This is a genomic window from Pseudomonas sp. Lz4W, from assembly GCF_000346225.2.
Taxonomy (GTDB): Bacteria; Pseudomonadota; Gammaproteobacteria; order Pseudomonadales; family Pseudomonadaceae; genus Aquipseudomonas; species Aquipseudomonas paraversuta.
The window spans coordinates 171,496-227,914 of the sequence record NZ_CP017432.1; the positions used below are offsets into that span (position 1 = coordinate 171,496).

Consider the following 56,419-nt stretch of genomic DNA (forward strand, 5'->3'; position numbering starts at 1 on the left):
CTTTCACTGGCGCCGGTGAAGGCGCCGCGGGTGTGGCCGAACAGTTCGCTCTCCATCAACTCGGCTGTCAGCGACGGGCAGTTGATGGTTACACAGGATTTCTTGGCCCGTTTGCTCCAGCCATGGATGGCTTGGGCCAGTTCGCCTTTACCGGTGCCGGATTCACCGAGAATCAAGATGTTGGCATCGGTGCCTGCTACCTGGCGCGCGGTTTCCAGCACCGCCATCATGGCCGGGCTGTGAGAGTCGAGCCCGTCTTTAGGCTTGCGAATTTCACCTTCCAGGGCTTCGAGGCGGGCGGAAAGCTGGCGTACTTCCAATTGTTTGGCGGTGGCCAGACGCAACTGATCAGGGCTGCAGGGTTTCACCAGATAATCGGCGGCGCCTGCCTGAATGGCATCCACGGCGGTGTCCACAGCCGAGTGGGCAGTCACTATCACGACCCGCATCCATGGCGCCTGAATGCGCATATGGGCCAGGACATCCAGGCCATTGTCTTCACCCAGACGCAAATCCAGAAAACACAGGTCGAATACTTGCCGCTGCAGCAGCGCATCGGCTTGTGCCGCACTGTTGGCGGTGGCAACGGTGTAACCCTCGTCTTCGAGGCAATAGCGAAATGTACGCAGGATGGCGGACTCGTCGTCCACCAGCAGAATGCGGCCCTGGTGCTCTTTGGCTGTATCCATTTCCTGCCTTCCTCTATGAGTGTTCATGGTTAGTGTCGGAATAATCGGGCAAGTTGCATGATTTTTTCACGATTTTTTAAGAGGCTAGCAGGGAAGGCCTTTGGCTGCATTGCCTAACTAGATGATTTAGAAGCTTTTAAACCTGAATGGACGCAGCAGGTGAGTGCTCATTGGTGCCTCTGTGCCTCACACAAGCCTTCAGGGCTCTACACAGATCGTGCAGAACGCACGACAGTCTCGGCAGCATCGTGCAGGATGCGCGCACAGCTGTCTTTTTAAAGCGTTTAACTCGTTGATTTATAAGGATTTATTTATTTTATAAAAGCTGGCATGCAGCCTGCAATAACTCAGGTATAGACGCCGTACAGATCAGTCATGACTGGCGGACCATTCCCTGAATTGACCACCGAGTGGCAGGAGTTTGAGCATGCATCGCCAAGGTTTCGCCAGCTTTCATATTTCGCCACTGCACCTGCAGCAGGGTCTGTTCGCCAGCCTTGCTTTGGTGGTGACCCTGATCGGTGGTCAGCAACTGGTTCGCTGGGAGCAAGCGTCGCAGCCTGTGGCCGCGCCCTTGCCTGCTGTCGCCTATCAGCAACACCACTTCAGTACGATCAAGTCGAGTGCACTGGATGCGCGAGTCACTGCCGCGGACAGTTATGCACTGACCGCCGCCGAAGAGACGCAAACAGCTAATTCGCAACCTGCACCGGAACGTTGGGTGTTTTAAGTGTTCACAGTTTTGAGGCCCTTGCTGGCATCGGAATGCACCATTGGTATTAGGCTATTCCCACAGTAATAAGGAGAAACACCATGTTGAGTTGGGCAGTTACCTTCCTGATCATCGCCATCATCGCTGCTGTACTGGGCTTTGGTGGTATAGCGGGCACCGCGACCGGCATTGCCAAGATTCTCTTTGTCGTATTCCTGGTGATGTTCGTGGTGTCCTTCATCTTTGGCCGTCGTGGTAAAGGTTGATCATGCTTAGCCGATCCCTGAAGGCATTGGCCGCTGCCCTGTTGGTGGGCAGCAGTGCCATGGCCCTGGCCGCAAACGATGGCCAGTCGCACGCTAACCAGTTACTCAGCGATCCTGACTACCGTGAGGCCTGGCAACAGGTGGTGAAGAAGGAGGAGCGTTTGCCCGAGTGGGTGATGAACCTCTCCGGTGCGGCCGAGCAAATGAATGCCGTGACTGAAGATGGCGACAAGTATCTGGTCGGTCCTTTATGTGAAACCGCCGATACCTGCACGACCGGGCGCCTGATTGTCGCCGTCAGTTTTGACAAGAAACACGCTTATGCAATGTTGGTTGAGGTGCCGGCCGGTCTGCCTGCAGACAAATCCCCGACACGTCACGCCGACTACCGCTTTTTGGGTCAGCCGGACGAAGGTGTACAGGCCATGCTTAAAGAGCAGTTAAAGAAAGACCCGAATTGGTACTGAGGGGCACGGCTCTTTGATTTTTCGGGAGCAGGTTCGCTTTTTCAGACACGACAGCCCAGGTTTTCTCTGGGCTTTTTTGTGTCTGCAGGGTCGCTGCAGACATAGCTAATGCTTTGTCTGTTCTCAATATTTTGCAAAGTATCGACGGGGCAGGAACAACCTCTGAACCCCGACCGTATATCGACCGGATACAAAATCTTTTCTTCAGAATTCCCGATTAATGCAATGGGATATTTCTTAATTGTTTGACGATTTTTCGTCGCTATTTACGGCCACAAAAGACCTTGAAACAGCCGGTGTGCGGCACTTATGTCGTCTATTCTTAGCTTTCCTCAGCCCATGTTCATGAAGTCTTGTCGGACAAAATCCATGCCGATTCGGCATGGGGTAGGCGTTTACGGCATTAGACGGTTTACTCCGGCATGGGAATAGTTGCGCCTTTTTTCGCCTGCCAAAGAGCCTGTCCGGTTCGATTTGGGCGACCTTCTACGGGGGTGCAGGCTTTCGATTTTTGCGCTTTGAGCGCTCTGGTCAAAGCCTTCACCCGAGTCCACTTGAAGTAAGGGTAATGACATGAAGAAGGCAAAACTTAGCCTCGCCTGGCAGATCCTAATCGGTCTGGTCCTCGGGATTGCAATCGGCGCGCTGCTCAACCACTTCAGTGCCGAAAAAGCCTGGTGGATCAGCAACGTTCTGCAACCTGCCGGCGATATCTTTATCCGTCTGATCAAGATGATCGTGATCCCAATCGTGATTTCCTCACTGGTTGTCGGGATTGCAGGCGTGGGTGATGCGAAGAAGCTGGGTCGCATCGGTCTTAAAACCATTCTTTACTTCGAGGTGGTAACCACCATCGCGATTCTGGTCGGTCTGGTGCTGGCCAACGTGTTCCACCCGGGCGCCGGGATCGACATGAGCACGCTGGGCACGGTCGATATTTCCAAGTATCAGGCCACTGCTGCTGAAGTGACCCACGAGCATGCGTTCATTGAAACCATCCTCAACCTGATTCCGTCCAACATCTTCGCAGCCATGGCTCGCGGTGAGATGCTGCCGATCATCTTCTTCTCGGTACTCTTCGGCCTCGGCTTGTCGAGCCTGAATGCCGAACTGCGCGACCCGCTGGTGAAAACCTTCCAGGGCGTGTCCGAGTCGATGTTCAAAGTGACTCACATGATCATGAACTACGCGCCAATCGGTGTGTTTGCGCTGATCGCCGTGACCGTTGCCAACTTCGGTTTTGCCTCTCTGGTGCCGCTGGCCAAACTGGTATTGCTGGTTTACGCCGCCATTCTGTTCTTCGCCTTTGCCGTGCTGGGCCTCATCGCCAAGCTGTTTGGCTTCTCGGTAATCAGGTTGATGCGCATCTTCAAGGATGAGCTGGTCCTGGCTTACTCCACCGCCAGCTCCGAAACCGTGCTGCCGCGCGTGATCGAGAAGATGGAAGCCTACGGCGCGCCGAAAGCCATTTGCAGCTTCGTGGTACCGACCGGCTACTCCTTCAACCTGGACGGCTCGACGCTGTATCAAAGTATCGCGGCGATATTTATCGCGCAGCTGTACGGCATCGACCTGTCGATCAGCCAGCAACTGCTGCTGGTACTGACCCTGATGGTTACCTCCAAAGGCATCGCCGGTGTACCGGGCGTATCCTTCGTAGTGCTGCTGGCCACTCTGGGCAGCGTGGGCATCCCGCTTGAAGGCCTGGCCTTTATCGCCGGTGTCGACCGTGTGATGGACATGGCCCGTACCGCCCTGAACGTGATTGGTAACGCCCTGGCGGTACTGGTTATTTCGCGCTGGGAAGGTATGTACGACGACGCCAAGGGCGAGCGCTACTGGAACTCGCTGCCGCACTGGCGCAGCAAGGAAGCCCTGCCAAAAGGCGAATAATCGTCCCTCGGCAGCTGCACCCGCACAAACCCCGGACTTGTCCGGGGTTTGTTGTTTCTGCGGTCTGGCCGCTATCATTCGGCGTATCTTCCAGGAGTTCACTCGATGCTCAACGGCCTATGGCTCAGCTTTTTCGTGGTCGCTACGGTATCGGCGCTTGTCCAGTGGCTGGTGGGCGGCAATGCCGGGATCTTTGCGGCCATGGTGGAAAGTATCTTTGCCATGGCCAAGCTGTCGGTCGAGGTGATGATTCTGTTGTTCGGCACCTTGACCCTGTGGCTTGGATTTCTGCGCATCGCTGAAAAAGCCGGCATCGTCGACTGGCTGGGCAGGGCGCTGGGGCCGCTGTTCAAGCGCCTGATGCCCGAAGTGCCGCCCGGGCATCCGGCACTGGGGTTTATCACCTTGAACTTCGCGGCCAACGGCCTGGGCCTGGACAATGCCGCCACGCCCATTGGCCTGAAGGCCATGCGGGCACTGCAAGAACTCAATCCAAGCCCGACCAGTGCGAGCAATGCGCAAATCCTGTTTCTGGTGCTCAACGCCTCGTCCCTGACCCTGTTGCCGGTGACGATCTTCATGTATCGCGCTCAGCAGGGCGCAGCCGACCCTACCCTGGTGTTCCTGCCGATCCTGCTGGCGACCAGCGCCTCGACGCTGGTAGGCCTACTCTCGGTGGCCTTCATGCAGCGCTTGCGACTGTGGGACCCGGTGGTACTGGCCTATCTGGTACCCGGGGCGTTGATTCTGGGCGCGTTCATGGCGTTGCTGGCGAGCCTGTCGGCTGCAGCGCTGGCGAGTTTGTCCTCGATCCTCGGCAATCTGACGCTGTTCGGGCTGATCATGCTGTTTCTGGTGATTGGCGCGCTGCGCAAGGTCAAGGTCTACGAGGCGTTCGTCGAAGGGGCCAAAGAGGGCTTCGATGTCGCCAAGAACCTGCTGCCCTATCTGGTGGCCATGCTGTGTGCGGTGGGCGTGTTGCGGGCTTCTGGTGCGCTGGATTTCGGCCTGGACGGAATTCGCCATGTGGTCGAGTGGCTGGGCATGGATACGCGCTTTGTCGATGCGTTGCCGACGGCAATGGTCAAGCCGTTCTCGGGCAGTGCGGCGCGGGCCCTGTTGATCGAAACCATGCAGACCCAAGGGGTAGACAGCTTTCCGGCGCTGGTCGCCGCGACGGTGCAGGGCAGTACTGAAACCACCTTTTATGTGCTGGCCGTTTACTTCGGCGCCGTGGGCATCCAGCGTGCCCGCCATGCGGTGGGTTGTGCCTTGCTCGCCGAGTTTTCGGGCGTAGTGGCAGCGATCGCGGTGTGCTACTGGTTCTTCGGTTAATCCTCAAACTATCGCTGGCAAGCCGGCTTCCACAGGTGTTGTGGGGGCCGGCTTGCCAGCGATAAAGGGCTCAGCGTTGCGCCTGCCCTTGCTGCATCACCCACTGCACCACTTGCGGCATCAGCGTGTCAGCGGCCTGGCCAAAACCTGCAACAACCCCCGGCACCATCGGATTGCTCAGTGGCTGGCGTGCTTCAAAGCGCCTGGACGCCAGCACCCGCTGATCGCTGCTGCGCACCAGCCGGGCGTTGTACTGAATCAGCACCTCGGGGCTTTTACCGTTATAGCGGGTCTGGAACGCCAGTAACTCTCCGCCTAACTCGTAATCGGCCTGCAGGTTGCTGTCGTCGGTGCTCAGCCCCTGAATCCGGCCATCCTGCAAGAACGCATCGAGCAAGCGATTGCGCAGCAGCACAGGCGCCGGATCGCTCCAGCGCGCGCCTTTGTAATTGCTGATCAGATTGCCCTCGGGCACCACCGCAATGTTCTGGCTGTTCAGCGCGTTGCTGGCCATCGGTTTTTCGAGTCGCAGCGACCAGTTAACCGGCGCGCCACGGCTGGCGGCGAGCGGCGCCTGGGCATAGGGCAGCCAATACACGTCAACCTGCTCGGGCTTGGGCAATATCGAACAGGCGCTGAGCAGGCTCAGACTGGCAGCCAGGACGATTGAACCTGCCAGGCGATAAGTACGGGTCATGGCGTGAATTCCTTGTTCTGTTCGCGGCCCAGCAGGTAACCGCTTGGATTGGCTTCCAGGCGCCGCGAAATCGAGCGTAATGTGCCGAGGGTTTCGCGCAGCTCATTGACGGCCGGGCCCAGCTGATTGAGGCCCTGCAGGCCGCTGTTGAGCGACTGTTCATTGTTGTTGATCAACAGATTGATGGTTGCAGTGCTCTGTTGCAGCGACTTCATGGCCTGTTCGGCACTGCTGAACATCTGCTGGCCCTGGTTGCTCAACATGCCATTGGCGTTGCGCATCAGTGCGGTGGTTTGCTCCAGGGTGCCGCTGGCCTGTTTGCTGACCTGGGCCAGCTGTTTCATCATCTGGCTGATATCGTCACGCTGGCTGGCAATGGCAGAGGTGGTCTGCTCCAGGTTTTCCAGAGTCTTGCCCACACGGTTGACGTTGTCGTGGGAGAACAGGCGGTTGGCGTTATGCAGCAGGATGTTGATATTGGCCAGCATGTCATTGCCATCGGTGAGCAACCGGGCAATCGGGGAGGGGGTGGCCACGATGGTGGGCAGTTTGCCGTTTACACCTTTGAGGTCCGGGCTGTTCGGGTCGCCACCGCTGAGCTGGATGATCGAGGTGCCCGTCACGCCCGTCAGCGCCAGCTTGGCCTTGGTGTCGACCTTGACCGGGGTGCCGGCGGCCAGACGAATCCGGGCCAGTACGCGGCGCGGGTCCTTGTCATCCAGACGCAGTTCTATGACATCGCCGACCTTGATCCCGTTGTATTGCACCGAGCTGCCTTTGGACAAGCCACTGACAGCCTCGTTGAACACCACTTCGTAATCCTTGAAGGTGCTGTCCATGCTGGCCTTGGCCAGCCACAGGCCAAACAGCATGGCCCCGACTATGACCAGAACGCTGAACAGGCCGATCAATACATGATGGGCACGGGTTTCCATGTTATTGCTCCTTGATCTTGGTTGCCGCTTCGTATGCAGCGCGGCCGCGGGGGCCATGGAAATATTCATGAATCCACGGGTCGTCGTAGTCTTCGACCTGCTTGATAGGGGCGGCCACCAACACCCGTTTTTGCGAGAGCACCGCTACCCGGTCGGTGATGGTGTACAGCGTGTCCAGGTCGTGGGTCACGAGAAATACGCTCAGACCCATCGCGTCACGCAAGGTCAGGATCAACTGGTCAAACGCCGCTGCGCCAATGGGGTCCAGCCCGGCGGTAGGTTCATCCAGAAACAGAATGTCCGGATCCAGTGCCAGTGCCCGGGCCAGTGCCGCGCGCTTGATCATCCCGCCTGACAGCATGGACGGGTATTTGTCAGCGGCGGACAGGGGCAGCCCGGCCAGCGCCAGTTTTACGCACGCCAGATGCTCTGCATCGGGGCGGCTCAGCCCCGCGTGTTCGATCAGGGGCAGGGCGATGTTTTCCGTCACGGTCAGCGAAGAAAACAGCGCGCCGCTCTGGAACAACACGCCAAAACGCCGCTCAATCTTCGAACGCGCCTCTTCCGGCAGGCTTAACAGGTCCTGGCCGAACACACGGACCTGGCCTTCAGTCGGTCGCCTTAGCCCGACAATACTGCGCAACAGTACCGACTTGCCGGTGCCGGAGCCGCCGACCACGCCGAGGATCTCGCCCTTGTACACATCCAGGTCGAGGTTCTCGTGCACAGCCTGGCTGCCAAACCGGTTACACAGACCCCGTACTTCGATTATCGCCTCGCGGGGCGCTTGCATTGGCCCACTCACCAGCCCATCTCCATAAAGAACAACGCGGCCACGGCGTCGAGGACGATCACGATAAAGATCGATTGCACCACGCTGGACGTGGTGTGCTCGCCCACAGATTCGGCGCTGCCGCTGACTTTAAAGCCCTCAAGGCAGCCCACTGCAGCGATCAGAAAGGCAAAGAACGGTGCTTTGACCATGCCCACCAAAAAGTGCTGAACGCCGATATCGGAGTGCAACAGCGATATGAACATGTCGGGGGAAATGCCCAGCGAGACCACGCACACCACCGCGCCACCGAGGATGCCGGCCATCATGGCCAGAAAGGTCAGCAGCGGCAGCGCGATAAGCAGTGCCAAAACCCGTGGCAGCACCAGCAAATCCATGGGGTCGAGGCCCAGAGTGCGAATAGCGTCGATCTCTTCGTTGGCTTTCATCGAGCCGATTTGTGCCGTAAAGGCGCTGGCCGTCCGGCCTGCCAGCAGGATGGCGGTGAGCAACACGCCAAACTCGCGCAGGAAGGAGAAGGCAACCAGATCTACGGTAAAGATCCCCGCACCAAAGTTGGCCAGCACCGTGGCACCGAGAAAGGCCACCACCGCGCCCACCATGAAGGTCAACAACACCACAATCGGCGCGGCGTTGAGGCCGATCTGCTCGATATGCGCCACCATGGGGGTAATGCGCCACTGTTTTGGCCGGAACAGGTTGCGCGCCAGGGTTTGCAGAATCAGTCCGATGAAGCCCAGCAACTGCAGCGAGTCTTGCCACAGCTTGTAGACCGCGCCGCCGATACGGCTCAACAACAGGATGCAGATGTTCTGCTGGGGGACTTTGACCGGCACACAGAAGTCGCGCAGTGAGGCGTAGACCGTTTGCAGCAGGGCACGGTCAGCGGCGGGAAGTTTGTGTGCGGTGTCGGTCAGCTGGCTGACGCGTTCGGCGCCCAAAAGGTCCACCAGCAACGACGCCCCTGCAGTATCGATGCTGGACACTTCATCCAGATCAATTGCGGTTTGAGCGTCGTACTGACCGGCCAGCTGCTCGGTCTGCTGTTTGAGCCGGGTGTAATGGGCCAACGTCCAGTCGCCGCTGATACGCAGCCGCGCCGGATTGCTTGAAGTGTCTAGTTGGGCATTGCCCGCCATGGCCGTAATAATCGTAAGCTCCCAGCTAAATACGCTTGAACGTAGACCTTATGTAATAGCACAGTCCTGTAAAACTGCGTCAGTTTGCCTGAACATCGGTCCCCGGGGATTGATCTGGGTTAACCCGAAAGCGCAACACGCCAATCAGTTGCCCGTCTTCGGTGATCACCCGTACTTGCCAGCGTCCCTCGGGATTCGGCGGGAAGTTCTGTTTGTGGGTCCAGGCGCGATAGCCTTCTTTGCGTCCCCCGTGAATATCCAGCGCGATACGGTCGACTTCCTGGCCGTTGAGCTGCCACACATGGTAGATCCGTTCATTCAGACCGCGGGGTGCGTTGATCGAGGTGTAGGCATACAGACCCCTGCTGCGCAGTTCGCTAACGCTGATCTGCTCAACGCTTTCGCCCGGCGTGCGGTCCTGCAATTGGGTGGTCACCGCGACCTCGGTCATCCATAGCGTTGCAGGCGGTACCCACGAGCGCAGCAGCCAGCCGGTGCCCCCCAATGTCAGTACGATCAAGGGCAGCACCAGCCAGCCGCGCCAGGTCTTCAGCGGCAGGCTCACGGCCAGACTCGGGATTGAAAGCAGTACCGCGGTGCCCAGCGCCAGCTTGTAGCTCTGGGAGGTGGTCAGGTTGAGGATGATCGGCAGTGCCGTCAGCAGGGCCGCGAACAAGGCCAGGGTGTGCATTGCCAGATACAGCCAGCGCCTGGGTGCCAGCCAGCGGTAGTACAGCGGGTCGGTGATGGTCACCAGCGCCGCGGCACCCAGCAGACCGGTAAACACCAGCTGTCCGCTGTTCCAGGTGGTGGTAATGAAGAAGAAGGGCAGGACAAAAAACAGGCTTTCCTGATGAATCATCTGCGTTGCATAACGCAGCAACGGCGGGGGGATTTCGCGTTTGAACACGCGGCTGAACAACTGGGTGAAACTGTTTTCCAGCATCAGCCAGACCCAGCTCACCAGCAGGATCACGGCGATCCAGCGGGCCATGCCTTGCTGGCGGTCCACCAGAATGAAACTGCCCACGCCCGAGCAAAAGCCAAATGCCGCGATCAGCCCCGGATAGCGCTTCATTAATTCAAGGATGCGCTGTACGTAGTGGTTCCAGTTCGGCATTCGACGGTTCACATTCTGTATAGGAAATATCCTCGACAGAATAGCGTTTTAGAGGACGCAGCGTCCGGGATGTTTACGCCCCCGCAGCCCGAAACAGGTGGGAGCTGGCAAGCCAGGCTCCCACTGCGGTTCAGCGCACGCTGCTATCGAAGCGGCTCACGTCAGTCAGTTCCAGTACCAGTTCATCGCCGACATACAGCGGGCCAACGCCTGCCGGGGTGCCGGTCATGATCACGTCGCCGGCTTGCAGCGAGAAACAGGCTGCCATGTGCTGGATCATCGGCACGATCGGATTGAGCATCAGCGCGCTGTTGCCGTCCTGGCGCACTTCACCATTGATGCTCAGGCGGATGCCGATGTCGGCCAGATCAGCGAAGGTGCAGCTCGGTACGAACGGGGCCAGCACGCAGGCGCCATCGAATGATTTGGCGATTTCCCATGGCAGGCCCTTGCCTTTGAGCTCGGCCTGCTTGTCGCGCAGGGTCAGGTCCAGTCCGGGCGCGAAGCCGGAGATAGCATCCAGCACTTCCTCGCGGCTTGGTTTGTTGGACAGGGCCTTGCCGATCAGCACCGAGATTTCTGCTTCGTAATGCACCGAACCGCGCTCGGTGGGGATCGCAAAACCACCGTCCAGAGCCACGACACAACTGCCCGGCTTGATAAACAGCAGGGGCTCGGTGGGGATCGGGTTATCCAGCTCTTTGGCGTGCTCGGCATAGTTGCGTCCGATGCACACCACCTTGCCGATTGGAAAGTGAATCCGGGTACCGTCGACATACTGGTGCTGATAGCTCATGGACCGCTCCGCTGGGGATTCAAGGGTGAAACCAACCCTGCAGGAGCCAGCGCTAAAGCTCGCTCCTGCAGGGGGCATTGTTAGTTAAATCGCAAAAATCTTGCCCGGGTTCATGATGCCGTTCGGGTCGAACACGGCCTTGAGCGCTTTCATGTACTCGATTTCGACCGGCGAGCGGCTGTAGGTCAGGTAGTCACGTTTGGTCATGCCCACGCCGTGTTCGGCAGAGATGGAACCGTTGTACTTCTCGACGGTTTCAAATACCCACTTGTTCACCGTCGCACACTTGGCGAAGAACTCGTCCTTGCTCAGGTTTTCCGGCTTGAGGATGTTCAGGTGCAGGTTGCCGTCGCCAATGTGGCCGAACCAGACGATTTCGAAGTCCGGGTAGTGTTCGCCGACGATGGCGTCAATTTCCTTTAGAAATGCCGGGACTTTCGATACGGTGACCGAAATGTCGTTTTTGTATGGCGTCCAGTGGGAAATGGTTTCGGAGATGTATTCGCGAAGTTTCCACAGATTTTGCAGCTGGGTCTCGCTCTGGCTCATCACGCCATCCAGCACCCAGCCCTGCTCCATGCAGTGCTCGAAGGTTTCCAGCGCGGCATTGGCCACTTCTTCAGTGGTGGCTTCAAATTCCAGCAGGGCATAGAACGGGCAATCGGTCTCGAACGGCGAGGGTACATCGCCGCGGCCCATCACTTTGGCCAGGGCCTTGTCGGAGAAGAACTCAAAGGCTGTCAGATCCAGCTTGCTCTGAAAGGCGTGCAGCACGGGCATGATCGAATCGAAATCGGCCGTACCCAACACCATCGCCGTCAGGTTTTTCGGCGCACGGTCCAGGCGCATGGTGGCTTCGACCACAAAACCCAGGGTGCCCTCGGCGCCGATAAACAGCTGGCGCATGTCGTAGCCGGTGGCGTTCTTGATCAGGTCCTTGTTGAGCTCGAGCACATCGCCCTTGCCGGTCACGACTTTCATCCCCGCCACCCAGTTGCGGGTCATGCCGTAGCGGATAACCTTGATCCCGCCGGCATTGGTGCCGATATTGCCGCCAATCTGGCTGGAGCCGGCCGAGGCAAAATCCACCGGGTAGTACAGGCCGTTTTCTTCGGCCAGGTTCTGCAGATGCGCGGTGACCACACCGGGCTGACAGACCACGGTGCGGTCCGTCAGGTTGATGTCCAGCACCTGGTTCATGTAGTCAAACGACACCACCACTTCGCCATTGGCCGCCACGGCTGCCGCCGACAAACCCGTACGGCCGCCCGACGGTACCAGGGCGATCTTGCGCTCATTGGCCCAGCGCACAATGGCCTGTACTTGCTCAGTGGTTTTGGGGAACACGATGGCCAGCGGGGCCGGGGCGAAATGCTTGGTCCAGTCCTTGCCAAAAGCGTTGAGGGAGTCAGCGTCGGTCAAGACCTTGCCAGGCTCTACCAGGGACTTTAGCTCTTCAATCAAGACTGGATGGGTCATCAACAGAACTCTCGAACAATTCATGGTCATCCTGAGAACGCTTCACGTCGCAGGTATGGGTGTTTAGCGGGGCGCTTATGCTAGCATACGACCCCCCCGTAGAATCGAGCCGTAGGACGATTCTCGGTGCCGGTCTTCACGCCGGACAGGTCAGCTCTCGCTGTCCATTCCCTGCCATTTTTTCTCTGGGACACAGGTTTACGCAGATGAGCAAGACTTCTCTCGATAAGAGCAAGATCAAGTTCCTTCTTTTGGAAGGCGTCCACCAATCCGCTGTTGAAGTACTCAAGTCTGCCGGTTACACCAGCATCGAGTACATCACCAGTTCCTTGCCTGAAGCCCAGCTGAAGGAAAAGATCGCTGATGCCCACTTTATCGGCATCCGTTCTCGTACCCAGCTGACCGAAGAAGTGTTCGATTGCGCCAAGAAACTGGTCGCTGTTGGTTGTTTCTGCATCGGCACCAACCAGGTCGACCTCAACGCTGCTCGCGAACGCGGTATCGCTGTTTTCAACGCGCCTTACTCCAACACCCGTTCGGTGGCCGAGTTGGTGCTGGCTGAAGCGATCCTGTTGTTGCGTGGCATCCCTGAGAAAAACGCTTCCTGCCACCGCGGTGGCTGGATCAAAAGTGCAGCTAACTCCTTCGAAATCCGGGGCAAGAAACTGGGTATCGTCGGTTATGGCTCGATCGGTACGCAATTGTCGGTACTGGCCGAAGGCCTGGGCATGCAGGTGTTCTTCTATGACACCGTGACCAAGCTGCCGTTGGGTAACGCGACCCAGGTTGGCAATCTGCACGAACTGTTGGGCATGTCCGACATCGTGACTCTGCACGTACCTGAAACCGCAGCCACCCAGTGGATGATCGGCGAGAAAGAAATTCGCGCCATCAAGAAGGGCGGGATTCTGATCAACGCCGCACGTGGCACCGTGGTTGAGCTGGACGCCCTGGCTGACGCGATCAAGGACAAGCACCTGATCGGCGCCGCTATCGACGTGTTCCCGGTTGAGCCGCGCTCCAACGACGACGTGTTCGAAAGCCCGCTGCGTGGCCTGGACAACGTGATCCTGACCCCGCACATCGGCGGTTCCACCGCTGAAGCGCAAGCCAACATCGGTCTGGAAGTGGCAGAGAAGCTGGTCAAGTACAGCGACAACGGTACTTCGGTATCGTCCGTGAACTTCCCGGAAGTTGCCCTGCCGGCTCACCCTGGCAAGCACCGTTTGCTGCACATCCACCAGAACATCCCGGGTGTGATGAGCGAGATCAACAAGGTCTTCGCCGAAAACGGTATCAACATCTCCGGCCAGTTCCTGCAAACCAACGAGAAAGTTGGCTATGTAGTGATCGACGTCGACGCCGAGTCTTCGGACCTGGCGCAAGAGAAGCTGCAAACCATCAACGGCACCATCCGTTGCCGCGTTCTGTTCTAAGACGCGGGTCAATAAAAAGGGAGACCCTTGGGTCTCCCTTTTTTATGCGCGGTAAAACTACTTCACATTGACGGTGATTTTTTTCGAAACCACGGCAGGCTCAAACGGTACGTGGTTTTTGTCGCCCAGTTCCAGTTGCAGGGTGTGCTTGCCCGGGGTCAGCGTTACTTCGGTTTCGACCTGGCCTTTGCCGAAATGCACGTGGTTGGCGTCTGCCGGGATTGGCATGGCGGCGGCAGGCAGCTTGTCGACATCGATCAGCAGATGGTGGTGGCCAGTATTTGCGGTCTGGTCGCCAGCCGGTGCAATGGCGACGTTTTTGGCGCCGAACTTGACGGTGAAGGTTTTATCCACAGTGGCGCCGTCAGCGGGGGAGACGATGAATACTTCGGCGTCTTTAGGTGCCGGGGTAGTCGGCATGCCGGCAGCCGTGGCCATGACCGAGGCGCCCATCAATACAGAAGCCAACGCAACACGAGACAATAGAGCTTTCATTTTTTTCTCCGTTTTTTACAAAATGCTCAGGCTTAGGACAACTTTGAGCGGATCTGTTGTCCAACGCCGCAATTGACCAACATAAAGCAAAGCGGACGCCAGTTGCGAATCGCTTGCATCAAATTCAAAGGAGTGACCATGCGTTTTCTGCCGGGCCTGATGCTTTTACTGCCATTGGCGAGTCCTTTTGTCCAAGCCGAATTGATCGACGATGTGAATGACCGGGGCGAACTGCGTATCGCCCTCGAGGCTGACCTGCCTCCCTTCAGCTTCAAGCAGGACGGTCGTTTGACCGGTTTCGACGTCGAACTGGGCGAGTTACTGGCCAAGGAGCTGGAAGTGACTCCCTCGATTCTCATCACCGACAGCAATGACCTGCTGCCGGGCGTTGAAAGCGGTAAATACGATGTAGCAATCAATCACATTGCTTTGACCCCGGAACTGCAGGATCGGTTCGATTTCAGCGAGCCTTACAGCTATACCGCTGCGCAGTTGATCGTGCGGCAGGAAGAACAGCGTTCGCTCAACACCCCGGGCACCCTCAAGGGCCAGCTCTTAGGCGTAGCCCAGGGCAGCCAGTTTGTCGAGCAGGTGCGTACCGGTCAGGCAGGGGAAGTGCACAGCTACCCGGATGCCCATCAGTCATTGGTGGCGTTGGTGAACAAACAACTGGATGCAGCGGTCAGTGACCGTTTGCTGACCCCGTATGCGATTCGCGATAGCCGGTTGCCGGTGAAGGAAGGTGCAACCATGGGGCCTGTAGTAGCGCTGGCGATTCCCTTCCAGAAGGGCAATCCGGCGTTCCAGACCAGCCTGGACAATGCCTTGCAGCGGATCAAGGCCGATGGTCGCCTCAAAGCCCTGTCGCAAAAATGGTTCGGTCTGGATGCCACCAAGCCCTGAGGCAGCCCCGGGCCCTGCAGGTGCTGGCTTGCCAGCGATGCAGGCGACCGGTGTTGATCCTGTCGCCCGCAAGCCGGCAGGGTCGTGGGCCCTATTCGCGCAACCCCTTCACATCTGCTGCCTTCACATCCCCACCTTTATTGCCCCAGCTGGTGCGGATGAAATTGACCACGTCAGCGACTTCCTGATCCGACAACCGCCAGTCAAAAGCCGGCATGGTGAAGGTCGACGGCGCCGTATGGGTTGCCGGCAGCGTCCCGCCTTTGAGCACGATATGAATCAGCGACGTCGGGTCGTCTGACAGCAGCACCGGGTTCCCCGCCAACGCCGGGAAGACCCGGGTATAACCGTGCCCGTCAGTGCGATGGCAGGCAGCGCAGTTGTCGATATACACCGCCGCACCGCGCTTGCTGTCATCGCCGTTCCACAAGGCATCGGCGACTGCCGGATCGTATTGATGCGGCATGTCCGCCGCGTCCACTGCCGGCAGCGATTTCAGGTAGCGGGCAATGGCTGTCAGATCGGCTTCGGACATGTACTGCATGCTATGCACAATCACATCGCTCATGCCGCCAAACACCGCACTGCGGTCACTGCGACCGGTCTTCAGAAACTGCACCAGTTGTTCTTCGTTCCAGCTGCCCAGGCCATCTTTGTGGTCACCGCGCAGGTTCTTCGCAATCCAGCCTTCCAGCGGTGCGCTGCCTGACAAAAACGCGCTGCTGTCGCCCGCACTCAAGGCTTTTTCCTGCATGGTCAGTGCCCGTGGTGTATGGCATGCACCGCAATGCCCAAGGCCTTCCACCAGATAAGCACCGCGGCTCACTACAGGGTCTTGCCCGGTAACCGGGGTGAAGTCGGCAACGGCCGGTGCGAACGTCCAGCGCCACATCGCCAGCGGCCAGCGCATGCTCAGCGGCCAGGGAATATCGACCGCCTTGTTTTCTTGCGCGACAGGTTTTACCCCGTTCATGAAGTAGGCATACAACGCCTGCATGTCGGTTTCAGTGACCCGGGCGTAGGACGGATAAGGCATGGCCGGGTACAAGGTGTCGCCATTTTTGGCGATGCCATGGCGTACGGCCTTGTCGAAATCGTCAAAGCTGTAGGCGCCGATGCCGCTTTTGTCCGGGGTGATGTTGGTTGAATAAATCATGCCAATCGGGGTTTCCATTGGCAGCCCGCCGGCGAACGGCTTGCCATCCTTGGCCGTGTGGCATGCCACGCAGTCACCGGCACGGGCCAGATATTCACCTTGCTTGATCAGCGTCTGCTGATCTTCCTGCGCGGCCACTGCCGAGAAACTGCCCAGCAGGGCCAGGGTCGCGATAACAATTGCTTTCATGCTCATCGCTCCTTATGCCTGAACCAGCGGGCCGGGGTTTTTCAGGTACTGCTCGCGGATCGCCCGGGCCGACCAGTAGGTCAACGCGGCAACCAGACCTGTCGGGTTGTAGCCCAGGCCCTGGGGGAACGCCGATGCGCCGGGGACAAATACGTTATGCACGTCCCAGCTCTGCAAGTAGCGGTTCAGGGCACTGGTTTTCGGATCGGTACCCATGATTGCGCCACCGTTCAGGTGAGTGGTCTGGTAGGACGCGGTGTTGAAGTGATCCCCGACTTTTTTGCCGATGGCGGCGATGGCTTTGGGGTTCATCGCTTCGGCGATCTTGCCCATTTTTTCCATCATGAAACGGTTCATCTTGATGTCGTTTTCCTGCCAGTCGAACGTCATCCGCAGCAATGGCTGACCGTAGGAGTCGCGATATACGGGGTCGAGATCGAGGTAGTTGCAGCGGTAAGACTGATGGGCACCATGTGAGTCCATCGACACCTGATGGGTGTAGTAATCCGCTGTGGCGCGCTTCCAGGCGCTGCCCCATGCCGGTGTGCCGGGCGGGTTCGAGGTGCCGGCAATCGGCCGGCTGCCCGCCTGATTGACCCACATCGGCGAGCCGCCGACGAAGCCGTGGGGCCCGTGGTCGAAGTTGTCCGCGTTGAAGTCGTCCACCGCCACGCCGTTGCCGCCAGCGCCGATGAAATTGTTGGTGTGCACGTCTTTGTCGAAGTAGGCCTTGATGGTGCCCATGTTCTGGTAGGCGAAGTTACGCCCCACCACGCCTTCATTGGTGATCGGGTCGTAAGGCTTGCCAATCCCCGAGAGCAGCATCAAGCGCACGTTGTGGAACTGGAACGCCCCGAGAATCACCAGATCCGCCGGTTGCTCGATTTCCCGGCCCAGTGCATCGATGTACGTCACGCCAGTGGCTTTGCTTTTGCTGCTGTCCAGATTGACCCGGATTACATGGGCGTTGGGGCGCAGTTCAAAGTTCGGCAGCGGTTTGAGCGCCGGCAGAATGTTCACGTTGGGCGAGGCTTTGGAGTACATGTAGCACACGTAACCGCTGCAAAAACCGCAGAAGTTGCACGGCCCCATCTGTGCGCCATAGGGGTTGGTGTAAGGCCCCGAGGTGTTGGCCGATGGCAGGTTGTAGGGTTTGTAACCCACCTCATTGGCCGCTTTCTGAAACAGCTGTGCGGATACGGTGTTTTTTTGCGAGACCAGCGGAAAATGGTCTGAGCGATCCGGCGCGTAAGGGTTGCCGCCATTATCTTTGCCGACCAGCTGACCTTTGACGGTCCAGGCCTGGCCCGAGGTGCCGAAGACTTTTTCTGCGTAGTCGAAAAACGGCTCCAGCTCTTCGTAGCTGACACCGAAGTCCTGGATGGTCATGTCTTTGGGGATAAAGTTTTTGCCGTAGCGTTCTTCGTAATGACTGCGCATCCGCAGTTCAATAGGGTCCACCCGGAAATGCACGCCCGACCAGTGCAAACCTGCACCGCCCACGCCGTTACCGGGCAGAAACGCGCCCAACTGGCGATTGGGCAAGGCCACGTCATTCACGCTGTGGCGGATGGTGACGGTTTCTTTCGATACATCCTGAAAGAGCTTCTTGCGCACGCTGTAGGTGAGTTCGTCTATCACCTGCGGATAGTTGCCGTCCGGGTAGGTGTCCTGCATCGGGCCTCGTTCCAGGGCCACAACATTCAGGCCGGCTTCTGTCAGCTCTTTGGCCATGATCGAGCCGGTCCAGCCGAAACCGACGATAACTGCATCAACTTTTTTCATAACGGTCGACATGCTCAAGCCCTCTCGCCGCGAATGGATACTGCCGGGAAGGGGTACGGCTCGTTGCGTTCAACCCAGTCCATGAAATCAGCGCGGGCGCCGGGAAAGCCGATCATGGTCCAGCCGACCATGCCTTTGTTGCCACCGTGGATCGGGTCGCAGAAGAAGCCTTCCTTGGTGTTTTGTAGCAAAAAGCTGAAAAACATCTTGGCCGGAACGCTCTCGAATTCAGGGGTGCCAGCTTCCAGCTGTTTCAGCACATTGTCTCGGGTAGCGCTGTCTAGCCCAGCAAATGTTGAGTTATAGGCCTTTTTGCAAAGCTCCTCCGTTGCAGCAATACCCAGGCGATAAATCTGTTTGGGCACCAGCTTGCTCTGCCAGCCCATTTCCGGGGCAGCGTCTGCATTGAACGGACCTTGCATGAACCACAGGGCACCGCTGGCATAGGGGGTGTTCATCTGCCGATCGATATATTCCGGTACGCCAGCTTCCAGGGCGCCAGGGCCTTGTTCGTCAGCCGGGATCAAGCGCGCTACGGCGGCGTTCACAAACGCCCACTCTTCAGCACTGAAGTAAGTCGGCTCATAGGCGCTGGCCGGAGTCGCAGGGCGCTTCGCCGGCTCAGGTGCGGCGGCGGCAGGCGTAGCCATCAGCACTGAACCGCCAAGGCCGGTACTGGCGACGGTGACCACCGGGATCAGGGTCAGGGTTTTGCGTAAAAACTCACGCCGCGGGTTGTCTTGGTCAGACATGGGGGAGCACCTCATCGGGCAATCACGGGTTTCAGCTGCTCGGTGGCAGCTTGTCGTTTTGGCGGCGGTTTGGAGCGGAGTCGATCCGTTAACAGAACACGCAGGCAACTATTAGTTACAAATTCTAACAGGCTGGGACAGCTGATGAATCGTTTCATGCGTAATTTTGCCGCACCGGTAGTGGCACGGTGCTTTACCGTCTTCACGAAATTTTGACAAACGGCTCACAGAGTTTTGATCGGGCTTAACTCAATCTGACCCCATACCCCCTTAATTACTGTGATGTGGTCTGACTGACATGCCCAAAGCCCGGTTTCTCCCTGCCCTGTGCCTGACATTACTGGCTGCGTTCGCGTTGCCCCAGGCCCAGGCCGATGAAGCGACCCCGGCCCGTCCGGCTCAGTGGGCACAACCCGTTGCTGTGCTGTACAACCTGTATCAAATGTCCCCGACGCTGTATCGCAGTGCATTGCCCGATGGCGAAGCCCAGGCTTTGCTGGAAAATTTGAAGATCGGCACCGTGATCAATTTTTTGAAGGAGCCGGATGAAACCTGGCTCAAGACCCCTGGCGTCTTACAAGTTCAGTTGCCTTATCGCACTAACCATGTGGATGACGCCGATGTACTGGCCGCCCTGCGCGCCATTCAGACCGCACAAGCACGGGGCCCTGTGTTGATGCACTGCAAGCACGGGGTGGACCGCACTGGACTGATGGCGGCGATGTACCGGGTGGTCGTGCAGGACTGGAGCAAAGAAGACGCCCTGAAAGAAATGACCCAGGGTGGCTTTGGCCAGAACTCACACTTCGAGGATGGTGCGAAGTACATGATGCAGGCCGATATCCCGCAGCTGCGCACAGCCTTGAGCAAAGGTGCCTGCAGTACCAGCCCGTTTGCTGCATGCGTGGTGAAGGGCTGGTTGAAATCCGCCTAAGCCCGGGTTGTCCACTGCTGCAAGGCCGCCCGGCGCTGCAGCAGCGGCAATTTACCGAGCTTTTCTACCTCGGCATAAAACACCTGCCAGTCACCTCCCGAGTGTTTGAACAGGGCGGCAAAGGCGGGCACCCACTGGTCGTACAGGCCGAATGGCAAAAGCTTGGCATTATTCATCGGCGAATTTATCCACAGGTCATACCGGTTATTACCGGCCCATTGGTGGTCGCGTAACTGACGGTATTCCCTGCGCAGTCGTTCAAATTCCGCTGCTTTTCGCTGGCGCATTTCAGCTGCCGGCAAGGGCTGGGCGTACAGCTGTTGCAGGCGTTTGCGGGTGTCCAGCACCAGCCCCATGAATTGCTCGCGTTGCTCCAGCCCCGCGCTGCCGGAGGGTGGCAAGCCCTGATAGGTGCGCCATTGGCGAGTGCCTTGCTGTTCCACGAAGCTGGCGAAAGACTCATTGAACTCGGTGTCGTCCTTCAGATAAAAACGTTGATGGGCCAGTTCATGAAAAATCAGGGTGGCCAGTCGCTCATCGCCCCAGTTGAGCATGCTGTTGAGAATTGGATCATCAAACCAGCCCAGGGTTGAATAGGCTTCGACGCCACTGACAAGCACGTCCATGCCTTGCTGACGCTGCAGGGCCGCCGCGCCGCGTGCGGCCCCTTGGGCGTAGTAGCCGCGGTAAGCCACGCACCCGGCAATCGGGAAGCAATGGGTGACGGGGTTCAGGGAAAACTCCGTGGTGGCAAACACGTTCCACACCACGTAAGGCCGTTTCAGGTCGACATACAGGCGATAGCTCTGGTTGTCCGGCAGGTGCAAATGCTGGCTGGCGAAGGTTCTCGCGGCCTGGGCTTTTGCCAGGTGCTCACGTAATGCAGGCGGTTGTTGCGGGTCGGCAATGACCGTAGCTACCGGTTTGCGGGCTTTTAATATCTGCCATTGGCCGTCGGCCAGTTGCGAGTAATACGCTGCACTGGAACAGCCATTGAGCAGGGGCAACAACACAAGGGCGAAGAGGCAGCGAGTGAGCGGCGTCATGGGACGGTCCAGTGGGATAATGGGCCAAGACTAATCGCAATCCCCTGTAGGTGCAGCCGGTCGACGCCCGATTGCCAGGGTTTTGAATAAGCTGGCGTCTGCAGCGGGGTAGCCTGGCATCAGGCTATGCTCATACTTTGATCCCACCTGGAATTCGCCATGCGCACCTTTCTGCTACTGCCGATGGCCTGCCTGCTGAGTGCCTGTGCCAGCACGCCATTGCCTGCCGTCGACCCCGCCAAGGCGTGGATCGACCTGGAAACACAAACCGGAAAACTGGTAATGGCCGAGCGCCTGGATAATCAGCGCCTGAACGACGGACGTTACTTTCAAGTAACGCCAGGCAGTCACGAACTGATGGTGCGATTCGATTTTGAAGTCTTTGTTGGCGGCATGGGTATGTTCAGCGACCCGCAGGAGCGCTTGTGCTACATCACGCTCAATTACGACAATTTCCAGCCCGGCCAGCGTTACCGGTTGCAGGCGCGCTCTTTGGGGTTCAACGCTTACGCCCGGCTATACAACGCCGAGGGCAAGGTGCTGAGCGAAGAGAGGCTGGTTAACTGTTTGCCTTGAGGTCAGGCGTCGTTCTTTTGATAGATGATCTTTTTGCTGCCGTTTTCGCACGTACCCACCACCATGTTCTGGTCGTGAACTTCATCGTTGGTCACGATTTCAAGGGTGTAGGACGACACGTTGTTGGCCTGGATCTTGGCTTCGATCTCGGCTTTAAGTTCTTCACACGGCTTTGGCGCGGCCAGTGCCGAAGTGGCCATGGCGCAGCAGATAACAGCTAGAGCAAAACGTTTCATGATGAGACTCCCTTGGGACAGAACGCAAAGTCATGATCTGACGCGACGAACGATCATACGATCACATCTCACCGCGTGCATGACTGATCTGTGGCAGCCATTTGCCTGCTGTCCTGGCCTGCGCGGCTCCGGTCATGGCGACCGGAGCGCACGTGTGTCATCAACCCGTCGGATTAACCCACCAGGGTGGCATCGAGGGTGATTTTGGCATTCAGCACTTTGGACACCGGGCAACCTTCTTTGGCCTTTTTGGTCGCTTCCTCGAATTGTGCCTGGGTCGCCCCCGGCACCTTGGCTTTAAGCGTCAGATGCACGGCAGTGATCCCGTAGCCGCCTTCGACCTTGTCGAGGGAAACCTCAGCCTGGGTGTCGATACTGTCCGGCTTGAGCCCGGCCTCACCGAGAATCATCGACAGGGCCATGGAGAAGCAACCGGCATGGGCCGCGCCAATCAGCTCTTCAGGGTTGGTGCCCTTGCCGCCTTCGAAACGGGCCTTGAAGCCATACGGCGCCTTGTTCAGAACCCCGGTTTCAGTGGAGATGGAGCCGATGCCGGTTTTGACATCGCCTTCCCAATGCGCCGATGCCGTTTTTTTAATAGTCATGCGTGCCTCCTGAAGAACGGCATGAAAGATTTCACACCTTGACTGGATGTGTGAGGGGAGCCGGGCTCACAAAGTTCATCTTCTCTGACCAATCGTCTTTTTTAGTCGCTCAATTGATGGCTTGCCATTGAAACTCGGGTATATGCCCATATTGCTAAAGCACTGGCAGGTTTTGGCGAGCGTCACGGCCTGCGTCCAATTAGGAGAAGCCGGCTCATGACACGATTGTCCGATGTTAAATTCTCGACCCTCGACCTGGTGCCTGTGCGTGAAAATGGCAGCGCCGCCCAGTCGTTGCACAATTCGCTGGACCTGGCGCAGCACGTAGAAAAGTTTGGCTATAACCGTTTCTGGGTGGCCGAACACCACAACATGGACGGCATCGCCAGCTCGGCGACCTCGGTGCTGATTGGCTACCTGGCCGGCGGCACCTCGACCATTCGCGTCGGTTCAGGCGGGGTGATGTTGCCCAATCATGCGCCCCTGGTGATCGCTGAACAGTTCGGCACCCTTGAAAGCCTGTATCCGGGCCGGATTGATCTGGGCCTTGGGCGTGCGCCGGGCTCCGACCAGATGACCGCCCGGGCCTTGCGCCGCGAGCGCTCCGGCAGTTCGGATGACTTTCCTGAAGATGTGGCCGAGCTGATGCGCTATCTGGGCCCGCGAACCCCGGATCAGCGGGTCATCGCAATGCCGGGCACCGGGACTAATGTGCCGGTATGGTTGCTCGGTTCCAGCCTGTTCAGTGCGCAATTGGCCGGTGAACGCGGTCTGCCCTACGCCTTCGCATCACATTTCGCCCCGCGGATGATGCACGAAGCGATTCGCGTTTATCGCAATCACTTCAAGCCGTCAGCGACCCTCGACAAACCCTATGTGATGCTGGGTGTGCCACTGGTGGCGGCCGATACCGACGAGCAGGCCGAGTACCTGTCCACCTCGGTGCTGCAGCGGATTCTGGCGTTGATGCGCGGGCAAAGTCTGGTGCAGCGTGCGCCGGTGGACTCGATGGATGGCTTGTGGCTGCCCCATGAGAAAGAAGCGGTGATGAGCTTTCTGGGCCTGGCGATGGTTGGCAGTCCAGAGAAAATCCGCGCCAGACTCGAAGTGCTGATTGAGCAAACCGGGGCGGACGAGCTGATCTTCACCTGTGATCTGTATGAGCACGCGGATCGCATTCGCTCATATGAACTGCTGGCCCAGGTGATGAAACAGGACTGACCTGCAGAAGCGGGCTGACGGCCACAAAAAAGCCGACCCCGGGGTCGGCTTTTTTGCCTGCGCAGGTTTAACCGCGCTTGTAGACGATGTCCTTGGTGCCTGCTTCGCAGGAACCTACTACTTTTCCGTCCGTCGCCGTGCCTTTGTCCACTACCGTCAGCGAATAATGACGAGCGCCATTGGCCTCAATCTTCGCTGCGATTTCGCTTTTCACTGTTTCGCAAGGTTTGCCAGCTGCGAACGCTGTTCCAGCAAGACTCAGCAAACCTATAGCCAATAAAAACTTTTTCATCGGTCACATTCCCCGGTCGAAACTAAAAGGGTGCAACGCATGTACTGCGTTGCACCCAGACGGTGTAGCGGAGTTTATGGCAAACGGCCAGTCGATCAGCCCTAAAGGATGATGCGGCTCAACTGCTGGCAATCCGGAAGCCGACCTTGAGGGTGACCTGATAGTGGCCCACCTTGCCGTCCTTGACGTGGCCCCGGGTATCGATCACCTCGAACCATTCTATGTGTTTGATGCTTTTGTTGGCCTCTGCCAGTGCATTACCGATGGCGTCTTCTATGCTGCTCGGGGACGAGCCTACCAGTTCGATTTTCTTGTAGGTGTGATGGTCAGACATAACGTTCTCCTTTGTCGTAGATCAAAGCCTAGCAGCGATTGTGCTCAATACTTTGTAGGCGACAGGAAACGAAAAGTTCAGACCGACTGCACTTTTGTGGCACCCCGGAGTCGGAGTTAACACGTACCTCACTCATCAATGCAGGAGAGCCCTAATGGCTAGCAATTCCTTACGTAAAGCCTCATTGCAAAGCATGGAAGCTGAGATCGAGAGCCTGCTCAAGTCTCTGGAAAGCCTGAAGCACGACGCTTCTGACGAGTCCAAAAAAACCTTGAGTGCCCTCAAAGGCAACGCAGAGAATGCGCTGAAACATTCACGTCACCTGATCAGCGATGCTTACGAAGAGGTCAAGGACAAAACGCGGGAAACCGCTGTCGCCACCCGCGAGTATGCCCAAGAGCATCCGTATGCCACCGCTGGCGTTGCCATCGGCGCCCTGGGCCTGTTGGCCGCCTTCCTGATGTGCAAGCGCGGTAACTAATTATCCGCGCTGCGCCCAAGCTCAGTCTTGAGCCATTGCGCCAGTTGCCGGGCGCGTCCGTCTGCGGCGCGCTTGGGCAGCCATAACGCCAGCTGCGCCGGGGTTTGCTTGAAGCCCCAAGGCGCAGCCAGGCGTCCGGCCCGCAAGTCTTCAGCCACCAACGGCTCGGGGGCAATTGCCACACCCAGGCCTGCTACGGCGGCTTCGAGCAAGTAGTACAAGTGCTCAAACCCTTGTCCATATTTCAAATCTTTTGCCTGGATCGCGTTTTGCTGCGCCCAGCTTGGCCATGCCTGGGGCCTCGAAGTGGTGTGCAACAACGCTTCGTCCAGCAGGGCGCTCACGGGTGCCTGGCGCAGTTGCTCATAGCGGGCGTAACGCGGGCTGATCACCGGCCCGATCCGCTCGCTGGCCAGTTCATAGACCTGCATGTCGGTGGGCCAGGGTGGCTCGGCAAACAGCAGCAGGGCATCGAGCCCCGGGCGGCGCGGATCAAGGTCGCCTTCGCCGGCCGACAAGTGCAGGCGCAAGTCCGGCAGGTCGGCATTGAGCCGGCCCAGTCGAGGGATGAACCAGCGCGCCAGCAAACTGCCCGAGCAGCCAAGTACAAAGGGCGCATCGACATGGCTTTGCGTGAGTTCAGTGCACACATTACGCAGGCGGTCGAAGGCTTCGCTGCTGGCCTCACGCAGGCGCAACCCGGCATCCGTGAGCTTAAGACCGCGTCCTTCCTTGACGAACAGGCTGACGCCCAGGTGCTCTTCGAGCACTTTCAGTTGCCGACTGACGGCACCGTGGGTGACGTTCAGCTGTTCTGCCGCAAGGCTCACGCTGCTCAGCCTGGCAGTGGCTTCGAACGCGCGCAGGGCGTTCAGCGGGGGAAGGTCGCGGCTCATGGTATCTGTGAGTTTTCCTGACAGGTTGCAGCGATCTTATCGGTTTTCATCCTCGGCTGTCGCGGTTAAAGTCAGGTCCATCGACCTTCGTACCTTTTTATCTGGAGCGTCCCATGACCCAATCCACTTTGCGTACCGGCCCTGATGCCAATGGCCTGTTTGGCTCATTCGGCGGCCGCTACGTGGCCGAAACCCTGATGCCGCTGATCCTTGATCTGGATCGCGAGTATGAGCTGGCCAAGACCGACCCCGAGTTCATTAAAGAGCTGGCCTATTTCCAGCGCGACTATGTCGGGCGCCCAAGCCCGCTGTATTACGCCGAGCGTCTGACCGAGTTCTGTGGCGGCGCCAAAATTTACCTCAAGCGCGAAGAGCTGAACCATACCGGCGCGCACAAGATCAACAACTGCATCGGTCAGATCCTGCTGGCGCGGCGCATGGGCAAAAAACGCATCATCGCCGAGACCGGCGCCGGCATGCACGGCGTGGCTACCGCCACCGTGGCCGCGCGCTTTGGTCTGCAGTGCGTGATCTACATGGGCACCACTGACATCGAACGCCAGCAGGCCAACGTGTTCCGCATGAAGCTGCTGGGCGCTGAAGTGATCCCGGTCGTGGCGGGCACCGGCACCCTCAAGGACGCGATGAACGAAGCGTTGCGCGACTGGGTGACCAACGTCGATGACACCTTCTATCTGATCGGTACTGTGGCGGGGCCGCACCCGTATCCGGCCATGGTCCGCGACTTCCAGGCCGTGATCGGCAAGGAAACCCGCGACCAGATGCAAGCTCAGGAAGGCCGTCTGCCCGACAGCCTGGTGGCCTGCATTGGCGGTGGGTCCAACGCGATGGGCCTGTTCCACCCGTTCCTGGATGACACCAGCGTCGAGATCATCGGCGTTGAAGCGGCGGGCTACGGTATCGAAACCGGCAAGCACGCAGCCAGCCTCAACGGCGGCGAACCGGGCGTGCTGCACGGCAACCGTACCTTCCTGTTGCAGGACGACGATGGCCAGATCATCGACGCACATTCGATTTCCGCCGGCCTGGACTACCCGGGTATCGGTCCCGAGCACGCCTGGTTGCATGATATCGGTCGCGTTGAGTACACCTCGGTGACTGACGAAGAAGCCCTCGATGCGTTCCATAAATGCTGCCGTCTTGAAGGCATCATCCCGGCGCTGGAAAGTGCCCATGCCCTGGCTGAAGTGTTCAAGCGTGCGCCGACCCTGCCAGCCGAGCACCTGATGGTGGTCAACCTGTCCGGCCGAGGCGACAAAGACATGCAAACCGTGATGCACCACATGGAACAGTCCCAGCAGGAGAAACACTGATGAGCCGCCTGCAAACGCGTTTTGCCGAACTCAAGGAACAAAACCGCGCTGCGCTGGTGACCTTCGTCACTGCCGGCGATCCGGATTACGACACCTCGCTGGCGATCCTCAAAGGCCTGCCTGCTGCTGGCGCCGATGTGATCGAGCTGGGCATGCCGTTCACCGACCCCATGGCGGATGGCCCGGCGATTCAGCTGGCCAATATCCGTGCCCTGGGAGCCAGGCAGAACCTGGCGAAAACCCTGCAAATGGTTCGCGAATTCCGTGAAGGCAACCACGACACACCGCTGGTGCTGATGGGTTACTTCAACCCGATTCACCACTATGGCGTGCCGCGGTTTATCGCTGAAGCCAAGGCAGCGGGCGTCGACGGCCTGATCGTGGTGGACATGCCGCCCGAGCACAACGCCGAGCTGTGCGACCCGGCGCAGGCTGCAGGTCTGGACTTTATCCGCCTGACCACCCCGACCACCGACGACGTGCGTCTGCCCAAAGTGCTGACCGGCAGCTCGGGCTTTGTGTACTACGTGTCCGTGGCGGGCGTGACCGGTGCCGGTTCGGCGACGACCGATCAGGTGCGTGAAGCGATTGAGCGTCTGCGCCGGCATACCGATTTGCCGATCAGTGTGGGCTTCGGCATCCGCACCCCGGAGCAAGCGGCAGCGATTGCCCGCCTGGCCGACGGCGTAGTGGTGGGCTCGGCCCTGATCGACAAAATCGAGAATGCAGCGACCCCGCAACAGGCGGTCGATGGTGTGTTGAGCCTGTGCGCGGCACTGGCTGAAGGTGTACGCAAGGCACGTCAGTAACCCTTGTGGGAGCTGGCTTGCCAGCGATACGACCCAGCGGTTGCCATCGCGAGGCAAGCTCGCTCCTACAGAATTCGGGGTGTTGCTAGCAGGCCCTGTGGGAGCTGGCTTGCCAGCGATGCACCCCGGCGTTTGCCATCGCGAGGCAAGCTCGCTCCTGCAGAATGCGGGGTGTTGCTAGCAGCCCCTGTGGGAGCTGGCTTGCCAGCGATGCGACCCGGCGGTTGCCATCGCGAGGCAAGCTCGCTCCTACAGAATTCGGAGTGTTGCTAGCACCCCCTTGTGGGAGCTGGCTTGCCAGCGATGCACCCCGGCGGTTGCCATCGCGAGGCAAGCTCGCTCCTGCAGAATGCGGGGTGTTGCTAGCAGCCCCTTGTGGGAGCTGGCTTGCCAGCGATGCGATCCAGCGTTTGTCATCACGAGGCAAGCTCGCTCCTGCAGAATGCGGGGTGTTGCTAGCAGGCCCTTGTGGGAGCTGGCTTGCCAGCGATGCGCCCCGGCGGTTGCCATCGCGAGGCAAGCTCGCTCCTACAGAATGCGAGGTGTTGCTAGCAGCCCCTTGTGGGAGCTGGCTTGCCAGCGATGCGCCCCGGCGGTTGCCATCGCGAGGCAAGCTCGCTCCTGCAGAATTTGGAGTGTTGCTAGCAGCCTCTTGTGGGAGCTGGCTTGCCAGCGATGCGCCCCGGCGGTTGCCATCGCGAGGCAAGCTCGCTCCTACAGAATGCGGGGTGTTGCTAGCGGCCCCTTGTGGGAGCTGGCTTGCCAGCGATGCACCCCGGCGTTTGCCATCGCGAGGCAAGCTCGCTCCTACAGGGTGCGGGGTGTTGCCAGCGATGCAGAGTTTTACTTCTGTGTGCCGTCATCGTGCAGCAGGTTGGCCTGGGTCAGGTTGCTGCCCGCCGGTACGCTGCGGGTCAGCCACACATTGCCGCCAATGGTCGAGCCCTGGCCAATGGTGATGCGCCCTAAGATCGTCGCCCCCGCATAGATCACTACGTCATCTTCAACGATTGGATGACGTGGATGACCTTTTTGCAGCTGGCCTGATTCGTCTGCCGGGAAACGCTTGGCGCCCAGGGTCACCGCCTGATAAATCCTCACACGTTCGCCGATGATCGCGGTTTCTCCGATCACAACGCCTGTTCCGTGGTCGATAAAGAAGCTGCGGCCAATCTGCGCCCCCGGGTGAATGTCGATGCCGGTGGAAGAGTGGGCAATTTCTGCGCTGATCCGTGCCAGCAAGGGCAAGCCTGCGCGATACAGGTGGTGGGCCAGGCGGTGATGGATCACCGCCAGAATCCCCGGATAGCACAGCAGCACTTCATCCACACTGCGTGCCGCCGGGTCGCCGTGGTAAGCGGCCAGAACGTCGGTGTCCAGAATGCTGCGCAGGCCGGGCAGCGCCAGGGCAAAATCCTGAATCAGCAGCGTTGCACTCGCATCCACACCCTCATCGGGCAGGCCGCCCTGGCGCGCCGCGTAACGCAGCTCCAGTCGGGCCTGAGTCAACAATGCGTTGAGCGCCACATCCAGGGTGTGGCCGACGTAGAAGTCTTCACTTTCCTCGCGCAGGTCCACCGGGCCCAGGCGCATCGGAAACAATGCCCCGCACAGGGCTTCAAGAATATCGGCCATCGCCGCGCGCGACGGCAGCTCGCGGCCTCCCTGTTCACCACTGACGCGCCCGTTTTGCGTGCGCCACTGGTTTCGTGCCGTTCGTAGCTGGCAGACGATGGTTTGCAATTGCCAAGGATTGGAACGATCACTCACGATGAATACTCCGCACGCTGGCGGCTGAATTGAGCAGCCGCGAATTGGCAATTATTTTACGGTATCAAAGCGTTTCAGATACGGACAATTGCGGCTTAACGCCGACGATGACGCCAGGCGCGCCAGCCCACCCCGATGATGATCAGCAACGCCAGCCCGCCAAGGATCACCAGGCTCAGACTGTTGTAGCTGAACAGCGGTTTTTCGATCCGCATATAGCCGGGTTCGGCAAACAGCTCGTGCAGAGCCGCATTGGCCTGCTTGAGGCTGATGGCTTGCAGCTGTCTGGCCGGGTCATAAAAGTGACCATCATCGTAGTCACCCAGCGAAGCCCAGTAATAATCGGCCAGCGCGCTGTTGCCTTGGACGGCCCATGCCTGACGGGCAATGGCGGCATTTTTGAGGCGAGCAAAAACCTCAGGGTCCAGCCCTTCTTTGAGCAGTCGGGTCTTCAGTTGCTCTACAACCTGGCGTGCTTGCGCTACATCGTCGCGGTCAAGATCGGCATTGAGGCTTAAAAAGCCTACGCCACCGAACACCTCGCGCTCGGCCCAGGGGCCGTAAGACAAGCCGTGCTTGAGCCGGAGCTCGCTGTACAGCGCCCACTCCAGATAATCCCTGAGCAGGTCCCAGGTTTCATCGCTCTGGCCTTCGATGACCGGCTCCGGCAACAGCCAGTGCAGTTGCACGGTGTCGCCGACCACGCCGCGCAGCAGGTCGCGTTCGGGCTCGGCCTTGGCTGCGATTGCCGCCAAAGGTTTGTGTTCGGTGGGCTCTACCGGCTCCAGGGCGCCATAGGTGCGCTCCAGGTACGCTGGGAGCAGGCGGTCAAGATCCCCTACGATGATCAGCGTCATGTTGTTGGGGGCATACCAGTTCTGGCGTACGGCTTCCAGTTGCTCACGTGTCAGATTATTTACTTGCGCGCGCTCGGCGCATTTGAGCCCCAGCTCAACCGCCAGTTGATTACTGGCGCTGTGGCCCAGGTCCTGGCGGTCGAGCCAGCGCTGCAAGTGCGAGTAATGGCCACCGTCTTCGCGCTCGACCACTTGTTTGGCGTCGTTGATCCGCTGCTCGGTGAATTGTGTGCGGGTGAGCAGGCTCAGCAACAGGTCGAGAATCTTGCGCTGGTTTTTGGCCGGGGCTTCGATCACGAAGGTGGTGTCGGCATGGCTGGTGAAGGCGTTCCATTCACCGCCCAGCGCTTGCATGCGCTGCTCCAGGCCGCCTTCACCGGTGTCGTCGACGCCGCTGAACAACAGGTGCTCCAGCAGGTGCGGCAGTTGTTGATCGGCGCAGCTGAAGTCGTCCAGGCCCACGCCCACCACTAACCGGATGGCCACATGTCCGCGTTCGGTACCGGGTTTGAGGATCAGTTGCAGGCCGTTGGGCAACTGGTAGCCCTCCACGCTGTAACGATCGAGGGCAAAGCTTGGGACAGTACCCAGCAGCAGGCAGATGAGCAGCAGGCAACGCATAAAAAATCCCTGAATCCTTGTTGGGGTAGTGCAGCAGTCGGTGCAGGTTAGTCGCTGCTTACAGACTGACAACAACCCGGCGCGCAACGTTCAAGGCAAATGCGGGGTGTCATCCGCGTCATCCAGTTCCAGCGCCCCGATATCGGCTGTTTCCAGCACCGCATAGGCGCTGCCGCAAAACAGCGAATTAAGGCGTTTCATGTCTGCGATCAGCTCCAGGTGCACTGAACTGGTCTCGATGCTCTGGGTGATCTTGCGTTGCAGACGGTTGACGTGGGCGTGGGCCAGGCGCCGTTCCTGGGCGCGGAAGCGGCGTTTTTCACGCAGTAGCTGGCGCGCACTTTGCGGGTCGCCATTGAGGAATACGGTCAGCCCCAGACGCAGGTTTTCGATCAACTGGGTTTGCAGGCCCACCAGTTCTTCCAGGCCCATTTCCGAGAACGAGCGGCGTTGCGAGGTTTTCTGCTGCTGGACTTTACGCAGCATGCGTTCGATCAGGTCGCTGGCGAGTTTGAGGTTGATCGCCAGCTCGATAATTTCTGCCCAGCGGCGGCTGTCCTGTTCGCTCAAGTCTTCCCGGGGCATTTGTGCCAGGTAGAGTTTGACCGCGCTGTACAGCACCTCGACCTCATCGCTCAGGGTGCGCATCTGCTGGGTCACGGCCGTTTGCTTGCCCCGCAGTACGTCAAGGGTGTTGACCAGCATGGTGTCGATCAGGTCGCCGATACGCAGGGTTTCGCGCACCGCGTTGGTCAGTGCCAGGCTCGGTGTGTCGAGCGCAGCAGGGTCGAGATGGCGCGGCTTGATGGCGCCGTTGGCTTGCTCGCGTTCAGGCAGCAGCCAGGCGCAGATTCGCGCCATCAGCCCTACGGTAGGCAACATCAAGAAACAGCGCACGGTGTTGTAGAGCAAGTGAAAGCCGATGACCAGTTCCTGTGCGCTGTAGTTGAGGCTGTCCATCCAGGCCACGAGCGGATCGAGCACGGGCATGATCAGCAGCAAGCCGATCAGCTTGTACAGCAGGCTGCCCAACGCCACCTGACGCCCGGCGGTGTTTTGCATGTTGGTGCTGATGAGCGCCAGCACGCCGCTGCCGATATTGGCACCGATCACCAGGCCGATCGCCACGTGCAGACTGATTACCCCGGCACCGGCCAGGGTTGCGGTCAGCAGCACGGCGGCCAGGCTGGAGTAGGACACCATCGCGAACAGGGCACCGACCAGGGCATCGAGCAGCAGGTCGCCGGTCAGCGAGGCAAAAATCACCTTTACCCCTTGGGCGTGGGTAATGGGGCCGGCGGCTTCGACTATCAGTTGCAGGGCCAGAATGATCAGGCCCAGGCCGATCCCGACCCGGCCCAGCTGCCCGGCACGGGTTTGCTTGCGCGACAGGAAGAAGATCACCCCGAGGAAAATCAGCAGCGGTGACAGCCATGACAGGTCGAAGGTCAGCACCCGTGCCATCAAGGCCGTACCGACGTCTGCGCCGAGCATGGTTGCCAGCGCGGGAGTGAGGGTCATCAGCCCCTGGCCGACAAATGAGGTGACCAGCATCGCGGTGGCGTTACTGCTCTGCACCATGGCCGTGACCACAATACCGGCGACAAAGGCCAGCATGCGCTTGGACACGTTCTGCCCGATGACATGACGCAGGTTTGTGCCGTAGACCCGCAAGATGCCGGTACGCACGATATGCGTGCCCCAAATCAGCAAGGTCACGGCGGAAAGCAGGTTGAGCAGGGTCAGCATGCTGGCTCCCTGTAAAGGATGTACCTAAGGATCAAATAGCTGCGGATCATTTCTACAGACGTTTCTTAAGCTGTAGTCGGCAATTGAGCTGAGCGCCAGCATCGCATAGCTCGCGAGGTCTTGAAACATTTCTGAAACATTCGCCCGGTCCAGGCACCTGTGGGCGCCGGCTTGCCAGCGATGGCAGCACCTCGGTCTTGCGGATAAACCGAGCTGAATCTATCGCTGGCAACCCGGCCCGGCCCCTGCCGGGTCAGAGGCTGCTGTACAACGGGAATGTTCCCAGCAACAGGGCCGCCACCATGATGCACAGGCACACCAGTACCGCCCATTTGAGGGTGAAGCGCTGGTGGTCACCGAATTCGATGCCGGCCAGGGCTACCAGCAAGTAGGTGGAGGGCACCAACGGGCTGAGCAAGTGAACCGGCTGGCCCACGATCGAGGCGCGGGCCATTTCGGCGGCCGTAATCCCGTAGTGGCTGGCGGCTTCGGCCAGTACCGGCAACACGCCGTAGTAGAACGCATCGTTGGACATGAAGAAGGTGAACGGCATGCTCACCAGTGCGGTAATCACCGCCAGATAAGGCCCGAGTGCCGGCGGGATCACGGCCAGCAGGCTTTTGGACATGGCGTCGACCATGCCGGTGCCCGACAGGATGCCGGTGAAAATGCCCGCGGCAAAAATCAGCCCGACCACTGCCAGTACGCTGCCGGCATGGGCTGCGACGCGATCCTTTTGCTGTTGCAGGCAAGGGTAATTGACGATCATCGCGATACTGAACGCGACCATGAACAGCACGGGCAAAGGCAGCAGGCCGGCGATCAGGGTGACCATCAGCAGCAGGGTCAAGGCACCGTTGAACCAGATCAGTTTTGGCCGGCGGGCGTCCGGGAACTGCGAGACGCTGATTTCGCTGTGATCAATTTCGTCGCCCTGCAGGTGCAACTCGCCCAGGCGTGCGCGCTCACGCAGGCCGTAGAACCAGGCAATTGCGAGGATGGCCACGCAGCCTGCCAGCATCGCTGGAATCATCGGCACGAAGATGTCCGAAGGGTCGACATGCAAGGCGCTGGCGGCGCGGGCGGTCGGGCCTCCCCAGGGCGTCATGTTCATCACGCCCCCGGCCAGAATGATCAAGCCGGCCATGATTCGCGGGCTCATGCCAATCCGGCTGTAGAGCGGCAGCATGGCGGCCACGCAAATCATGTAGGTGGTCGCGCCGTCGCCGTCGAGTGAGACCACCAGCGCCAGTACCGCGGTGCCCACGGCGATTTTCAGCGGGTCGCCTTTAACCAGCTTGAGGATCTTGCGTACGGCGGGGTCAAACAGCCCGGAGTCAATCATCAGGGCAAAGTAGAGGATGGCAAACATCAGCATCACCCCGGTGGGGGCGAGTTTGGTGATGCCTTCGAGCATCATCGGACCGATCTTGGGTGCGAAGCCACCAAATACTGCGAACAGGATGGGTACCAGGATCAGGGCAATCAGCGCCGACAGGCGCTTGGTCATGATCAGGTACATGAACGTAATGACCATGGCAAAGCCAAGGAAGGTCAGCATAAAAGTCACCGTTGTTATTGTTGTTTATTGGGCGCTGGCAGCGATGGGGGTGCTGTCAGGCCGGCCGGTCTGTTGCCGGAGGTGACGGGATGCTAGAGGGGAATTCTTTCAGCCAGCTGTCGCCGGTGAATATTCTGACGCGGGGACCTGATCCTGCAGGAGCGAGCTTGCTCCTGCAGGTATAGGGGGGCAGGTATTAATCCAGCTTGAGGACTTTGGCCAGGACGATTTTTGGGCCTTTCATCTTTTTGATGATGATGCGCAGGCCTTCAACTTCCAGCTTCTCTTCTTCTTCCGGCACCCGCTTGAGGGTGTCGTAGATCAGACCGGCAATGGTCTCGGCTTCGATGTGGTCAAGGTCGACACCCAGCAGGCGCTCGATTTTGAACAGTGGCGTGTCGCCGCGCACCAGCAGTTTGCCGGGCTGGTACGACAGAATGCCGCGCTCGGCCTTGCGGTGTTCGTCCTGGATGTCGCCCACCAGTACTTCCAGCACGTCTTCCATGGTCAGGTAGCCAACCACCTTGCCGTCTGCTTCTTCCACCAGGGCAAAGTGCGCGCCGCCCTTGCGGAACCGCTCCAGCAGCTGCGACAGCGGCATGTGGCGCGATACACGCTCCAGCGGCCGGGTCAGCTCTTCCAGGTTGAAGGTCTCGGGCAAGTGCTCAAGGTCGGCCAGTTCCAGCAGCAGGTCCTTGATGTGCAGCAGGCCCAGGAAGGTGTTGCTCTCGGCGTCGTAGACCGGATAGCGGCTGAACTTGTGGCGACGGAACAGCGCCAGGATTTCTTTCAGCGGCGCCTTGGAGTCCAGGGTCACCAGGTCTTCGCGGGAATTGGCCCAGTCGACCACTTCCAGTTCGCCCATTTCCACTGCCGAGGCCAAGACACGCATGCCCTGGTCGCTCGGGTCCTGACCGCGGCTGGAGTGCAGGATCAGCTTCAGTTCTTCACGGCTGTAAGCGTGATCGTGATGGGCGCCGGGTTCACCCTGGCCGGCAATCCGCAAAATGGCGTTGGCGCTGGCGTTGAGCAGGTAAATCGCCGGGTACATGGCCCAGTAGAACAGGTACAGCGGCACGGCTGTCCACAGCGACAGGGTCTCGGGTTTACGGATGGCCCAGGATTTGGGCGCCAGTTCACCGACCACGATGTGCAGGTAAGAAATGATGAAGAAGGCGGCAAAGAACGACACGCCCTTGATCACTTCGGGCGACTCGACGCCCATGGCGCCCAGTACAGGCTCCAGAATATGGGCGAACGCCGGTTCGCCGACCCAGCCCAGGCCCAGCGACGCCAGGGTGATACCCAGCTGGCAGGCAGAAAGGTAAGCATCGAGCTGGTTGTGTACGGTACGCAGGATCTGTCCGCGCCAGCCGTTCACGTCCGCGATGGCCTCGACCCGGGTCGAGCGCAGTTTGACCATGGCAAATTCCGCCGCAACGAAGAAACCGTTGAGCAAAACCAGGACCAGTGCAAAAAGAATCATGCCGAAGTCGGCGAAGAGTGTGGCGAGGGTCAAGCCAGGGGAAGGGTCCATGATGGAGTTTTAATGGTTCCGTTGTTTCAAAAAATGGGGAGGTTCGAGTCTGCTACGCAGACTGACGCCGAGCAATGTAGCGGCTGAGGCGGCCCTTGCCTAGTGGGTAAAGGCCATGGCGGCTAGTCGGTCAGTGGCGGGAGGCCGGGTTTTGTCACCTGCGCCGGGGCGAAATGGCAGGTAAAAGTGCTGCCATGTCCCAGCACGCTGTTGATTTCCAGACTTGCTCGATGGCGCAGCAGCACATGCTTGACGATGGCCAGGCCGAGTCCGGTACCGCCGGTGCTGGCGTTGCGGCTGGAGTCGACACGGTAGAAACGTTCGGTCAGGCGCGGCAGGTGTTTATTGTCGATGCCCACGCCCGAGTCCTGCACGCTAAGGTGCGCGCCCGCGGCGTTGGCCCACCAGCGGATTTTCACACTGCCGCCATCGGGGGTGTATTTGACCGCGTTGAATATCAGATTGGAAAAAGCACTGCGCAATTCGGCTTCGCTGCCTTTGAGCGCCACATCGGCCTCGATCTCCAGACTGATGGTCTGGTTGCGTTGCCCGGACAATGCCTGGGCATCCCCCTTGATCGAGCGCAACAGGGTATCGATGGCCACCGGCTGGTTGTCCGAGGGGTAATCCGTGGCTTCCAGCTTGGCCAGCAGCAGCAGGTCATTGAGCAGGGTCTGCATGCGCTCGCCCTGTTGCTGCATTTGCGAAAGCGGACGTTTCCAGCGCGGGTTCACGTCATCGACATTATCGAGCAGGGTTTCCAGGTAACCGCAGATCACCGTCAACGGGGTGCGCAGTTCGTGGGAGACGTTGGCGATGAAGTCTTTGCGCATTTGTTCGAGCTGGTGCAGACGGGTGACGTCGCGCACCAGCATCAGGTGTTCGTTGTTGCCGTAGCGGGTGATGTAGAGCTGGATGCGCAGGTGATCATTGATCGGCGAGGGGATATCCAGCGGCTCGGCATAGCTGCCCTGCTCGAAGTACTCCTTGAAACGCGGGTGGCGCACCAGGTTGCTGACCGGCTGGCCGCTGTCCTGAGGCGTTTTAAGGCCCAGCAAGGTCTCTGCGGCGCGGTTCCACCACTCGAGGTTGCCGTCGCTGTCGAGCATGATCACAGCGTCCTTGAGGGCTGCCGTAGACTCCTGCACGCGATCGATGACCGCTTGCAGGCGCCCGCGTGCCCTTTGATCACGGCGTTGCAGGTGGTAAATGCTGTCAAACACATCGCCCCACAGGCCATAGCCGTCGGGGGGCGCTTCATCGGGTTTGTGCTGGCGCAGCCATTTATGCAGGCGCAGCAACTGCTTGAGGGTCCAGCCCAGATAGAACGCCAGGCCGATTGCCATGCTCCAGCCGTAATAACCACTGATCAGCCCGACCAGCAAGCAGCCGGCGACCAGAAGCAGCAAATGACGAATCAGAGTGCCATGCCAATTTTGATTCAAGATCACAAGTCCAGTTGTGAGCTGCAAGCCTCAAGTTACAAGCGTCAAGCCAGGAGCCAGACAGCTCCGGACCTTCAGGTTGCAGTTGATGACGTGCTGCTGCTTTTAAGCTTTGGTCGAAAACCGGTAGCCGGTGCCGCGCACGGTTTGTACCAGATTTTCGTAAGCCTCGCCGAGGGCTTTGCGCAGCCGGCGGATGTGAACGTCCACGGTGCGCTCTTCCACGTACACGTTGCCGCCCCACACCTGATCGAGCAGTTGGCCGCGGGTGTAGGCACGTTCCTGATGGGTCATGAAGAACTGCAGCAGGCGATATTCGGTAGGGCCCATCTCGGCAGGGGTGCCGTCGATGGTGACGCGGTGGCTGATGGGGTCGAGCAGCAAACCGCCAATCTCAATGGGTGACTCACTGTCGGCAGGTCCGGCACGGCGCAGCACGGCTTTGAGGCGGGCCACCAGTTCACGGGGCGAGAACGGTTTGGTGATGTAGTCGTCAGCCCCGACTTCCAGGCCCTGGATCTTGTTGTCCTCTTCACCTTTGGCGGTGAGCATGATGATCGGGATGTCGCTGGTCAGCTCTTCGCGCTTGAGGCGGCGGGCCAGTTCAATGCCGGAAGTGCCGCCGGGCAGCATCCAGTCCAGCAGGATCAGGTCCGGTTTGCGGTCAACGATGATGGCATGGGCATCCTGGGCATTATCGGCTTCAAGGCAGTCGTAGCCTGCCATTTCCAAGGCTACTGCAATCATTTCGCGGATCGGTGCCTCGTCATCAACAATCAAAATGCTCCTGCCAGCCATGCCGTAATCCTCGTGTCATTTAACTGTCTTGTGGCGCATTAGATAACGGAATTATTGCAGTCGTGTGACAGTCCTGGGTGTTGCCCACGGGATGCAGGTTACTGAACTACGCTTTGAGTTCAAATCGTACAACCACAAAAGGACGATTCCGATGATTCGCAGCTCTTTTTCCCTGAAAGCTTTAGTGGTCGCTGCTGCATTGGCCCTGCCGGGCCTGGCGTTCGCGGCTGATCCGGCAATGGCCAAAGACGGCATGCTGGTCGACCACAAAGGCATGACGCTCTACACCTTCGCCAAGGATGCGGACGGCAAATCGATGTGCAACGACAAATGCGCCACCAACTGGCCGCCACTGATGGTCGAGGGCAACCATAACAACATGGGCAAGTGGACCATGGTCAAGCGTGATGACGGCACCCAGCAATGGGCCTATGACGGCAAGCCGCTGTACACCTTTGTCATGGACAAGCAAGCCGGTGACAAGACTGGCGACGGCAAAATGGACGGTGCGTGGAAAGTGGCCAAGCCCTGACCCGCATACCCCTCTGCTCCTGCAAGTTGTTTCCAGCCATAAAAAAACCTCGCCTCCTTTGCATGAGGCGAGGTTTTTTATGGCGCTGTCTTATGCCGCTGTGGGCGATTTCGGACGGCGTACATCAGGTTGTTTCCAGGACTCGGCCGAGGCTTCGTCGATGGCTTGCTGGATCGCCTTTTTGCGGTGTTCTTCGGCGCGGCGGCTGAAGAACCACACCAGGAAGGTCACCAGCGACACCGCCAGCAGAATCAGGCTGGCCACGGCGTTGATCTCGGGTTTGACCCCCAGACGTACCGCCGAGAACACTTCCATCGGCAAGGTGGTGGAACCCGGCCCGGACACGAAACTGGCCAGTACCAGGTCATCCAGGGACAGGGCGAACGACATCATGGCGCCCGCCGCCAGTGACGGCGCAATCATCGGGATGGTGATCAAAAAGAACACTTTCCACGGCTTGGCGCCCAGGTCCATGGCCGCCTCTTCGATCGACAGGTCCAGCTCGCGCAAGCGCGACGACACCACCACGGCCACATAGGCCGAACAGAACGTGGTGTGGGCGATCCAGATGGTGACGATCCCGCGTTCCTGGGGCCAGCCGATCATTTGCGCCATGGCCACGAACAGCAGCAACAGCGACAGACCGGTGATTACCTCAGGCATCACCAGCGGTGCAGTTACCAGGCCGCCGAACAGCGTGCGGCCCTTGAAGTGGCTGATGCGGGTCAGCACGAATGCTGCCAGGGTCCCCAGCGCCACCGCTGCAATCGCCGTGTACAGGGCGATTTCCAGCGAGCGCATCACCGAGCCCATCAGTTGCGTGTTGTCCAGCAGGCCCACGTACCACTTCAGCGACCAGCCGCCCCACACCGTCACCAGCTTGGAAGCGTTGAACGAGTAGATCACCAGAATCAGCATCGGCAGGTAGATGAACAACAAGCCTGCGACCAGCATAAAGCTGGAAAAACGGAAGCGATTCATATCTTGCCCTCCAGTTCTTTAGCCTGGCTGCGGTTGAACAGGATGATTGGCACGATCAGGATCGCCAGCATTACCACGGCAAGCGCAGAGGCTACCGGCCAGTCACGGTTGTTGAAGAACTCTTGCCACAGCACTTTACCGATCATCAGGGTTTCCGGGCCGCCCAGCAGTTCCGGGATCACGAACTCGCCCACCACCGGGATAAACACCAGCATGCAGCCGGCGATGATGCCGTTCTTGGACAGCGGAACGGTGATTTTCCAGAAGCTTGTTGAAGGTGCTCGAGCCCAGGTCGGACGCGGCTTCCAGCAGGCTGTGGTCGTGTTTCACCAGGTTGGCGTACAGCGGCAGGATCATGAACGGCAGGTACGAATAGACGATGCCGATATACACCGCGATGTTGGTGTTGAGGATCTGCAGCGGTTCGCTGATCCAGCCCATCGACATCAGGAACCATTGAGCAGGCCGTTGTTGCTGAGAATGCCCATCCACGCGTAAACGCGGATCAGGATCGCAGTCCAGGTCGGCATCATGATCAGCAGCACCAGCACGGTCTGCATCTCTTTGCGCGCATTGGCAATGGCATAGGCCATCGGATAGCCGATCAGCAGGCACAACGCGGTGCTGAAGAAAGCCATCTTCAGCGAGCCCAGGTAAGCGGCGATATACAGCTCGTCGTCACCCAGCATCGCGTAGTTGCCCAGGTTCAGCAGCAGCTGAATCTTTTGGTCAACGTAGCTGTAGATCTCGGTGTACGGCGGAATCGCCACGTCGGCTTCGGCGAAGCTGATCTTCAGGACGATGAAGAACGGCAGCATGAAAAACAGGAACAGCCACAGGAATGGAATCCCGATGACCATATGCCGGCCACCGGGGGTTATTCGTTGCAGGCGGCGCTTGAATTTTCGAAGGTTCATGAGCGCAGTACCACGCCGCTGTCGTCTTCCCACCAGACGTAAACTTCGTCGTCCCAGGTCGGACGCGCGCCGCGGCGCTCGGCGTTGGCGACAAACGACTGGACGATCTTGCCGCCGGGCAGTTCAACGTAGAACACCGAGTGGCCACCCAGGTAGGCAATGTCATGCACCTTGCCCCGCGACCAGTTGTATTCACAGGTCGGCTTTTCGGTGGTGACCAGCATTTTTTCCGGACGGATCGCGTAGGTCGTGTGTTTGTCCTCTACCGAGGTGCTCACACCATGACCCACGTAGATGTCGTTCTCCAGCTCCGGGCAGTTGATGCGCGCATAGCCTTCGGCGTCGTCCACCACTTCACCGTCGAACAGGTTGACGTTGCCGATGAATTCGCAGACCAGACGGCTGACCGGCGTTTCATAGATGTCGATCGGGCTGCCGATCTGGGCGATCCAGCCCTGGTGCATGATCGCAATGCGCTGGGCCATGGTCATGGCCTCTTCCTGGTCGTGGGTCACCATGACGCAGGTCACGCCGACGCGCTCGATGATTTCCACCAGCTCGAGCTGCATTTGCGAACGCAGTTTTTTGTCCAGTGCGCCCATCGGCTCATCGAGCAGCAGCAGCTTCGGACGCTTGGCCAGCGAACGGGCCAGGGCCACACGCTGACGCTGACCGCCGGACAGTTGATGGGGCTTGCGCTTGGCGTACTGGGTCATGTGCACCAGTTTGAGCATTTCGCCTACCCGGGCATCGATCTCCGAAGAGGACATCTTGTCCTGCTTGAGGCCAAAGGCGATGTTCTGGGCCACGGTCATGTGCGGGAACAGGGCGTAGGACTGGAACATCATGTTGATCGGCCGCTCATAGGGCGGCATGTCAGTGATGTCTACGCCATCCAGGAAAATACGGCCTTCTGTTGGGCGCTCGAAACCGGCGAGCATGCGCAGCAAGGTGGATTTGCCCGATCCCGATCCGCCGAGCATGGCGAAGATCTCGCCTTTGTTGATTTCCAGGGACACATCGTCCACGGCAATCGTCTCGTCGAATTTCTTCGTGACCCGGTCGATTTTGACCAACACCTGTTTAGGGGTGTGGTCGCCCTCGAGGGCTTTCTTATAGGCGCCGGAGGCAACAGCCATTTACGAAACTCCCAACAAATTTAGCAGCCCGATCAATAGGGTCGGGCCTTGGATAGGTGGTCTTGCGAGTTATTTACCCGTCTTGACCTTGGTCCACGTGCGCGTCATCAGACGTTGCGTTTTCGGGGGTAGTTCGGTTGAAACGTAAGTTTTGTCCAGCACCGCCTGGGTCGGGTAAACCGCTTCGTCGGTACGGATGGACTCGTCCATCACTTTGTCTGCGGCAAGATTAGGGTTGGCATAGCCAACATAATCGCTGACCTGGGCAATCACTTCAGGCTTGAGCAGGTAATTGATGAATGCGTGGGCTTCCTTGACGTTGCCGGAGTCCTTGGGGATCGCCAGCATGTCAAACCACAGGGCGCCGCCTTCCTTGGGAACGATATAGGCGATGTTGACGCCTTTTTTGGCCTCTTCGGCACGTGCCTTGGCCTGGAATACATCACCGGAGAAGCCGATCGCAACACAGATGTTGCCGTTGGCCAGGTCGGAAATGTATTTGGAAGAATGGAAGTAGGTGACGTAAGGACGCACCGACATCAGGGTAGCTTCAGCTTTTTTGTAGTCTTTGGGGTTGGTGCTGTTTGGATCCAGGCCCAGATAGTTGAGCACGGTGGGCAGCATTTCATCGGCCGAGTCCAGGAAAGCCACGCCGCACGATTGCAGCTTCTTCATGTTCTCGGGTTTGAACACCAGGTCCCAGGAGTCGATGGAATCTACGCCCAGTACTTCCTTGACCTTATCGACGTTGTAGCCAATACCGTTGGTGCCCCACAGGTACGGCACCGCGTACTGGTTACCCGGGTCATTGGCCTGCAGACGCTTGAGCAGGACCGGGTCCAGGTTGGAGTAGTCAGGCAGTTGCGACATGTCCAGCTTCTGGAATGCGCCCGCTTTGATCTGCTTGCCCAGGAAGTGGTTCGACGGAACGACCACGTCGTAACCGGTGCGGCCTGCCAGCAGTTTGCCTTCCAGGGTTTCGTTGGAGTCGAAGACGTCATACACCGGTTTGATGCCGGTAGTCTTTTCGAAATCGGCCAGTGTGTTCGGGGCTATGTAGTCCGACCAGTTGTAAATGTGCACGGTGGGTGCCGCTTGAACGCTGACGGCAAGCGTCAAACCAGCTCCGACCAGCAGGGTCTTGCGAAACAAGGATGTAGACACGTGGTGGTCCTCTAAATAGTCGGGCCTCGGTGGCCCGCGTCACACGGCAGCAGAGCTGGCAAAGACAAAACCGGCGCGCAACTTACCCTCGATAAACCGACACGGCAAAGTTTTCTGCGATTTATTGCCCTAAAGCCATGATTTTCCGTGATTTTGCCCTTCTGCAGGAGCGAGCTTGCTGGCGATCCCGGGGATCTGAACAGCTTGCGAGCAAGTGCGCTCCTGCAAAGGGACCTTATTTACCGGATTTGATCTTGGTCCAGCTGCGAGTCAGCAGGCGCAAGGTTGCAGGCGGCAAATCGCTGATGGCATACAGTTTGGCTTTCACTTCATCCGATGGATAAATGCTCGGGTCACCGGAGATGTCTTTATTCACCAGCGGCGTTGCAGCCTTGTTACCGTTCGGGAAACGCACGCTGTTGGTGATTTCAGCCATGATTTCTGGCTGCATCAGGAAGTTCATCCAGGCGTAAGCGGCATCAACGTTCTCGGCATCCTTGGGAATGGCGACCATGTCGTAGAAGCTGCCGGCGCCTTCTTTCGGAATCGCATATTTCAGTTTGACCTTGCCGCCGGCTTCCTTGGCACGGGAGATGGACTGTTCCAGGTCGCCCGAGTAACCCACGGCTACGCAGATATTGCCGTTGGCCAGGTCAGAGATGTACTTGGACGAGTGGAAGTAGCCCACCGAAGGACGAATCTTCAGGAACAGTGCTTCGGCTTCAGCCAGTTGCTTCTTGTCCTGGGAGTCGGTCGGGTAGCCCAGGTAGTGCAGGGCGGCCGGGATCATTTCGGTCGGCGAGTCGAGGAAACTGATGCCACAGCTTTTCAGCTTGGCAGCGTTTTCCGGCTTGAACAGCACGTCCCAGGAATCGATGGTATCGACGCCCAGTGCGGCTTTGACCTTCTCGGGGTTGTAGCCGATACCGATAGTGCCCCACATGTACGGGAACGCGTGTTTGTTGTCTTTGTCGCTGGCATCGCCAACGGCCTTGAGCAACGCAGGATCGAGGTTTTTCCAGTCTGGCAGCTTGGAGCGGTCCAGTTCCTGGTAAACCCCGGCCTTGATCTGCTTGGCCAGGAAATTGTTGGATGGCACGACGATGTCGTAGCCGGACTTGCCCGCCAGCAGTTTGGCCTCGAGGGTCTCGTTGCTGTCGAACACGTCGTAAACCACTTTGATACCGGTCTGGTCTTCAAACTTTTTGACGGTATCGGGCGCGATATAGTCGGACCAGTTGTAGATGTGCAGAACCTTGTCCGCGGCTTGAACTGCCCCAGCCATCACCCCCATCAAGGACAGGGCGAGAAGGGTCTTGCCAGCTTTTTTAAAACCTGATGCCTTCATCTGTAATGCTCCAATTGTTCTTTTAAACCACCGATTCAGCGACCTGATCTCAGGATGACTAAAGCCGGCGGGTAGTCTGGCAAGATCCGGGGCAGGCTTTCAAGGGAAGAGCCTTGATTCTTAAGGCTCCGAGCGCAATTGCCGGCAATAAAACCGCCGATGTCATTCACCCGGAGCCTGGCGGTCAACCTTGCAGTACTTCCAGAGTCAGATCCAGGCACTTACGGGCCTTGGTTACCAGCTCGTCGATCTCGTCTTTGCTGATCACCAGCGGCGGCGAGATGATCATGGTGTCGCCCACGGCGCGCATGATCAGCCCGTTCTCAAAGCAGAACTGCCGGCAAATCATGCCAGCGCCACGGCCTTCATAACGTTTGCGGGTGGCTTTGTCCTGAACCAGTTCAATGGCTCCCAGCAGACCCACACCGCGCACTTCGCCCACCAACGGGTGATCGTTCAGTTCACGCAGACGCTTTTGCAAATACGGTGCCGTTTCGGCGTGAACCTTCTCGATAATTTTTTCTTCGCGCAGGATGCGGATGTTTTCCAGCGCAACTGCGGCGGCTACCGGGTGACCGGAGTAGGTGAAACCGTGGTTGAAATCGCCACCTTCGTTAAGCACGGCGACCACTTCGTCACGCACAATCAGGCCACCCATGGGGATGTAACCCGAGGTCAGGCCCTTGGCGATGGTCATCATGTCGGGTTTGAGGTCGTAGAAATCGCTACCGAACCACTCACCGGTGCGACCAAAGCCGCAAATGACTTCGTCAGCCACGAACAGGATGTCGTACTTGGCCAGGATTTCCTTGATGCGCGGCCAGTAGGTGTCTGGCGGAATGATCACGCCGCCTGCGCCCTGAATCGGCTCGGCAATAAAGGCCCCGACCTTGTCGACGCCAATTTCGAGGATCTTTTCTTCCAGCTGGTTGGCAGCCCAGATACCGAACTCTTCCGGGGACATGTCGCCGCCTTCCGCGAACCAGTACGGTTGCGCGATGTGCGTGATGCCCGGGATCGGCAAGTCGCCCTGTTCATGCATGTAGGTCATGCCGCCCAGGCTGGCGCCGGCCACGGTTGAGCCGTGGTAGCCGTTCTTGCGGCTGATGATGACCTTCTTCTCGGGCTGGCCCTTGATCGCCCAGTAGTGGCGAACCATGCGCAGCATGGTGTCGTTGCCTTCAGAGCCGGAACCGGTGAAGAACACGTGGTTCATGCCTTCAGGGGCAATCTGGGCGATGACCTTGGACAACTCGAGTACTGGCGGGTGAGCGGTCATGAAAAACAGGTTGTAGTACGGCAGCTCGCGCATTTGCTTACTGGCCGCATCGGCCAGTTCGTCACGTCCGTAGCCAATGGCAACACACCACAGGCCGGCCATGCCGTCGAGAATTTTGTGCCCTTCGCTGTCCCACAGGTACACGCCCTTGGCGTGGGTGACAATGCGTGGACCGACTTCTTTCAATTGCTTGAAATCACTGAACGGCGCCAGGTGATGGTCGTTGCTCAGTTGTTGCCAGTGGAGGGTTTGCGGGTTCTTGTTAGTCATAAAGCACTCTCCTTTATTCCGTTAGGTGCCGCGCCTTCCTGGCGCAGCACTCTGGTGACAGACGGGGTGGATCAGACGGCGAACAGCAGGAATTCCCGCTCCCACGAACTGATGACACGCTTGAAGTTTTCATGCTCGGCACGTTTGACTGCGATGTAACCCGCAATGAATTTGGTGCCCAGGTATTTCTCTACAGTCTTGCTGCTTTCCATGCGTGCCAGGGCTTCTTCCAGGGTCAGCGGCAGGCGCAGGTTGCGGCGCTCATAACCGCGGCCCACCACTGGCGCGCTCGGATTGATCCCTTCCACCATACCGATGTAGCCGCACAGCAAGCTGGCAGCAATGGCCAGGTACGGGTTGGCGTCGGCCCCCGGCAGGCGGTTCTCGACCCGGCGGTTTTGCGGGCCGGCATCCGGTACGCGCAGACCTACGGTGCGGTTCTCTTCGCCCCATTCCACGTTTACCGGCGCCGAGGTATCAGGCAGGAAGCGGCGGAAGGAGTTCACGTTCGGTGCAAACAGTGGCAGCAGTTCGGGAATGAACTTCTGCAAGCCGCCGATGTGATTCAGGAACAGCTGGCTCATGGTTCCATCTTCATTGGAGAAGATGTTTTTGCCGGTTTCGATGTCGATGATGCTCTGGTGCAAGTGCATGGCGCTGCCCGGTTCGCCGGTCATGGGTTTGGCCATGAAGGTAGCGGCTACGTCGTGCTTGAGCGCGGCTTCGCGCATGGTGCGTTTGAACACCAGAATCTGGTCGGCCAGCGACAGTGCGTCGCCGTGACGGAAATTGATTTCCATCTGCGCGGTGCCGTCTTCGTGGATCAGGGTGTCCAGATCCAGTTCTTGCAGCTCGCACCAGTCGTATACATCTTCGAACAGGGGATCGAATTCGTTGGCCGCTTCAATGGAGAACGACTGACGCCCGGTTTCCGGGCGTCCTGAACGCCCGATCGGCGGCTGCAACGGGTAGTCCGGGTCGTCGCTGCGCTTGGTCAGGTAAAACTCCATTTCTGGCGCCACGATCGGCTGCCAGCCGTGGTCGGCATAGAGTTTGAGGACCTTTTTCAGCACGTTGCGCGGCGACAGCTCAATCGGGTTGCCTTGTTTGTCGTAGGTGTCGTGAATCACCTGGGCCGTAGGCTCGATCGCCCAGGGCACCATAAAGACAGCGTTCTGATCCGGCCGGCAGATCATGTCGATATCGGCAGGGTCCAGCAGCTCATAGTAGATGTCGTCTTCGACATAGTCGCCCGTTACGGTTTGCAGCAAAACGCTCTCGGGCAGGCGCATGCCTTTTTCGGCAATGAACTTGTTGGTCGGCGAAATCTTCCCGCGTGTAATCCCGGTAAGGTCGGCGATCATGCATTCGACTTCTGTGATCTTGTGGTCTTTCAACCAATCGGTGAGCTGGTCGAGGTTGTTACTCATAAATGCCTCTGGGCTGAGTGTCCTGACTTGGATAAGTCAGGCGTTTACTGACGCATCCGCGTCGTGTTGAGTGGCGCGCCTTCTGCAGGCATCGCGAGATAAATCGGGTTAGAGCTTACCTGCCATTCGGGGTGCCATTGCACGGCTAAAGCAAAAGCCTTGCCGCCTTCGATCGAAACCGCCTCCACCAGGCCGTCCGGAGCCAGGCCTGCCAGTACGCCGCCCGGTTGAATGTTGCATGGCGTGACTCGGTGCGCTGGGGTCTTCTCGATGCCCGATGAAGCCGTCGACTTCGTGCAATTTCTGGTGAAGTGAGCCACCCGGGGCTACATTCAATTCCTGAAACCCGCCACAGACCCCCGGCACAGGAACACCTGTGGCGAGAGCGGCACGGATCAGGGGGAGGGTGGTGCGATCACGGTCAGGATCATGCAGCGTGTCAGGCGCGCTGGTGGGGCCGTGATATAAATGAGGTTCGATATTGGACGGTGACCCGGTAAACAGCAGTCCGTCCAGACTGTCCAGAATATTGGTCGGATCAATCAGTTCCGCCAAGGACGGAAGGATCAGAGGCAAGCCTTTGGCGGCCACCGCGATTGCTCGCACGTACTTATCGCCAGTGATGTGATAAGGATGCAAACCGATCTGCTTGGTGCAGGCGGTGACGCCGATTAACGGCAGGCGTGACATGTAACACCCCGGTATTATTGCTGTTATGGGTTTGAATCGAGCTTAGCCTTGTTCATTTTTTTACACAACACCCCCGTAAAAAATACAATACGCCCCGCTCAAGCCTGCGGGCGGCAAGGTTTTTAAAAGGGCAAAGACGCCCTGAAAAGCGTCAAAAATGGCCTTTAAGCCCTTTTTCAGGGCAAAAAATAGGCTGCTTGACTTCGGTATGCCGTTCGGGTTGACTGAATCCCGTAGCGCTCAATGATTGATATTTTTAACAACAAAGGTGTTGCATCATGTCGGTACCCCCGCGTGCCGTTCAGCTTAACGAAGCGAACGCGTTCCTTAAGGAACATCCTGAGGTTCTGTACGTTGACCTTCTAATTGCGGATATGAATGGTGTGGTGCGCGGTAAGCGCATTGAACGCACCAGTCTCCACAAGGTTTACGAGAAAGGCATCAACCTGCCAGCCTCTCTGTTTGCGCTGGATATCAATGGCTCAACGGTGGAAAGCACCGGTCTGGGTCTGGATATCGGTGACGCAGACAGAATCTGTTATCCAATTCCTGACACCCTGTGCAATGAACCATGGCAAAAGCGCCCCACTGCGCAACTGCTGATGACCATGCACGAACTCGAAGGTGAGCCGTTCTTCGCCGACCCTCGCGAAGTATTGCGTCAAGTTGTTACGAAATTTGACGACATGGGTCTCACCATCTGCGCCGCTTTCGAGCTCGAGTTCTACCTGATTGACCAGGAGAACGTTAACGGGCGTCCACAACCGCCGCGCTCGCCGATCTCCGGCAAGCGTCCGCATTCGACCCAGGTTTACCTGATCGACGATCTCGACGAATACGTCGACTGCCTCCAGGACATTCTGGAAGGTGCCAAAGAGCAAGGCATCCCGGCTGACGCCATCGTTAAAGAAAGTGCCCCGGCGCAGTTCGAAGTGAACCTGCACCACGTTGCCGACCCGATCAAGGCCTGCGACTACGCAGTACTGCTAAAACGTCTGATCAAAAACATCGCCTACGACCATGAGATGGACACCACGTTCATGGCCAAGCCTTATCCGGGCCAGGCGGGTAACGGGTTGCACGTACATATTTCGATTCTGGACAAAGAGGGCAAAAATATTTTTGCCAGCGAGGATCCCGAGCAGAACGCCGCATTGCGTCACGCGATCGGCGGTGTGCTCGAGACCCTACCGGCGCAGATGGCGTTCCTTTGCCCTAACGTCAACTCCTACCGTCGTTTCGGCGCACAGTTCTACGTGCCGAACTCGCCGTGCTGGGGCCTGGACAACCGTACGGTGGCCCTGCGGGTACCGACCGGTTCTTCTGACTCCGTGCGTCTGGAACACCGGGTGGCTGGCGCCGATGCCAACCCGTACCTGTTGATGGCCTCGGTTCTGGCGGGCGTGCACCACGGCCTGACCAACAAGATCGAGCCACCACCACCGGTAGAAGGCAACTCCTACGAGCAGAACGAGCAAAGCCTGCCGAACAACTTGCGTGATGCCCTGCGCGAGCTGGATGACAGCGAAGTGATGGCCAAATATATCGACCCTAAATACATCGATATTTTTGTGGCCTGTAAAGAGAGCGAACTGGAAGAGTTTGAACATTCCATCTCCGACCTCGAGTACAACTGGTACTTGCATACCGTGTAAGCGGTTGCAGTCCTGAAAACGCCATCGGCCAATAGCCGGTGGCGTTTTTTTATGTGCGCACCAGCACCGGCGATCCAGGCGAAGGTCTGTGGCGAACATCCAGTCCGGCTCGTACAATGCCTGCTGCCCCGCAGGAGACACCCATGACGCGCCCCGCCTCGCCCCGCGCTACACCTCGCAAGCCCCGCGCCCGCAGTCAGGTCCGAATTGATTCGATACTCGACGCCGCCCGCACATTGCTCGCCGCCGAGGGGGTGTCCAGCCTGTCGATTTACAGTGTGGCGCAGCGTGCGGCAATTGCGCCGTCATCGGTCTATCACTTTTTCCCCAGTGTGCCGGCGTTGCTCCAGGCCCTGACGAGTGATGTCCACGGCGCGTTCCGCGCCTGCCTGAAACAACCGGTTGCCCATGACGAACTCAATGGCTGGCGTGATCTTTCGCGGATTATCGAGCAACGCATGCTGACCATTTACCACCAGGATGCGGCCGCCCGGCAGCTGATTCTGGCCCAGCACGGGCTTACCGAAGTGACCCGGGCCGACAGTCAGCACGACCTTGAACTGGGCCAGTTGATGCACGGGTTGTTTATGCGCCACTTCGAGCTTCCGGTACTGCCGCAAGAGGTGGACGTTTTTGCCCTGGCCATGGAGTTGGGTGACCGCGTGTATGCGCGCTCCATCCAGATAAACGGCAGCATCACCCCGCGCATGGCCGAGGAAGGCGCGCGGGTGGTCGATGCCTATCTGGGGTTGTACCTGCCGCCGTACCTGCCCAAACGCCCAAGCCCGGCCTTACCCCTGTAGGAGCGAGCTTGCCTCGCGAGCTTTTCACGACCCGGGATTCAGCGTTAAAAGCTCGCGAGGCAAGCTCGCTCCTACAACAGGCTCGCTCCTGCAACAAGCTTGCCTCTGCAGGTCAGAAGGGCGCATCACCGAGGATAGTTGCGCGGTGCATCACGCGGCGATTCGGGCGGTAATCATCCACGGCGTAATGCTGGGTCACGCGATTGTCCCAGAACGCTACGTCGTTCTCCTGCCAGCGCCAGCGGATGGTGTACTCCGGGCGGGTGCTGTGGGCGAACAGCAACTTGAGGATCGCTTCGCTTTCAGCCTCTGAAAGTTCATTGATTCTGGTGGTGAAGCCTTCGTTGACGAACAACGATTTGCGCCCGCTGACCGGGTGCGTGCGGATCACCGGGTGCGACAGCGGCGGGTTGTTTTTGCGGGTCTGTTCCCAGCGCTGCAAATCTTCGGGTGTCGAACCAAAACGCTCCAGCGGGAACGACTTGGTGAAGTCGTGGGTAGCGGTCAAACCATCCAGCAGCACTTGCAGTGGCCTGGACAGACCCTCGAACGCTGCAATCCCGCTGGCCCACAAGGTATCCCCGCCAAAAGCCGGCAACTGCTTGGCACTCAGCACCGCGCCCAGCGCCGGGGTCGGCAAGAAGGTCACGTCGGTGTGCCACACCGCGTTGTCACGGACATCGGTAACGGCCGTGTCCAGCACCAGCACTTCAGGTTGTTCCGGTACGTTGGGATAAATCGGATGAATATGCAGATCGCCAAAATTGGCCGCAAAGCGTGCTTGCTGTTGCGGGGTGATCGACTGTTGTTTAAAGAAAATCACCTGATATTCGAGCAGCGCCTGCTCGATGGCATCGCGCTGCAGCGGGCTCAGAGGCCGGGTCAGATCGACGCCGTCAATCTGGGCGCCAAGGGCAGAGCTAATCGGGGTAATGGTCAGGCTCATGGTCTATCTCTTTATCAGCGCGCCGATTGATCAGCGTCGAGTGCAATTCGAAGTATCTAGTGAGCCTGGCCGTGCCACGGCACCAGCTTGCGTTGCAGGGCGCGCAGGCCCATTTCCATGGCAAAGGCGATGATGGCAATCACCAGAATCCCCAGGACCACCACGTCGGTGACCAGGAATTGCGCAGCGGACTGCACCATAAAACCCAGGCCGCTGGTGGCGGCGATCAACTCGGCTGCCACCAGGGTCGACCAGCCCACGCCCAGCCCGATACGCACACCGGTCAGAATGTCCGGCAGGGCGCTGGGCAAAATCACATGGCGAATCAACTGCCAGCGAGTGGCACCCAGCGACTGGGCGGCGCGGACTTTGGCCGGGTCGACGGTACGCACGCCGGTGGCAGTGGCAATTGCAATCGGGGCAAAGATCGCCAGATAAATCAGCAGTACTTTCGACAGTTCGCCAATCCCGCACCAGATCACAATCAGCGGCAAATAGGCCAGCGGCGGAATCGGCCGATAGAACTCGATCAGCGGGTCGAAAATCCCCCGCGCGATGCGGTTGTGGCCGATAGCGATGCCCACCGGCACCGCGGTCAGAATCGCAAAGCCCAGGCCCAGGCCGATACGGGTCAGACTGGCGCCCAGGTGCTGCCACAAGGTGGAGTCCATATAACCTGTGGTCGCCAGCAACCAGCCTTTCTCCAGCACGGCCGAAGGTGGCGGCAAAAACAGCGGCTCGATGAGTCCGGCGGCAGTCACGGCCCACCAGACGGCAAGCAGCGTGAGGATGGTCAGGACGCTGATCCAGCGCGTACTCAGGCTGCGTTTTACCGGGCGCGGTGCGTGGGGCGCTGCAACTGCAGCTTCGGCGACGGCTTCATAACTGCTCATGCGTGCTCCTGGTGCCGGGCGGCACCGCGTTGGGAAAACACACGTTCCAGCACGTGTTCACGGGTTTCGATAAAGCGCGGATCGGATTTGATCGAACGGGCCGATTCGCCGGCGTTGTAACGCTGACCGAAGTCCAGGCTCAGCCGCTCAACAATGCGGCCCGGATTGGGCGCGAGCAAAATCAGGTCGGTAGCCAGAAAAACCGCTTCTTCAATGTCGTGGGTAATCAGAAATACGGGTTTGTCCGTGCGCTTGCACACTTGCAGCAGCAACTCTTGCATCTGTTCGCGGGTGAAGGCGTCCAGTGCGCCGAAAGGTTCGTCCATCAGCAACACGCGCGGGTCGGCCGCCAGGGCCCGAGCCAGGCCGACACGTTGTTTCTGGCCGCCCGAAAGCTCCCAGACGCGGCGCTGTTCAAAGCCCGACAAATCCACCAGCGCCAGCATTTCACGGGCGCGGCTTTCACGCTTGTTGCGGGGGACTCCTGCCAGTTCTAGGCCGAAGGCCACATTGGCCAGCACGTCCTGCCAGGGCAGCAGTACATCGTCCTGAAACACCACTCCGCGTTCGGCGCTCGGCCCTTTGACCTGAGCCCCGTCGAGGGTGATGCGTCCGCCGCTGGGTTCAACAAAACCGGCGATCAGATTCAGCAAGGAGGTTTTGCCGCTGCCCGACGGGCCAAGGGCGACCAGCAGTTGCTGAGGGCCGAGGCTGACGGAAATATCCGACAGCACCGGCTCAGCTGCGCCCGGGTACTGTGCGCTGATACGCTCCAGTGATAACAAGGCCATGACGGTCGACTCCTCAGCGGGCGAAAATTATTGAGTAATGAAACTGGCGTTAACCGACGGCGCGTAGTCCGACAGAACCGCGTCGACCTTGCCTTGCTCTTTGAGGAAGGTCGCGGTGTCGGTCAGCGCTTTGGTGGTAGGTGCGCCCAGCAGAACCACCTGATCGGCGGCCAGCGGGTAGACGTTGCCTTGCAGCAGTAGCGCAATATCAGCCGCTTTGGCGCCCGAGAGCTTCACCACCTTGTCGACGTTGCTTTGATTGGCCAGCCAGGCTTTTGGGTCCTTGTGATAGTCGGCGTAAGCATCCAGGGTGACTTTGGCGAACGCTTTAACGATTTCCGGGTGCTTGGCGGCGAAGTCCTTGCGCACGATCCAGGCGTCAAAGGTCGGTGCGCCGAATTTGGCCAGCTCGCCAGAGGTGATCAGCACCTTGCCGTTTTCCTTGGCTGCGCCCAATGCCGGGTCCCACACATAGGTGGCATCGATATCGCCACGCTTCCAGGCCGCCACAATGGCCGGCGGCGCCAGGTTCAGAATCTGTACTTTCGAAGGATCAATATTCCAGTGCTTTAGCGCTGCCAGCAGGCTGTAGTGGCCGGTAGAGACAAAGGGCACGGCGATTTTCTTGCCGATCAGGTCCTGCGGGCCATTGATCCCGGAACCGTCACGGGCCACCAGGGCTTCGGCGCCGCCGATCTGGGTTGCGATCAAAAAGGTTTCCACCGGCACCTTGCGGGTGATGGCTGCGGTCAGCGGGCTTGAACCCAGGTAGCCGATCTGCACATCGCCCGAGGCAATGGCGGCAATGATGTCGGAGCCGTTATCGAATTTGCGCCAGTTGATTTTGGCACCGGTAGCTTTCTCGTAAGCACCGTCGGCCTGGGCGACTTTCGCCGGGTCTACGGTGGTTTGGTAGGCCACGGTCACGTCGTTGGCTGCGGCCTGGGCAAAGAAGCTGGCACCCGCCAGGGACAAAGCTGCCAAAAGGCGTAATGGAGAGTGCAGTTTCATCAAGTAGCTCCTCGGCAGGTGGCCGGATATCGGCAGAGCGCGAGGTTAAATGATCTAAGAATGCGTAAATAAATAACTTTTAAGCATTAGCTTATGTTGTTCCGCAACATGCACAAACGCGCGCGAGCTTTATCTGCTCCGGTGTTTCGCCTGGCAACTGATCGGGTAGGAGTTAAGCGCTAAATGTTATTAAAAAATTCATAAATTTTTGTTTAGGAATTAGACAAAAGGCCGATAGGATTCCTCCGATTTTGCGCGGGTAATATTTAGACATATATCCATTCGATCTGAAAAAATTCTAAACAATTCTTTTTAGTTTTATGGAGTAGCCATTATCCTGCGCATAAATGGCAGACGACTAGACAAAGGTCGTAGACATGATTGGTTACGATTGACTTGTCAGTCATTGTCCGGCGCTAATCGCGCATCTGTAGCACCGAGACGTCAGATCTTGGGTTAAAGAACTACAAAAATTAGAAACGCATAGGAGCAACACCATGAACAAGTCCACCTTGGCCATCGCTGTGGCCGTAGGTTTGTTGGCGCAACAGGCAAGCGCTGCCGGTTTTATTGAAGACAGCAAGGCCACGCTGAAACTGCGTAACTTCTATATCAACAACGATAACCGTGATTCGGGTGCGCCGAAGAACTCCAACTACACCGCTGAATGGGGCCAAGGCTTCCAGCTGGACTACACCTCGGGTTTCACCCAGGGCACAGTTGGTTTTGGTGTGGATGCAATTGGCCTGCTGGGCGTCAAGCTGGACTCCAGCACTGCCAAGCACGGTAACCCGACTGGCCTGAACGCCGGTGGCTCGGTATTCCCAAGCGACGGCGACCACGCTGTGGACGATTTCTCCAGCCTGGGCCTGACGGCTAAAGCCAAGATTTCCCAGACTGAATTGCGCATCGGTACCTTGCAGCCAAAACTGCCGGTCATCGTGACCAACGACGGTCGCCTGCTGCCGCAAACCTTCCAGGGTGGCCAGATCACCTCCAGCGAGTTCAAGGACCTGACCTTCACCGGCGGCCAGATCGAACACGCCAAGGGTCGTAACTCCACCAACAACGAAGGCCTGTCGATTGCTGGCGCCAACGGTGGCTCCAACTACGACACCGGCAAATTTGTTAACAAGTTCTATTACGGCGGTGCCGACTACAAGGTCAACAAAGACCTGTTGCTGCAGTACTACTACGGCAATCTGGAAGATTTCTACAAGCAACACTTCCTGGGTCTGACCCACAACTGGTCCATCGGTCCGGGCGTGTTGAAAACTGACTTGCGCTACTTCAACAGCTCCGATGACGGTAAAAACGGCCATGATCCGCTGTATTACACCTCCGGTGACTACGCCCATAGCTCGACGGGCAACGGCAAAGGCAAGGTTGATAACAACCTGTACAGCGGTCTGTTCCTGTACACCGTTGAAGGTCACACCTTCGGTGGCGGTTACCAGGTCAGCAACGGCAGCAGTGACTTCCCTTGGCTGAACCAGGGCGACGGTTCGTCGGCTTACCTGACTACCGACATGCAAATCCAGAAGTTCGCCCGTGCTGGCGAACGTACCTGGCAGGCTCGCTACTCGTATGACTTCGCCAAGCTTGGCGTTCCCGGCCTGACGGCGGGCGCGGTTTACCTGCGTGGCGACAACATCGACACCTACAGCGGCAACAAGCAGACCAGCAATGGCGCTTCCGAGTGGGAACGCGATATCACTGTGGCCTACGTGGTACAGGAAGGCGCGTTGAAAAACCTCGGCTTCATGTGGAAAAACGCCATGTGGCGCAACGACATTGCCAACCAGCGCGACCAGGACGAAAACCGTCTGATCGTCAGCTACTCGATTCCGTTGCTGTAAGCCGGTTGTAGTAACAGGCAAGAAAAATCCTGCCCGGCGCAATGCCGGGCAGGGTGTTTACCGAAGACCGAATCGATCAATTCGCAACACATTTGAATGTCGCAGCTCCCTGCCGCTCCCCTTGCCTAAACCTGAATCCAGAGTGGCCCCATGCCTTGGCCGCGTCCAATGAAACAGTTTTTAATATTCCTTTATGCTCTAACCAAATCGATATTTATTCTTTTTAATTAGTTCATGGTGCAGGCAGAGTAAGTCCATCACGCCCTGCCATTCCCTATAAAAAGGAGCTGCACCATGAGCCTCAGACTCGGCGACATCGCCCCCGATTTCGAACAGGATTCCAGCGCCGGCAAGATTCGTTTTCATGAATGGCTGGGCGATAACTGGGGCGTGCTGTTTTCACACCCGGCGGACTTCACCCCGGTCTGCACCACCGAGCTGGGCTTCACCGCCAAGCTCAAGGACGAATTTGCCAAACGCGGGGTCAAAGCCATCGCGCTGTCCGTCGACCCGGTGGACTCGCATCACCGCTGGATCGAAGACATCAACCAAACCCAGAACACCCAGGTCAA

53 protein-coding genes and 2 pseudogenes (2 of these 55 running past the window's edge) are annotated in these 56,419 nt (G+C 58.6%); 18 read left to right on the forward strand and 37 right to left on the reverse strand.

Annotation, left to right across the window (positions count from 1 at the left end; all coding sequences use genetic code 11):
• Nucleotides 1–689, reverse strand: partial view of a sigma-54-dependent response regulator transcription factor AlgB gene (gene algB, locus B195_RS00810; RefSeq protein ID WP_003437663.1) — the 5' portion only. The gene continues 658 nt to the left of window position 1, outside the view; 689 of the gene's 1,347 nt are visible here — the first part of the coding sequence; the start codon lies at nt 687–689; the stop codon falls past the left edge of the window.
• A gap of 427 nt (nt 690–1,116) precedes the next feature.
• On the opposite strand from algB, the gene B195_RS00815 reads away from it, so the two are divergent.
• The 5 genes from B195_RS00815 (at nt 1,117) to B195_RS00835 (ending at nt 5,362) form a co-directional block, all read left to right on the forward strand.
• Nucleotides 1,117–1,419, forward strand: a complete 303-nt coding sequence (locus tag B195_RS00815) for a hypothetical protein (protein ID WP_003437660.1) — start codon at nt 1,117–1,119, stop codon at nt 1,417–1,419.
• 83 nt (nt 1,420–1,502) lie between these two features.
• A complete protein-coding gene (locus tag B195_RS00820) occupies nt 1,503–1,667 on the forward strand; it encodes a DUF1328 domain-containing protein (RefSeq protein ID WP_003437658.1) in 165 nt (54 codons plus the stop codon).
• 2 nt (nt 1,668–1,669) lie between these two features.
• A complete protein-coding gene (locus tag B195_RS00825) occupies nt 1,670–2,134 on the forward strand; it encodes an inhibitor of vertebrate lysozyme family protein (RefSeq protein ID WP_003437656.1) in 465 nt (154 codons plus the stop codon).
• 573 nt (nt 2,135–2,707) lie between these two features.
• Nucleotides 2,708–4,027, forward strand: a complete 1,320-nt coding sequence (gltP, locus tag B195_RS00830; RefSeq protein WP_003437653.1) for a glutamate/aspartate:proton symporter GltP — start codon at nt 2,708–2,710, stop codon at nt 4,025–4,027.
• A gap of 105 nt (nt 4,028–4,132) precedes the next feature.
• A complete protein-coding gene (locus tag B195_RS00835; protein ID WP_003437651.1) occupies nt 4,133–5,362 on the forward strand; it encodes a nucleoside recognition domain-containing protein in 1,230 nt (409 codons plus the stop codon).
• 70 nt (nt 5,363–5,432) lie between these two features.
• On the opposite strand, the gene B195_RS00840 is transcribed toward B195_RS00835, so the two are convergent.
• The 7 genes from B195_RS00840 to B195_RS00870 form a co-directional block, all read right to left on the reverse strand.
• The gene (locus tag B195_RS00840) at nt 5,433–6,059 is read right to left on the reverse strand and encodes an ABC-type transport auxiliary lipoprotein family protein (protein ID WP_003437648.1); all 627 of its coding nucleotides are present in this window, start codon (nt 6,057–6,059) and stop codon (nt 5,433–5,435) included.
• Nucleotides 6,056–6,994, reverse strand: a complete 939-nt coding sequence (locus tag B195_RS00845) for an MlaD family protein (protein ID WP_003437645.1) — start codon at nt 6,992–6,994, stop codon at nt 6,056–6,058. Before B195_RS00845 ends, B195_RS00840 begins: the two co-directional genes overlap by 4 nt.
• A 1-nt stretch (nt 6,995) precedes the next feature.
• Nucleotides 6,996–7,787 (reverse strand): ABC transporter ATP-binding protein, encoded by a 792-nt coding sequence (locus tag B195_RS00850; protein WP_003437642.1) that lies wholly within the window; start codon nt 7,785–7,787, stop codon nt 6,996–6,998.
• 8 nt (nt 7,788–7,795) lie between these two features.
• Entirely contained in the window at nt 7,796–8,926 is a 1,131-nt protein-coding gene (locus B195_RS00855; RefSeq protein WP_003437638.1) for an ABC transporter permease, read from the reverse strand.
• Nucleotides 8,927–9,005: 79 nt separating this feature from the next.
• Nucleotides 9,006–10,046, reverse strand: a complete 1,041-nt coding sequence (locus B195_RS00860) for a DUF5924 family protein (RefSeq protein WP_003437635.1) — start codon at nt 10,044–10,046, stop codon at nt 9,006–9,008.
• 130 nt (nt 10,047–10,176) lie between these two features.
• Nucleotides 10,177–10,842: a fumarylacetoacetate hydrolase family protein gene (locus B195_RS00865; RefSeq protein WP_003437631.1), complete on the reverse strand. Its 666-nt coding sequence runs from the start codon at nt 10,840–10,842 to the stop codon at nt 10,177–10,179.
• Nucleotides 10,843–10,926: 84 nt separating this feature from the next.
• Nucleotides 10,927–12,321 carry an FAD-binding oxidoreductase gene (locus B195_RS00870; protein WP_003437628.1) on the reverse strand — a complete coding sequence of 465 codons (1,395 nt, stop codon included), beginning with the start codon at nt 12,319–12,321 and terminating at the stop codon, nt 10,927–10,929.
• Between the two features lie 206 nt (nt 12,322–12,527).
• Here B195_RS00870 and serA point away from each other — a divergent pair, with 206 nt between their 5' ends.
• Nucleotides 12,528–13,757, forward strand: coding sequence for a phosphoglycerate dehydrogenase (gene serA, locus B195_RS00875; RefSeq protein ID WP_003437626.1), 1,230 nt, complete (start codon nt 12,528–12,530; stop codon nt 13,755–13,757).
• A 57-nt stretch (nt 13,758–13,814) separates the two neighbouring features.
• Here the strand turns inward: serA and B195_RS00880 are convergent, their stop codons facing one another.
• Entirely contained in the window at nt 13,815–14,252 is a 438-nt protein-coding gene (locus B195_RS00880) for a DUF4399 domain-containing protein (RefSeq protein ID WP_003437624.1), read from the reverse strand.
• A 138-nt stretch (nt 14,253–14,390) separates the two neighbouring features.
• On the opposite strand from B195_RS00880, the gene B195_RS00885 reads away from it, so the two are divergent.
• Nucleotides 14,391–15,155 carry a transporter substrate-binding domain-containing protein gene (locus B195_RS00885; protein ID WP_003437621.1) on the forward strand — a complete coding sequence of 255 codons (765 nt, stop codon included), beginning with the start codon at nt 14,391–14,393 and terminating at the stop codon, nt 15,153–15,155.
• 91 nt (nt 15,156–15,246) lie between these two features.
• Here the strand turns inward: B195_RS00885 and B195_RS00890 are convergent, their stop codons facing one another.
• From B195_RS00890 to B195_RS00900, 3 genes are read right to left on the reverse strand one after another with little or no spacing between them, the layout of a single operon-like run.
• Entirely contained in the window at nt 15,247–16,500 is a 1,254-nt protein-coding gene (locus B195_RS00890; RefSeq protein ID WP_003437619.1) for a cytochrome c, read from the reverse strand.
• 12 nt (nt 16,501–16,512) lie between these two features.
• Nucleotides 16,513–18,297, reverse strand: a complete 1,785-nt coding sequence (locus B195_RS00895; protein ID WP_003437617.1) for a GMC family oxidoreductase — start codon at nt 18,295–18,297, stop codon at nt 16,513–16,515.
• 2 nt (nt 18,298–18,299) lie between these two features.
• Complete coding sequence (locus B195_RS00900; protein WP_003437615.1) at nt 18,300–19,037, reverse strand: gluconate 2-dehydrogenase subunit 3 family protein; 738 nt, start codon at nt 19,035–19,037, stop codon at nt 18,300–18,302.
• A 298-nt stretch (nt 19,038–19,335) separates the two neighbouring features.
• Between B195_RS00900 and B195_RS00905 the strand changes: the two genes are divergently transcribed.
• On the forward strand, nt 19,336–19,971 hold the full coding sequence (locus B195_RS00905; RefSeq protein WP_003437613.1) for a dual specificity protein phosphatase family protein: 636 nt from the start codon (nt 19,336–19,338) through the stop codon (nt 19,969–19,971).
• Here the strand turns inward: B195_RS00905 and B195_RS00910 are convergent.
• Nucleotides 19,968–21,017 carry an aminopeptidase gene (locus tag B195_RS00910; RefSeq protein ID WP_003437610.1) on the reverse strand — a complete coding sequence of 350 codons (1,050 nt, stop codon included), beginning with the start codon at nt 21,015–21,017 and terminating at the stop codon, nt 19,968–19,970. The genes B195_RS00905 and B195_RS00910 overlap by 4 nt on opposite strands.
• A 159-nt stretch (nt 21,018–21,176) precedes the next feature.
• Here B195_RS00910 and B195_RS00915 point away from each other — a divergent pair, with 159 nt between their 5' ends.
• A complete protein-coding gene (locus B195_RS00915; RefSeq protein WP_003437607.1) occupies nt 21,177–21,593 on the forward strand; it encodes a hypothetical protein in 417 nt (138 codons plus the stop codon).
• A 2-nt stretch (nt 21,594–21,595) separates the two neighbouring features.
• Here B195_RS00915 and B195_RS00920 read toward each other — a convergent pair whose 3' ends face one another.
• Together B195_RS00920 and B195_RS00925 are read right to left on the reverse strand one after the other, a co-directional pair.
• A complete protein-coding gene (locus B195_RS00920; RefSeq protein WP_003437596.1) occupies nt 21,596–21,829 on the reverse strand; it encodes a DUF1161 domain-containing protein in 234 nt (77 codons plus the stop codon).
• A gap of 173 nt (nt 21,830–22,002) precedes the next feature.
• Nucleotides 22,003–22,434 (reverse strand): OsmC family protein, encoded by a 432-nt coding sequence (locus tag B195_RS00925; protein ID WP_003437594.1) that lies wholly within the window; start codon nt 22,432–22,434, stop codon nt 22,003–22,005.
• A gap of 216 nt (nt 22,435–22,650) precedes the next feature.
• On the opposite strand from B195_RS00925, the gene B195_RS00930 reads away from it, so the two are divergent.
• The gene (locus B195_RS00930; protein WP_003437593.1) at nt 22,651–23,655 is read left to right on the forward strand and encodes an LLM class flavin-dependent oxidoreductase; all 1,005 of its coding nucleotides are present in this window, start codon (nt 22,651–22,653) and stop codon (nt 23,653–23,655) included.
• Nucleotides 23,656–23,722: 67 nt separating this feature from the next.
• Here the strand turns inward: B195_RS00930 and B195_RS00935 are convergent, their stop codons facing one another.
• Together B195_RS00935 and B195_RS00940 are read right to left on the reverse strand one after the other, a co-directional pair.
• Nucleotides 23,723–23,947, reverse strand: coding sequence for a DUF1161 domain-containing protein (locus B195_RS00935; RefSeq protein ID WP_003437590.1), 225 nt, complete (start codon nt 23,945–23,947; stop codon nt 23,723–23,725).
• 118 nt (nt 23,948–24,065) lie between these two features.
• Nucleotides 24,066–24,281, reverse strand: a complete 216-nt coding sequence (locus B195_RS00940) for a dodecin (protein ID WP_003437588.1) — start codon at nt 24,279–24,281, stop codon at nt 24,066–24,068.
• A 154-nt stretch (nt 24,282–24,435) separates the two neighbouring features.
• On the opposite strand from B195_RS00940, the gene B195_RS00945 reads away from it, so the two are divergent.
• Nucleotides 24,436–24,762, forward strand: a complete 327-nt coding sequence (locus tag B195_RS00945; RefSeq protein ID WP_003437585.1) for a YqjD family protein — start codon at nt 24,436–24,438, stop codon at nt 24,760–24,762.
• Here the strand turns inward: B195_RS00945 and B195_RS00950 are convergent.
• Nucleotides 24,759–25,658, reverse strand: a complete 900-nt coding sequence (locus B195_RS00950) for a LysR family transcriptional regulator (RefSeq protein WP_003437583.1) — start codon at nt 25,656–25,658, stop codon at nt 24,759–24,761. The genes B195_RS00945 and B195_RS00950 overlap by 4 nt on opposite strands.
• A 113-nt stretch (nt 25,659–25,771) precedes the next feature.
• Between B195_RS00950 and trpB the strand changes: the two genes are divergently transcribed.
• Both trpB and trpA read left to right on the forward strand, forming a co-directional pair.
• Nucleotides 25,772–26,992, forward strand: coding sequence for a tryptophan synthase subunit beta (gene trpB, locus B195_RS00955; RefSeq protein WP_003437581.1), 1,221 nt, complete (start codon nt 25,772–25,774; stop codon nt 26,990–26,992).
• Nucleotides 26,992–27,801, forward strand: a complete 810-nt coding sequence (gene trpA, locus B195_RS00960; protein WP_003437578.1) for a tryptophan synthase subunit alpha — start codon at nt 26,992–26,994, stop codon at nt 27,799–27,801. Before trpB ends, trpA begins: the two co-directional genes overlap by 1 nt.
• An 843-nt stretch (nt 27,802–28,644) precedes the next feature.
• Here the strand turns inward: trpA and epsC are convergent.
• The 7 genes from epsC to phoB form a co-directional block, all read right to left on the reverse strand.
• Nucleotides 28,645–29,571 carry a serine O-acetyltransferase EpsC gene (gene epsC, locus B195_RS00965; protein WP_003437573.1) on the reverse strand — a complete coding sequence of 309 codons (927 nt, stop codon included), beginning with the start codon at nt 29,569–29,571 and terminating at the stop codon, nt 28,645–28,647.
• Between the two features lie 95 nt (nt 29,572–29,666).
• Nucleotides 29,667–31,049, reverse strand: a complete 1,383-nt coding sequence (locus B195_RS00970; RefSeq protein WP_003437558.1) for a pitrilysin family protein — start codon at nt 31,047–31,049, stop codon at nt 29,667–29,669.
• A 90-nt stretch (nt 31,050–31,139) separates the two neighbouring features.
• Nucleotides 31,140–32,798, reverse strand: a complete 1,659-nt coding sequence (locus tag B195_RS00975) for a Na/Pi cotransporter family protein (protein ID WP_003437547.1) — start codon at nt 32,796–32,798, stop codon at nt 31,140–31,142.
• Nucleotides 32,799–33,051: 253 nt separating this feature from the next.
• Complete coding sequence (locus B195_RS00980) at nt 33,052–34,359, reverse strand: CitMHS family transporter (protein ID WP_003437544.1); 1,308 nt, start codon at nt 34,357–34,359, stop codon at nt 33,052–33,054.
• A 196-nt stretch (nt 34,360–34,555) separates the two neighbouring features.
• Entirely contained in the window at nt 34,556–35,896 is a 1,341-nt protein-coding gene (locus B195_RS00985) for a hemolysin family protein (RefSeq protein ID WP_003437542.1), read from the reverse strand.
• A 122-nt stretch (nt 35,897–36,018) separates the two neighbouring features.
• Complete coding sequence (gene phoR / locus B195_RS00990; protein ID WP_177412991.1) at nt 36,019–37,347, reverse strand: phosphate regulon sensor histidine kinase PhoR; 1,329 nt, start codon at nt 37,345–37,347, stop codon at nt 36,019–36,021.
• 99 nt (nt 37,348–37,446) lie between these two features.
• Nucleotides 37,447–38,139 (reverse strand): phosphate regulon transcriptional regulator PhoB, encoded by a 693-nt coding sequence (gene phoB / locus B195_RS00995; RefSeq protein WP_003437538.1) that lies wholly within the window; start codon nt 38,137–38,139, stop codon nt 37,447–37,449.
• Between the two features lie 151 nt (nt 38,140–38,290).
• Here phoB and B195_RS01000 point away from each other — a divergent pair, with 151 nt between their 5' ends.
• Nucleotides 38,291–38,671: a hypothetical protein gene (locus B195_RS01000; RefSeq protein ID WP_003437533.1), complete on the forward strand. Its 381-nt coding sequence runs from the start codon at nt 38,291–38,293 to the stop codon at nt 38,669–38,671.
• A 90-nt stretch (nt 38,672–38,761) separates the two neighbouring features.
• Here B195_RS01000 and B195_RS01005 read toward each other — a convergent pair whose 3' ends face one another.
• The 8 genes and pseudogenes from B195_RS01005 to B195_RS01040 form a co-directional block, all read right to left on the reverse strand.
• On the reverse strand, nt 38,762–39,652 hold the full coding sequence (locus tag B195_RS01005; RefSeq protein WP_060781708.1) for an ABC transporter permease subunit: 891 nt from the start codon (nt 39,650–39,652) through the stop codon (nt 38,762–38,764).
• Nucleotides 39,649–40,569 (reverse strand): annotated as a pseudogene (locus B195_RS01010) (ABC transporter permease subunit). Before B195_RS01010 ends, B195_RS01005 begins: the two are co-directional and overlap by 4 nt.
• Complete coding sequence (locus B195_RS01015) at nt 40,566–41,708, reverse strand: ABC transporter ATP-binding protein (RefSeq protein WP_010657423.1); 1,143 nt, start codon at nt 41,706–41,708, stop codon at nt 40,566–40,568. The pseudogene B195_RS01010 and the gene B195_RS01015 overlap by 4 nt, the downstream one beginning before the upstream one ends.
• A gap of 69 nt (nt 41,709–41,777) precedes the next feature.
• Nucleotides 41,778–42,872 (reverse strand): polyamine ABC transporter substrate-binding protein, encoded by a 1,095-nt coding sequence (locus tag B195_RS01020; RefSeq protein ID WP_003444617.1) that lies wholly within the window; start codon nt 42,870–42,872, stop codon nt 41,778–41,780.
• Between the two features lie 235 nt (nt 42,873–43,107).
• A complete protein-coding gene (locus B195_RS01025) occupies nt 43,108–44,220 on the reverse strand; it encodes a polyamine ABC transporter substrate-binding protein (protein ID WP_003444615.1) in 1,113 nt (370 codons plus the stop codon).
• A gap of 184 nt (nt 44,221–44,404) precedes the next feature.
• Nucleotides 44,405–45,769, reverse strand: coding sequence for an aspartate aminotransferase family protein (locus B195_RS01030; RefSeq protein ID WP_003444612.1), 1,365 nt, complete (start codon nt 45,767–45,769; stop codon nt 44,405–44,407).
• 71 nt (nt 45,770–45,840) lie between these two features.
• Entirely contained in the window at nt 45,841–47,199 is a 1,359-nt protein-coding gene (locus B195_RS01035; RefSeq protein WP_003444610.1) for a glutamine synthetase family protein, read from the reverse strand.
• A gap of 36 nt (nt 47,200–47,235) precedes the next feature.
• Nucleotides 47,236–47,889, reverse strand: a pseudogene (locus B195_RS01040) (gamma-glutamyl-gamma-aminobutyrate hydrolase family protein).
• Nucleotides 47,890–48,167: 278 nt separating this feature from the next.
• Here B195_RS01040 and B195_RS01045 point away from each other — a divergent pair.
• Both B195_RS01045 and B195_RS01050 read left to right on the forward strand, forming a co-directional pair.
• Nucleotides 48,168–49,544: a glutamine synthetase family protein gene (locus B195_RS01045; protein WP_003444606.1), complete on the forward strand. Its 1,377-nt coding sequence runs from the start codon at nt 48,168–48,170 to the stop codon at nt 49,542–49,544.
• A gap of 143 nt (nt 49,545–49,687) precedes the next feature.
• Nucleotides 49,688–50,347, forward strand: a complete 660-nt coding sequence (locus B195_RS01050; RefSeq protein WP_003444604.1) for a TetR/AcrR family transcriptional regulator — start codon at nt 49,688–49,690, stop codon at nt 50,345–50,347.
• Nucleotides 50,348–50,459: 112 nt separating this feature from the next.
• Here the strand turns inward: B195_RS01050 and tauD are convergent, their stop codons facing one another.
• From tauD to tauA, 4 genes are read right to left on the reverse strand one after another with little or no spacing between them, the layout of a single operon-like run.
• Entirely contained in the window at nt 50,460–51,293 is an 834-nt protein-coding gene (gene tauD, locus B195_RS01055) for a taurine dioxygenase (RefSeq protein WP_003444603.1), read from the reverse strand.
• Nucleotides 51,294–51,349: 56 nt separating this feature from the next.
• Nucleotides 51,350–52,186 (reverse strand): taurine ABC transporter permease TauC, encoded by an 837-nt coding sequence (tauC, locus tag B195_RS01060; RefSeq protein WP_003444601.1) that lies wholly within the window; start codon nt 52,184–52,186, stop codon nt 51,350–51,352.
• Nucleotides 52,183–52,977, reverse strand: a complete 795-nt coding sequence (gene tauB / locus B195_RS01065; protein WP_003444599.1) for a taurine ABC transporter ATP-binding subunit — start codon at nt 52,975–52,977, stop codon at nt 52,183–52,185. The genes tauC and tauB overlap by 4 nt, the downstream gene beginning before the upstream one ends.
• 27 nt (nt 52,978–53,004) lie before the next feature.
• The gene (tauA, locus tag B195_RS01070) at nt 53,005–53,988 is read right to left on the reverse strand and encodes a taurine ABC transporter substrate-binding protein (RefSeq protein ID WP_003444597.1); all 984 of its coding nucleotides are present in this window, start codon (nt 53,986–53,988) and stop codon (nt 53,005–53,007) included.
• Nucleotides 53,989–54,485: 497 nt separating this feature from the next.
• On the opposite strand from tauA, the gene B195_RS01075 reads away from it, so the two are divergent.
• On the forward strand, nt 54,486–55,847 hold the full coding sequence (locus B195_RS01075; protein ID WP_003444596.1) for an OprD family porin: 1,362 nt from the start codon (nt 54,486–54,488) through the stop codon (nt 55,845–55,847).
• Nucleotides 55,848–56,141: 294 nt separating this feature from the next.
• On the forward strand, nt 56,142–56,419 hold the beginning of the coding sequence (locus B195_RS01080) for a peroxiredoxin (protein WP_003444594.1). Its footprint extends 361 nt past the window's final position; only the first 278 of its 639 coding nucleotides appear in the window; it begins with the start codon at nt 56,142–56,144; the stop codon falls past the right edge of the window.

What these genes read in the sequence shown, in the direction of transcription:
- B195_RS00940 (WP_003437588.1), bottom strand. Translation starts at nt 24,281, where the DNA reads ATGTCTGACCATCACACCTACAAGAAAATCGAACTGGTAGGCTCGTCC.
- tauD (WP_003444603.1), bottom strand. Translation starts at nt 51,293, where the DNA reads ATGAGCCTGACCATTACCCCGATTAGCTCTGCCCTTGGCGCCCAGATT.
- B195_RS00920 (WP_003437596.1), bottom strand. Translation starts at nt 21,829, where the DNA reads ATGAAACGTTTTGCTCTAGCTGTTATCTGCTGCGCCATGGCCACTTCG.
- B195_RS01005 (WP_060781708.1), bottom strand. Translation starts at nt 39,652, where the DNA reads ATGAATCGCTTCCGTTTTTCCAGCTTTATGCTGGTCGCAGGCTTGTTG.
- B195_RS00825 (WP_003437656.1), top strand. Translation starts at nt 1,670, where the DNA reads ATGCTTAGCCGATCCCTGAAGGCATTGGCCGCTGCCCTGTTGGTGGGC.
- B195_RS00835 (WP_003437651.1), top strand. Translation starts at nt 4,133, where the DNA reads ATGCTCAACGGCCTATGGCTCAGCTTTTTCGTGGTCGCTACGGTATCG.
- tauB (WP_003444599.1), bottom strand. Translation starts at nt 52,977, where the DNA reads ATGGCCTTGTTATCACTGGAGCGTATCAGCGCACAGTACCCGGGCGCA.
- B195_RS00900 (WP_003437615.1), bottom strand. Translation starts at nt 19,037, where the DNA reads ATGTCTGACCAAGACAACCCGCGGCGTGAGTTTTTACGCAAAACCCTG.
- tauA (WP_003444597.1), bottom strand. Translation starts at nt 53,988, where the DNA reads ATGAAACTGCACTCTCCATTACGCCTTTTGGCAGCTTTGTCCCTGGCG.
- B195_RS00950 (WP_003437583.1), bottom strand. Translation starts at nt 25,658, where the DNA reads ATGAGCCGCGACCTTCCCCCGCTGAACGCCCTGCGCGCGTTCGAAGCC.
- B195_RS00980 (WP_003437544.1), bottom strand. Translation starts at nt 34,359, where the DNA reads ATGCTGACCTTCCTTGGCTTTGCCATGGTCATTACGTTCATGTACCTG.
- serA (WP_003437626.1), top strand. Translation starts at nt 12,528, where the DNA reads ATGAGCAAGACTTCTCTCGATAAGAGCAAGATCAAGTTCCTTCTTTTG.
- B195_RS00840 (WP_003437648.1), bottom strand. Translation starts at nt 6,059, where the DNA reads ATGACCCGTACTTATCGCCTGGCAGGTTCAATCGTCCTGGCTGCCAGT.
- gltP (WP_003437653.1), top strand. Translation starts at nt 2,708, where the DNA reads ATGAAGAAGGCAAAACTTAGCCTCGCCTGGCAGATCCTAATCGGTCTG.
- B195_RS00945 (WP_003437585.1), top strand. Translation starts at nt 24,436, where the DNA reads ATGGCTAGCAATTCCTTACGTAAAGCCTCATTGCAAAGCATGGAAGCT.
- B195_RS01000 (WP_003437533.1), top strand. Translation starts at nt 38,291, where the DNA reads ATGATTCGCAGCTCTTTTTCCCTGAAAGCTTTAGTGGTCGCTGCTGCA.
- phoB (WP_003437538.1), bottom strand. Translation starts at nt 38,139, where the DNA reads ATGGCTGGCAGGAGCATTTTGATTGTTGATGACGAGGCACCGATCCGC.
- B195_RS00845 (WP_003437645.1), bottom strand. Translation starts at nt 6,994, where the DNA reads ATGGAAACCCGTGCCCATCATGTATTGATCGGCCTGTTCAGCGTTCTG.
- B195_RS00975 (WP_003437547.1), bottom strand. Translation starts at nt 32,798, where the DNA reads ATGCTGACCCTGCTCAACCTGCTTTCCGCCGTGACCTTGCTGATTTGG.
- trpA (WP_003437578.1), top strand. Translation starts at nt 26,992, where the DNA reads ATGAGCCGCCTGCAAACGCGTTTTGCCGAACTCAAGGAACAAAACCGC.
- B195_RS00970 (WP_003437558.1), bottom strand. Translation starts at nt 31,049, where the DNA reads ATGCGTTGCCTGCTGCTCATCTGCCTGCTGCTGGGTACTGTCCCAAGC.
- B195_RS00985 (WP_003437542.1), bottom strand. Translation starts at nt 35,896, where the DNA reads ATGGACCCTTCCCCTGGCTTGACCCTCGCCACACTCTTCGCCGACTTC.
- B195_RS01045 (WP_003444606.1), top strand. Translation starts at nt 48,168, where the DNA reads ATGTCGGTACCCCCGCGTGCCGTTCAGCTTAACGAAGCGAACGCGTTC.
- B195_RS00910 (WP_003437610.1), bottom strand. Translation starts at nt 21,017, where the DNA reads ATGACGCCGCTCACTCGCTGCCTCTTCGCCCTTGTGTTGTTGCCCCTG.
- B195_RS01035 (WP_003444610.1), bottom strand. Translation starts at nt 47,199, where the DNA reads ATGAGTAACAACCTCGACCAGCTCACCGATTGGTTGAAAGACCACAAG.
- B195_RS00890 (WP_003437619.1), bottom strand. Translation starts at nt 16,500, where the DNA reads ATGAAAGCAATTGTTATCGCGACCCTGGCCCTGCTGGGCAGTTTCTCG.
- B195_RS00895 (WP_003437617.1), bottom strand. Translation starts at nt 18,297, where the DNA reads ATGTCGACCGTTATGAAAAAAGTTGATGCAGTTATCGTCGGTTTCGGC.
- B195_RS00850 (WP_003437642.1), bottom strand. Translation starts at nt 7,787, where the DNA reads ATGCAAGCGCCCCGCGAGGCGATAATCGAAGTACGGGGTCTGTGTAAC.
- B195_RS00915 (WP_003437607.1), top strand. Translation starts at nt 21,177, where the DNA reads ATGCGCACCTTTCTGCTACTGCCGATGGCCTGCCTGCTGAGTGCCTGT.
- B195_RS01030 (WP_003444612.1), bottom strand. Translation starts at nt 45,769, where the DNA reads ATGACTAACAAGAACCCGCAAACCCTCCACTGGCAACAACTGAGCAAC.
- trpB (WP_003437581.1), top strand. Translation starts at nt 25,772, where the DNA reads ATGACCCAATCCACTTTGCGTACCGGCCCTGATGCCAATGGCCTGTTT.
- B195_RS00880 (WP_003437624.1), bottom strand. Translation starts at nt 14,252, where the DNA reads ATGAAAGCTCTATTGTCTCGTGTTGCGTTGGCTTCTGTATTGATGGGC.
- B195_RS00925 (WP_003437594.1), bottom strand. Translation starts at nt 22,434, where the DNA reads ATGACTATTAAAAAAACGGCATCGGCGCATTGGGAAGGCGATGTCAAA.
- B195_RS01075 (WP_003444596.1), top strand. Translation starts at nt 54,486, where the DNA reads ATGAACAAGTCCACCTTGGCCATCGCTGTGGCCGTAGGTTTGTTGGCG.
- B195_RS00815 (WP_003437660.1), top strand. Translation starts at nt 1,117, where the DNA reads ATGCATCGCCAAGGTTTCGCCAGCTTTCATATTTCGCCACTGCACCTG.
- B195_RS00855 (WP_003437638.1), bottom strand. Translation starts at nt 8,926, where the DNA reads ATGGCGGGCAATGCCCAACTAGACACTTCAAGCAATCCGGCGCGGCTG.
- B195_RS00930 (WP_003437593.1), top strand. Translation starts at nt 22,651, where the DNA reads ATGACACGATTGTCCGATGTTAAATTCTCGACCCTCGACCTGGTGCCT.
- B195_RS00905 (WP_003437613.1), top strand. Translation starts at nt 19,336, where the DNA reads ATGCCCAAAGCCCGGTTTCTCCCTGCCCTGTGCCTGACATTACTGGCT.
- B195_RS00865 (WP_003437631.1), bottom strand. Translation starts at nt 10,842, where the DNA reads ATGAGCTATCAGCACCAGTATGTCGACGGTACCCGGATTCACTTTCCA.
- B195_RS00820 (WP_003437658.1), top strand. Translation starts at nt 1,503, where the DNA reads ATGTTGAGTTGGGCAGTTACCTTCCTGATCATCGCCATCATCGCTGCT.
- B195_RS01025 (WP_003444615.1), bottom strand. Translation starts at nt 44,220, where the DNA reads ATGAAGGCATCAGGTTTTAAAAAAGCTGGCAAGACCCTTCTCGCCCTG.
- B195_RS01050 (WP_003444604.1), top strand. Translation starts at nt 49,688, where the DNA reads ATGACGCGCCCCGCCTCGCCCCGCGCTACACCTCGCAAGCCCCGCGCC.
- tauC (WP_003444601.1), bottom strand. Translation starts at nt 52,186, where the DNA reads ATGAGCAGTTATGAAGCCGTCGCCGAAGCTGCAGTTGCAGCGCCCCAC.
- B195_RS00885 (WP_003437621.1), top strand. Translation starts at nt 14,391, where the DNA reads ATGCGTTTTCTGCCGGGCCTGATGCTTTTACTGCCATTGGCGAGTCCT.
- B195_RS00860 (WP_003437635.1), bottom strand. Translation starts at nt 10,046, where the DNA reads ATGCCGAACTGGAACCACTACGTACAGCGCATCCTTGAATTAATGAAG.
- B195_RS00870 (WP_003437628.1), bottom strand. Translation starts at nt 12,321, where the DNA reads ATGACCCATCCAGTCTTGATTGAAGAGCTAAAGTCCCTGGTAGAGCCT.
- B195_RS01015 (WP_010657423.1), bottom strand. Translation starts at nt 41,708, where the DNA reads ATGGCTGTTGCCTCCGGCGCCTATAAGAAAGCCCTCGAGGGCGACCAC.
- B195_RS00935 (WP_003437590.1), bottom strand. Translation starts at nt 23,947, where the DNA reads ATGAAAAAGTTTTTATTGGCTATAGGTTTGCTGAGTCTTGCTGGAACA.